The 56,647-nt window shown below is 67.6% G+C and carries 57 protein-coding genes and 1 tRNA gene (2 of these 58 running past the window's edge); 44 read left to right on the top strand and 14 right to left on the bottom strand.

Annotated features, from left to right (window positions below):
• The 7 genes from NVV90_RS14870 to tsaD form a co-directional block, all read left to right on the top strand.
• A protein-coding gene (locus NVV90_RS14870; protein ID WP_258438042.1) for a carbohydrate kinase family protein crosses the window boundary here: on the top strand, positions 1–979 show its 3' portion. Its footprint begins 113 nt before the window's first position; 979 of the gene's 1,092 nt are visible here — the last part of the coding sequence; its start codon lies off the left edge, out of view; its stop codon occupies positions 977–979.
• A gap of 154 nt (positions 980–1,133) precedes the next feature.
• On the top strand, positions 1,134–1,802 hold the full coding sequence (locus NVV90_RS14865) for a DNA alkylation repair protein (protein ID WP_258438041.1): 669 nt from the start codon (positions 1,134–1,136) through the stop codon (positions 1,800–1,802).
• Positions 1,803–1,866: 64 nt separating this feature from the next.
• Entirely contained in the window at positions 1,867–3,096 is a 1,230-nt protein-coding gene (gene alr, locus NVV90_RS14860; RefSeq protein WP_258438040.1) for an alanine racemase, read from the top strand.
• Positions 3,093–3,710, top strand: a complete 618-nt coding sequence (gene tsaE, locus NVV90_RS14855) for a tRNA (adenosine(37)-N6)-threonylcarbamoyltransferase complex ATPase subunit type 1 TsaE (RefSeq protein ID WP_258438039.1) — start codon at positions 3,093–3,095, stop codon at positions 3,708–3,710. Before alr ends, tsaE begins: the two co-directional genes overlap by 4 nt.
• Complete coding sequence (tsaB, locus tag NVV90_RS14850; RefSeq protein WP_258438038.1) at positions 3,710–4,381, top strand: tRNA (adenosine(37)-N6)-threonylcarbamoyltransferase complex dimerization subunit type 1 TsaB; 672 nt, start codon at positions 3,710–3,712, stop codon at positions 4,379–4,381. Before tsaE ends, tsaB begins: the two co-directional genes overlap by 1 nt.
• Positions 4,382–4,409: 28 nt before the next feature.
• Positions 4,410–4,895 (top strand): ribosomal protein S18-alanine N-acetyltransferase, encoded by a 486-nt coding sequence (rimI, locus tag NVV90_RS14845; protein WP_258438037.1) that lies wholly within the window; start codon positions 4,410–4,412, stop codon positions 4,893–4,895.
• A complete protein-coding gene (tsaD, locus tag NVV90_RS14840) occupies positions 4,892–6,031 on the top strand; it encodes a tRNA (adenosine(37)-N6)-threonylcarbamoyltransferase complex transferase subunit TsaD (RefSeq protein WP_258438036.1) in 1,140 nt (379 codons plus the stop codon). Before rimI ends, tsaD begins: the two co-directional genes overlap by 4 nt.
• A 23-nt stretch (positions 6,032–6,054) precedes the next feature.
• On the opposite strand, the gene NVV90_RS14835 is transcribed toward tsaD, so the two are convergent.
• Positions 6,055–7,206, bottom strand: a complete 1,152-nt coding sequence (locus NVV90_RS14835; RefSeq protein ID WP_258438035.1) for a glutamate--cysteine ligase — start codon at positions 7,204–7,206, stop codon at positions 6,055–6,057.
• A gap of 220 nt (positions 7,207–7,426) precedes the next feature.
• Here NVV90_RS14835 and NVV90_RS14830 point away from each other — a divergent pair, with 220 nt between their 5' ends.
• From NVV90_RS14830 to NVV90_RS14815, 4 genes are read left to right on the top strand one after another with little or no spacing between them, the layout of a single operon-like run.
• Positions 7,427–9,019, top strand: coding sequence for a glycoside hydrolase family 3 N-terminal domain-containing protein (locus tag NVV90_RS14830; RefSeq protein WP_309304066.1), 1,593 nt, complete (start codon positions 7,427–7,429; stop codon positions 9,017–9,019).
• A gap of 49 nt (positions 9,020–9,068) precedes the next feature.
• Positions 9,069–10,205 carry a GTP-binding protein gene (locus NVV90_RS14825; RefSeq protein WP_258438034.1) on the top strand — a complete coding sequence of 379 codons (1,137 nt, stop codon included), beginning with the start codon at positions 9,069–9,071 and terminating at the stop codon, positions 10,203–10,205.
• A gap of 47 nt (positions 10,206–10,252) precedes the next feature.
• Positions 10,253–10,375 (top strand): type B 50S ribosomal protein L36, encoded by a 123-nt coding sequence (gene ykgO, locus NVV90_RS14820; RefSeq protein WP_011693081.1) that lies wholly within the window; start codon positions 10,253–10,255, stop codon positions 10,373–10,375.
• A 49-nt stretch (positions 10,376–10,424) separates the two neighbouring features.
• Positions 10,425–11,237, top strand: a complete 813-nt coding sequence (locus tag NVV90_RS14815) for a shikimate 5-dehydrogenase (RefSeq protein ID WP_258438032.1) — start codon at positions 10,425–10,427, stop codon at positions 11,235–11,237.
• 18 nt (positions 11,238–11,255) lie between these two features.
• On the opposite strand, the gene NVV90_RS14810 is transcribed toward NVV90_RS14815, so the two are convergent.
• The gene (locus NVV90_RS14810; RefSeq protein WP_258438031.1) at positions 11,256–12,494 is read right to left on the bottom strand and encodes a class I SAM-dependent methyltransferase; all 1,239 of its coding nucleotides are present in this window, start codon (positions 12,492–12,494) and stop codon (positions 11,256–11,258) included.
• Positions 12,495–12,561: 67 nt separating this feature from the next.
• Here NVV90_RS14810 and NVV90_RS14805 point away from each other — a divergent pair, with 67 nt between their 5' ends.
• The 3 genes from NVV90_RS14805 (at position 12,562) to groL (ending at position 15,191) form a co-directional block, all read left to right on the top strand.
• Positions 12,562–12,975, top strand: a complete 414-nt coding sequence (locus NVV90_RS14805) for a hypothetical protein (RefSeq protein ID WP_258438030.1) — start codon at positions 12,562–12,564, stop codon at positions 12,973–12,975.
• A 224-nt stretch (positions 12,976–13,199) separates the two neighbouring features.
• On the top strand, positions 13,200–13,496 hold the full coding sequence (groES, locus tag NVV90_RS14800; RefSeq protein WP_258438029.1) for a co-chaperone GroES: 297 nt from the start codon (positions 13,200–13,202) through the stop codon (positions 13,494–13,496).
• Positions 13,497–13,580: 84 nt separating this feature from the next.
• Positions 13,581–15,191, top strand: coding sequence for a chaperonin GroEL (gene groL, locus NVV90_RS14795; protein ID WP_258438028.1), 1,611 nt, complete (start codon positions 13,581–13,583; stop codon positions 15,189–15,191).
• 73 nt (positions 15,192–15,264) lie between these two features.
• Here the strand turns inward: groL and NVV90_RS14790 are convergent, their stop codons facing one another.
• Positions 15,265–16,119 carry a hypothetical protein gene (locus NVV90_RS14790; protein ID WP_258438027.1) on the bottom strand — a complete coding sequence of 285 codons (855 nt, stop codon included), beginning with the start codon at positions 16,117–16,119 and terminating at the stop codon, positions 15,265–15,267.
• A 306-nt stretch (positions 16,120–16,425) separates the two neighbouring features.
• Here NVV90_RS14790 and guaB point away from each other — a divergent pair, with 306 nt between their 5' ends.
• The 9 genes from guaB to NVV90_RS14745 all read left to right on the top strand — a co-directional run bounded on the left by guaB (position 16,426) and on the right by NVV90_RS14745 (position 30,944).
• Positions 16,426–17,937, top strand: coding sequence for an IMP dehydrogenase (gene guaB / locus NVV90_RS14785; RefSeq protein ID WP_258438026.1), 1,512 nt, complete (start codon positions 16,426–16,428; stop codon positions 17,935–17,937).
• 163 nt (positions 17,938–18,100) lie between these two features.
• Positions 18,101–19,942 carry an ABC transporter ATP-binding protein gene (locus NVV90_RS14780; protein WP_258438025.1) on the top strand — a complete coding sequence of 614 codons (1,842 nt, stop codon included), beginning with the start codon at positions 18,101–18,103 and terminating at the stop codon, positions 19,940–19,942.
• A gap of 34 nt (positions 19,943–19,976) precedes the next feature.
• Positions 19,977–21,113: a GuaB3 family IMP dehydrogenase-related protein gene (locus NVV90_RS14775; protein ID WP_258438024.1), complete on the top strand. Its 1,137-nt coding sequence runs from the start codon at positions 19,977–19,979 to the stop codon at positions 21,111–21,113.
• A gap of 176 nt (positions 21,114–21,289) precedes the next feature.
• Positions 21,290–23,041, top strand: coding sequence for a glycerol-3-phosphate dehydrogenase/oxidase (locus tag NVV90_RS14770; protein WP_258438023.1), 1,752 nt, complete (start codon positions 21,290–21,292; stop codon positions 23,039–23,041).
• Between the two features lie 44 nt (positions 23,042–23,085).
• A complete protein-coding gene (locus tag NVV90_RS14765; protein WP_258438022.1) occupies positions 23,086–23,574 on the top strand; it encodes a PTS sugar transporter subunit IIA in 489 nt (162 codons plus the stop codon).
• A 52-nt stretch (positions 23,575–23,626) separates the two neighbouring features.
• Complete coding sequence (locus NVV90_RS14760) at positions 23,627–24,508, top strand: SURF1 family protein (protein ID WP_258438021.1); 882 nt, start codon at positions 23,627–23,629, stop codon at positions 24,506–24,508.
• Positions 24,505–25,008: a DUF3817 domain-containing protein gene (locus NVV90_RS14755; protein WP_258438020.1), complete on the top strand. Its 504-nt coding sequence runs from the start codon at positions 24,505–24,507 to the stop codon at positions 25,006–25,008. Before NVV90_RS14760 ends, NVV90_RS14755 begins: the two co-directional genes overlap by 4 nt.
• Positions 25,009–25,099: 91 nt before the next feature.
• A complete protein-coding gene (guaA, locus tag NVV90_RS14750; RefSeq protein ID WP_258438019.1) occupies positions 25,100–26,689 on the top strand; it encodes a glutamine-hydrolyzing GMP synthase in 1,590 nt (529 codons plus the stop codon).
• A 127-nt stretch (positions 26,690–26,816) separates the two neighbouring features.
• Entirely contained in the window at positions 26,817–30,944 is a 4,128-nt protein-coding gene (locus tag NVV90_RS14745) for a DUF4011 domain-containing protein (protein ID WP_258438018.1), read from the top strand.
• Between the two features lie 17 nt (positions 30,945–30,961).
• Here NVV90_RS14745 and NVV90_RS14740 read toward each other — a convergent pair whose 3' ends face one another.
• The 3 genes from NVV90_RS14740 to NVV90_RS14730 all read right to left on the bottom strand — a co-directional run bounded on the left by NVV90_RS14740 (position 30,962) and on the right by NVV90_RS14730 (position 32,914).
• A complete protein-coding gene (locus NVV90_RS14740) occupies positions 30,962–31,528 on the bottom strand; it encodes an RcpC/CpaB family pilus assembly protein (RefSeq protein WP_309304065.1) in 567 nt (188 codons plus the stop codon).
• A gap of 332 nt (positions 31,529–31,860) precedes the next feature.
• Positions 31,861–32,133, bottom strand: coding sequence for an FmdB family zinc ribbon protein (locus NVV90_RS14735; protein WP_258438017.1), 273 nt, complete (start codon positions 32,131–32,133; stop codon positions 31,861–31,863).
• A gap of 115 nt (positions 32,134–32,248) precedes the next feature.
• A complete protein-coding gene (locus NVV90_RS14730) occupies positions 32,249–32,914 on the bottom strand; it encodes a 5-formyltetrahydrofolate cyclo-ligase (protein WP_258438016.1) in 666 nt (221 codons plus the stop codon).
• Positions 32,915–33,026: 112 nt separating this feature from the next.
• Between NVV90_RS14730 and galU the strand changes: the two genes are divergently transcribed.
• The 11 genes from galU to NVV90_RS14675 all read left to right on the top strand — a co-directional run bounded on the left by galU (position 33,027) and on the right by NVV90_RS14675 (position 39,952).
• Positions 33,027–33,932: a UTP--glucose-1-phosphate uridylyltransferase GalU gene (gene galU / locus NVV90_RS14725; RefSeq protein WP_258438015.1), complete on the top strand. Its 906-nt coding sequence runs from the start codon at positions 33,027–33,029 to the stop codon at positions 33,930–33,932.
• 5 nt (positions 33,933–33,937) lie between these two features.
• A complete protein-coding gene (locus tag NVV90_RS14720) occupies positions 33,938–34,564 on the top strand; it encodes a GNAT family N-acetyltransferase (RefSeq protein ID WP_258438013.1) in 627 nt (208 codons plus the stop codon).
• Positions 34,565–34,696: 132 nt separating this feature from the next.
• Entirely contained in the window at positions 34,697–35,596 is a 900-nt protein-coding gene (locus NVV90_RS14715) for a hypothetical protein (RefSeq protein ID WP_258441195.1), read from the top strand.
• A 6-nt stretch (positions 35,597–35,602) separates the two neighbouring features.
• Positions 35,603–36,403, top strand: coding sequence for an SDR family oxidoreductase (locus NVV90_RS14710; RefSeq protein ID WP_258438012.1), 801 nt, complete (start codon positions 35,603–35,605; stop codon positions 36,401–36,403).
• Positions 36,404–36,441: 38 nt separating this feature from the next.
• Positions 36,442–36,514 (top strand) — tRNA-Ala (locus NVV90_RS14705).
• 76 nt (positions 36,515–36,590) lie between these two features.
• Positions 36,591–36,944, top strand: coding sequence for a zinc ribbon domain-containing protein YjdM (locus tag NVV90_RS14700; RefSeq protein ID WP_309304064.1), 354 nt, complete (start codon positions 36,591–36,593; stop codon positions 36,942–36,944).
• 61 nt (positions 36,945–37,005) lie between these two features.
• Positions 37,006–38,022 carry an NYN domain-containing protein gene (locus NVV90_RS14695; RefSeq protein WP_258438011.1) on the top strand — a complete coding sequence of 339 codons (1,017 nt, stop codon included), beginning with the start codon at positions 37,006–37,008 and terminating at the stop codon, positions 38,020–38,022.
• A gap of 27 nt (positions 38,023–38,049) precedes the next feature.
• A complete protein-coding gene (locus NVV90_RS14690; protein WP_258438010.1) occupies positions 38,050–38,556 on the top strand; it encodes a universal stress protein in 507 nt (168 codons plus the stop codon).
• Positions 38,546–38,980 (top strand): CrcB family protein, encoded by a 435-nt coding sequence (locus tag NVV90_RS14685; RefSeq protein ID WP_258438009.1) that lies wholly within the window; start codon positions 38,546–38,548, stop codon positions 38,978–38,980. The genes NVV90_RS14690 and NVV90_RS14685 overlap by 11 nt, the downstream gene beginning before the upstream one ends.
• Entirely contained in the window at positions 38,977–39,345 is a 369-nt protein-coding gene (gene crcB / locus NVV90_RS14680; RefSeq protein ID WP_258438008.1) for a fluoride efflux transporter CrcB, read from the top strand. Before NVV90_RS14685 ends, crcB begins: the two co-directional genes overlap by 4 nt.
• 76 nt (positions 39,346–39,421) lie before the next feature.
• Positions 39,422–39,952 carry a ferritin gene (locus NVV90_RS14675; RefSeq protein WP_258438007.1) on the top strand — a complete coding sequence of 177 codons (531 nt, stop codon included), beginning with the start codon at positions 39,422–39,424 and terminating at the stop codon, positions 39,950–39,952.
• Between the two features lie 25 nt (positions 39,953–39,977).
• On the opposite strand, the gene zapE is transcribed toward NVV90_RS14675, so the two are convergent.
• The 4 genes from zapE to NVV90_RS14655 are packed head-to-tail and all read right to left on the bottom strand — an operon-like array spanning position 39,978 to position 42,560.
• Entirely contained in the window at positions 39,978–40,571 is a 594-nt protein-coding gene (gene zapE / locus NVV90_RS14670; RefSeq protein ID WP_258438006.1) for an AFG1/ZapE family ATPase, read from the bottom strand.
• A complete protein-coding gene (gene corA, locus NVV90_RS14665) occupies positions 40,568–41,563 on the bottom strand; it encodes a magnesium/cobalt transporter CorA (RefSeq protein ID WP_258438005.1) in 996 nt (331 codons plus the stop codon). The genes zapE and corA overlap by 4 nt, the downstream gene beginning before the upstream one ends.
• Positions 41,564–41,572: 9 nt before the next feature.
• A complete protein-coding gene (locus tag NVV90_RS14660) occupies positions 41,573–41,998 on the bottom strand; it encodes a DUF1761 domain-containing protein (protein ID WP_258438004.1) in 426 nt (141 codons plus the stop codon).
• A gap of 40 nt (positions 41,999–42,038) precedes the next feature.
• Positions 42,039–42,560: an Lrp/AsnC family transcriptional regulator gene (locus NVV90_RS14655; RefSeq protein WP_258438003.1), complete on the bottom strand. Its 522-nt coding sequence runs from the start codon at positions 42,558–42,560 to the stop codon at positions 42,039–42,041.
• Positions 42,561–42,722: 162 nt separating this feature from the next.
• Between NVV90_RS14655 and NVV90_RS14650 the strand changes: the two genes are divergently transcribed.
• Positions 42,723–43,958: an MFS transporter gene (locus NVV90_RS14650; RefSeq protein ID WP_258438001.1), complete on the top strand. Its 1,236-nt coding sequence runs from the start codon at positions 42,723–42,725 to the stop codon at positions 43,956–43,958.
• Positions 43,959–43,990: 32 nt separating this feature from the next.
• Here the strand turns inward: NVV90_RS14650 and NVV90_RS14645 are convergent, their stop codons facing one another.
• Entirely contained in the window at positions 43,991–44,497 is a 507-nt protein-coding gene (locus tag NVV90_RS14645) for an Lrp/AsnC family transcriptional regulator (RefSeq protein ID WP_258438000.1), read from the bottom strand.
• Between the two features lie 132 nt (positions 44,498–44,629).
• Between NVV90_RS14645 and NVV90_RS14640 the strand changes: the two genes are divergently transcribed.
• Entirely contained in the window at positions 44,630–45,793 is a 1,164-nt protein-coding gene (locus NVV90_RS14640; RefSeq protein WP_258437999.1) for a PLP-dependent aspartate aminotransferase family protein, read from the top strand.
• Positions 45,794–45,796: 3 nt separating this feature from the next.
• Here NVV90_RS14640 and NVV90_RS14635 read toward each other — a convergent pair whose 3' ends face one another.
• Positions 45,797–47,077 (bottom strand): MFS transporter, encoded by a 1,281-nt coding sequence (locus NVV90_RS14635; RefSeq protein ID WP_396125316.1) that lies wholly within the window; start codon positions 47,075–47,077, stop codon positions 45,797–45,799.
• A 109-nt stretch (positions 47,078–47,186) separates the two neighbouring features.
• Here NVV90_RS14635 and NVV90_RS14630 point away from each other — a divergent pair, with 109 nt between their 5' ends.
• A complete protein-coding gene (locus tag NVV90_RS14630) occupies positions 47,187–48,161 on the top strand; it encodes a LysR substrate-binding domain-containing protein (protein WP_258437997.1) in 975 nt (324 codons plus the stop codon).
• Here NVV90_RS14630 and NVV90_RS14625 read toward each other — a convergent pair.
• A complete protein-coding gene (locus tag NVV90_RS14625; RefSeq protein WP_258437996.1) occupies positions 48,136–49,179 on the bottom strand; it encodes a nitronate monooxygenase family protein in 1,044 nt (347 codons plus the stop codon). The genes NVV90_RS14630 and NVV90_RS14625 overlap by 26 nt on opposite strands.
• 59 nt (positions 49,180–49,238) lie before the next feature.
• On the opposite strand from NVV90_RS14625, the gene NVV90_RS14620 reads away from it, so the two are divergent.
• Positions 49,239–50,174 carry an N-acetylglucosamine kinase gene (locus NVV90_RS14620; protein WP_396125405.1) on the top strand — a complete coding sequence of 312 codons (936 nt, stop codon included), beginning with the start codon at positions 49,239–49,241 and terminating at the stop codon, positions 50,172–50,174.
• A gap of 51 nt (positions 50,175–50,225) precedes the next feature.
• Here NVV90_RS14620 and NVV90_RS14615 read toward each other — a convergent pair whose 3' ends face one another.
• The gene (locus NVV90_RS14615; protein WP_258437995.1) at positions 50,226–51,251 is read right to left on the bottom strand and encodes a pirin family protein; all 1,026 of its coding nucleotides are present in this window, start codon (positions 51,249–51,251) and stop codon (positions 50,226–50,228) included.
• Between the two features lie 49 nt (positions 51,252–51,300).
• On the opposite strand from NVV90_RS14615, the gene NVV90_RS14610 reads away from it, so the two are divergent.
• The 6 genes from NVV90_RS14610 to NVV90_RS14585 form a co-directional block, all read left to right on the top strand.
• Positions 51,301–53,094 carry a beta-galactosidase family protein gene (locus tag NVV90_RS14610; protein ID WP_258437994.1) on the top strand — a complete coding sequence of 598 codons (1,794 nt, stop codon included), beginning with the start codon at positions 51,301–51,303 and terminating at the stop codon, positions 53,092–53,094.
• Between the two features lie 53 nt (positions 53,095–53,147).
• Entirely contained in the window at positions 53,148–53,600 is a 453-nt protein-coding gene (locus NVV90_RS14605) for an NUDIX hydrolase (protein ID WP_258437993.1), read from the top strand.
• Between the two features lie 26 nt (positions 53,601–53,626).
• Positions 53,627–53,785 carry a hypothetical protein gene (locus NVV90_RS14600; RefSeq protein WP_258437992.1) on the top strand — a complete coding sequence of 53 codons (159 nt, stop codon included), beginning with the start codon at positions 53,627–53,629 and terminating at the stop codon, positions 53,783–53,785.
• Positions 53,786–53,813: 28 nt separating this feature from the next.
• Entirely contained in the window at positions 53,814–54,986 is a 1,173-nt protein-coding gene (rsgA, locus tag NVV90_RS14595; RefSeq protein WP_258437991.1) for a ribosome small subunit-dependent GTPase A, read from the top strand.
• Positions 54,987–55,144: 158 nt separating this feature from the next.
• Positions 55,145–56,248, top strand: a complete 1,104-nt coding sequence (locus tag NVV90_RS14590; RefSeq protein ID WP_309304063.1) for an ABC transporter ATP-binding protein — start codon at positions 55,145–55,147, stop codon at positions 56,246–56,248.
• Positions 56,248–56,647, top strand: partial view of an ABC transporter permease gene (locus NVV90_RS14585; protein ID WP_258437990.1) — the 5' portion only. It continues 311 nt past the right edge of the window; only the first 400 of its 711 coding nucleotides appear in the window; its start codon is at positions 56,248–56,250; the stop codon falls past the right edge of the window. Before NVV90_RS14590 ends, NVV90_RS14585 begins: the two co-directional genes overlap by 1 nt.

Raw genomic sequence — 56,647 nt, 5'->3', positions numbered from 1 at the left:
CGGCCTGCCGCATTCGCCGGAGCCCGGCACCGAAGTGTGGAGCGAGGGCATGGGCAGCTGCCCCGGCGGCGTGGCCAACCAGGCCATCGCCGCCGCCCGCCTGGGGCTGCGCACCAGCCTTGCGGCCGCTTTCGGGGACGACGGTTACGGCGACTACAACTGGCGGATCCTGGAGGGACAGGAACACGTGGACCTGTCGCTGTCCCGCCGCGTGCCCGGCTGGCATTCCCCCGTGACCGTATCCATGTGCGTCAACCAGGACCGCTCCATGGTCACGCACGGCCACCCCGCTCCGCTGAACGCCTCCGAACTGATCGGGACGCCACCCCAGGCACTCGCCGCCGTCGCGGACCTCGGCGAACAGTTGGAGCCCTGGACCCTTGCCGCCGCCACCGCGGGCACCAAACTGTTCGGCGTGGTGGGCTGGGACCCCAGCGGGGAATGGTCCCGGGGCCGGCTGGAGCAGCTCACGCACTTCCACGCCTTCATGCCCAACGCTCCCGAGGCCATGGCCTTCACCGGCACCTCCGATCCCTGGGCCGCCCTGTATTCGCTCGCGGACCGGGTTCCCGTGGCCGTGGTGACCCTGGGCGCGCAGGGGTCCATGGCGGTGGACTCCGAAACGGGGGAGGAAGAGTGGGTGCCGTCCCTGCCGGTGGCCGCCTACGACCCCACCGGGGCCGGGGACTGCTTCGGGGCAGCGTTCATCGTGGGCTGCCTGGCCGGCTGGACCCTGGGGGACAGGCTGCGGTTCGCGAACCTCTGCGCCTCGCTGGCCGTCCAGGAGGTGGGCGGTTCCCTGGCTGCCCCCGGCTGGGGCGACATCGCGGACTGGTGGCAGCGCGTCAACGCCCGGAAGGAACGCCAGGCCAGCCAGTGGCTCCGGCGGTTCGCCTTCCTGGAGCCGATCGTGCAGGACATCCCGAAGGAAGCGCCGCGGCGGGCCTCCGCCACCATCGCCCACCTGTCCGACGCGTGACGTTTGCCTGACGGATCCACCAGGAAAGTCCTCCTCTGCGGCCGGGCTTTCTGAGTAGGCTGAATCCCAAAAGCGCGTCCCACACGCGACGGCAGGGGAGGCCCAGGTGGCACAGACGACGACGGCCGGGACAACTGCATCCCAGGCGTCAGACATGCAGGCGGTGGTCGCCGGGCTGTTGGCCGAGCTGGCAGGGCTCGAGGACCCGAGGATGCGCGAGGCGAACGAGAAGCGCGGCGACGACCACGGTGTGAACCTTTCCAGCCTGCGCGCTGTCGCCAAACGGCTGAAGACGCAGCAGGAACTCGCGTGCGGGCTCTGGGCGACGGACAACACCGCGGCGAGGCTGCTGGCGCTGCTGATCTGCCGGCCGAAGGCCTTCGAACGCCAGGAACTGGACACCATGCTGCGCGAGGCTCGCGCCCCCAAGGTGCACGACTGGCTGGTGAACTACGTGGTCAAGAAGAGCCCCCACGCGGAGGAGCTGCGCGTGGGCTGGACGGCTGACCCGGATCCTGTCGTCGCGAGTGCCGGCTGGGCGTTGACCAGCGAGCGCGTGGCGAAGCAGCCAGAGGGGCTCGACCTCCCGGGGCTGCTGGACACCATCGAGGCGGACATGAAGGACGCCCCGGACCGCCTGCAGTGGGCGATGAACCAGACGCTCGCTTTCATCGGGATCGAGAGCGCCGGGCACAGGGCGCGCGCGCTCGACATCGGCGAGCGGCTCGGGGTCCTGAAGGACTATCCGACGCCGCCGAACTGCACCTCGCCGTTCGCGCCCATCTGGATCAGCGAGATGGTGCGCCGGCAGCAGGCCGGGTAGCATGCCCGCCACCGGCGCAGGGTCCGGTTATCCCCTCTCCACGGGCAGCACTAGACTCTCTAAGGTGACTTACGAAGCAGCTGCAAGTGCCGCGCCGGAGACAAAAGCCCCCGTCCTGGAGCGCTCGGCCGTCATAGACCTCGAGGCCATCCGGCACAATGTGCGCCAGTTCGTTGCCATCGCATCGCCTGCCAAGGTCATGGCCGTGGTCAAGGCGGACGCATACGGCCACGGAGCCGTGCAGGTGGCCCGTGCCGCGCTGGACGCCGGGGCCAGCTGGCTCGGCACTGCCCACATTTCCGAGGCACTCGCCCTGCGCGCCGCGGGCATCGACGCACCCCTCCTGGCCTGGCTGCACACCCGGGAAAGCAACTTCGCAGCGGCAGTTGCCGCCGGCGTCGACGTCGGGATCTCCGGCTGGGAGCTCGACGCCGTGGTGGCGGCAGCGCGCCAGCAGGAACGCCCCGCGCGCGTGCACCTGAAGGTGGACACCGGCCTGGGCCGCAACGGCTCCACGATCGCCGGCTGGGACAAACTCGTGGGCGAGGCCATGGAGTACCAGGACGAAGGCCTGCTGCGCGTGGTGGGCATCTTCTCGCACTTTGCCGTGGCGGACGAGCCGCACCGGCCCGAAACCGACGAACAGATCGCCCTGTTCCGCGAAGCCGTGGCCATTGCCGCCGACGCCGGGGTGGACACCGAGGTGCGGCACATCGCCAACACACCTGCCACCCTGTCCCGCCCGGACGCCCACTTCGACCTGGTCCGCGTGGGGCTGGGCCTCTACGGGCTCTCGCCGTTCGCGGAGCAGAGCTCCCAGGAGCTGGGACTGCACCCCGCCATGACCGTGCGCACCCTGCTCTCCAACTGCAAAGCCGTCGACGCCGGGCAGGGCGTCTCGTACGGCCTGAACTACCGCACGCCGGCCGAGAGCACCCTTGGCCTGGTCCCGCTGGGCTACGCCGACGGCGTGCCGCGCATCGCCACCGGCGGCCCCATCCGCATCAACGGCATCACCTACCCCGTGGTGGGCAGGATCGCGATGGACCAGATGGTGGTGGACCTCGGCCCGCTGGATCCGGACACGGCCCGAGGCCTGCTCGGCGCGGAGGCCGTGATGTTCGGCGACGGCGCCGACGGCGGCCCGACGGCGGACGACTGGGCGGCCGCAGCCGGCACCAACAACTACGAGATCGTCACCCGCATCAGCCCCCGCGTGCCGCGCAGCTACGTCAACGAGATCCCCTCCGAGGCCGCTGCCGTCCCCGCGGAAGCCGGAACGGACGCACCGTGAGCGGCTCGGTCCCGGACTCGACGGCACCGGACGGCGCGCTCTGGGAGCGCTTCCTCACGGTCACGACGGCGGAGCAGACCCACGCGCTCGCGGCCGCGCTCGCCGGGGTGCTGGAGCCCGGTGACCTTCTGGTGCTGACCGGCGAGCTGGGTGCCGGCAAGACGACATTCACGCAGGGACTCGGCGAAGGCCTGGGCGTGCGCGCCGGCATTATCTCGCCTACCTTCGTGCTGGTCCGCATCCACCCCAACCTCCCCGACGGTCCGCGCCCCGGCGGCCCGGACCTGGTGCACGTTGACGCGTACCGGCTTGGCTCCTCCGCCGAAATCGACGACATCGACCTCGAAAACACCATGGACAGTTCCGTCACCGTGGTGGAGTGGGGCCGCGACCGCGTGGAGCACCTCGCCGACAGCCGCCTGGACATCCAGCTGCACCGTTCAGTGGGAGGGGCTGCGGGTGCCCGCGGCGCCTCACAGGAGCCGGACGCCGTCCTGGACTTCGACACGGAGGATGACGACGAGCCCCGCACCATCGTGGTCCGCGGCTACGGCCCGCGCTGGGCCGACGCCCCTGCCATCCTGGGACCCGCACCCCGTGAAGAGGAGGCCTGATGCTCATCCTGGCCATTGACACGTCGGCCGTGGCAAGCGCCGCGCTGATCTCCGACGACGCCATGGAAGGCGTGGTGGAGTCCTTCGCCACGGAAGACACCCGCAGCCACGCGGAGGTCCTGGCCCCCGGTATCCAACAGCTCCTGGCCGGTGCCGGGGTGACGGGAGCGGACATCGACGTGATCGTGACCGGCGTGGGGCCTGGTCCCTTCACCGGGCTCCGTTCCGGCATCGCCACCGCACGCACCCTGGCTTTCGTCTGGGGCAAGCCGCTGTATGGGCTCATGAGCCTGGACGCCATCGCCCTGGAAGTGGCCGAATCCACCGCGGCGGCGGCCGAGTTCATCGTGGCCACGGACGCCCGGCGCAAGGAGGTCTACTGGGCCCGGTATACCCTGGCCGAGGGGCAGCTTCCGCAGCTGGTGGACGGCCCGCATGTGGGCTTTGCCTCGGAGCTTCCGGACCTTCCCGTCTACGGTGCGGGCGCCGGCCTCTACGCCGATGTGGTCCGTGCCCATCCGGACTTCGCCGACACCCAGCCCGATGCCGCGTCCCTGGGCCAGTTCGCCCTGGCCCGCCTCACCGCGGGGCAGGCCCTGCTCGACTCCACCCCTCTGTACCTGCGGGAATCGGACGCCCAGGTGCCCGGCCCCAGAAAGCGTGCCCTGTGAAGATGTGCGCAGTGAAGAAGGGTGAACAGTGAAGCTCTCGCCGAAACTCGAACTCGCGGGCGTCACCCTCCGGGACATGACCGAGGCCGATGTTCCCGCCGTCGAGGTCCTGGAACGCCGGCTGTTCCCCGCGGACGCCTGGCCGCTGCAGATGTTCTTTGACGAAATCGCCCAGGTGGACACCCGCCGCTACGTGGTGGCCGAGGCCGGGGGAGAGATCGTGGCTTACGCGGGACTGATGTGCATCGAGCCCATCGCGGACGTCCAGACGATCGCCGTCGTGCCCGAATTCGAAGGCAAAGGCATCGGCTCGGCGATCCTCACCGAGCTGATCGACGAGGCCCGGCGGCGCCGCGCGGACGACGTGCTGCTGGAAGTCCGGGCAGACAACCCCCGCGCGCAGCAGCTGTACCTGCGCTTCGGCTTCGAGCAGATCCACGTGCGTCCCCGCTACTACCGCGACGGCACGGACGCCCTGATCATGAGGCTGCAACTGAAGGAGACCGGCGCGTGAGCACCAGCAACAACAAGCAGCCGCTCGTCCTGGGGATCGAATCCTCCTGCGATGAAACCGGCGTCGGGATTGTCCGCGGCACCACCCTGCTGACCAACACGGTCTCTTCCTCCATGGACGAGCACGTCCGCTTCGGCGGGGTCATCCCGGAGATCGCCTCGCGCGCGCATCTGGACGCCTTCGTGCCCACGCTCCAGGAGTCCCTGCATGAAGCCGGCGTCACCCTGGATGAGATCGACGCCATCGCCGTGACCTCGGGCCCGGGCCTGGCCGGGGCCCTCATGGTGGGCGTCTGCGCCGCCAAGGCCCTCGCCGTGGCCACGGGCAAGCCCCTCTACGCGATCAACCACCTGGTGGCGCACGTGGGAGTCGGGCTGCTGGACCGGAACCCCGACGGCGGAGCTGCCGCCGGCGGCGCTGCCGGCCTCGGCGGCGGCCGCCTCCCCGAAAATCTCGGCGCCCTGCTGGTCTCCGGCGGCCACACCGAGATCCTGCGGATCCGCAGCATCACGGACGATGTGGAACTGCTGGGCTCCACGATCGACGACGCCGCGGGCGAAGCCTACGACAAAGTGGCCCGGATCCTGGGGCTCGGCTATCCGGGTGGTCCGGCCATCGACAAACTGGCCAGGCAGGGCAACCCGAAGTCCATCCGCTTCCCGCGCGGCCTGTCCCAGCCCAAGTACATGGGAACGGCCGAAGAGCCCGGCCCGCACCGCTACGACTGGTCCTTCAGCGGGCTGAAGACGGCCGTGGCACGGTGCGTGGAGCAGTTCGAGGCCCGCGGCGAGGAGGTCCCCGTCGCCGACATCGCTGCCGCGTTCCAGGAAGCCGTGGTGGACGTGATCTCGTCCAAGGCCGTGCTCGCGTGCAAGGAAAACGGCATCACAGACGTGCTGCTGGGCGGCGGTGTGGCCGCCAATTCGAGGCTCCGCGAACTGACCGGCCAGCGCTGCACCTCCGCGGGCATCCGCCTGCACGTGCCGCCGCTGGATCTGTGCACGGACAACGGAGCCATGGTGGCAGCGCTGGGCGCTCAGCTGATCATGGCCGGAATCGGCCCCAGTGGGGTGGAGTTCGCGCCGGATTCCTCCATGCCCGTCACCACCGTCTCCATGCAGGCCGTATCCGTTTAGGCTGTGCCTGCTTGGGGGTGTGACTAGGCTCCCGGCCCCTGGCGCATCTGCTGCACGAGGTCCATCACCACGGCCTGCAGGTTGCCGCTGTGCTCGGCGGCCACGCGGCGCTGGCGCTGGTAGCTGGCCCCGCGGGCGATGATCTTTTCGACGTCCGCCAGTTCGGCTGAGCAGCCCAGCTTCGCGGCAATGGGGGCCAACCGCTGGATGGTTTCGGCGAGGTGCTCGGTGACGAGCTGCTCCTTGCCGTCGGCATCCAGGATGATGATGGCCTCCATGCCATACCTGGCCGCACGCCACTTGTTTTCCTGGACGTGCCACGGCGGCATGGTGGGAATGGTCCCGCCGGCGTCCAGGATGGAGGAGAACTCGTCCACCAAGCACTGGGTGAGTGCCGCGATGGCGCCCACTTCCTCAAGCGTGGCCAGGCCGTCGCAGATGCGCATTTCAATGGTGCCCAGGTTCGGGACCGGACGGATGTCCCAGCGGATTTCCGAGGTGGCATCGATGACACCCGTGGTGAACATGTCCTCCACATAGGACTCATACGCCGTCCAGGTATCGAACTGGAAGGGCAGGCCCGCCGTGGGCAGCTGCTGGAACATCAGGGCGCGCTGGGAGGCGTAGCCGGTTTCCTCGCCGGCCCAGAACGGGCTGGAGGCCGAGAGGGCCTGGAAGTGCGGGAAATAGTTGACCAGCCCGTCCAGGATGGGCAGCACCTTGGACTTCTTGTCGATGCCCACGTGGACGTGCACGCCGTAGATGACCATCTGCCGTCCCCACCACTGGGTGCGTTCGATGAGCTTCGCGTAGCGCTCCTTGTCCGTGACCGGCTGGAGCAACGGAGGGCTGAAAGGGTGGCTGCCGGCGCTGAAGAGTTCCACGCCCATGCGGTCGGTGACTTCACGGACGGCCGCGAGGGAACGGCTCAGGTCCTCCTTGGCTTCCCCCACGGTCTCGCACACACCCGTGACCAGCTCAACCGTGTTAAGCAGCAGCTCGCGCTTGATGTGCGGGTGTTCGTCGTCCTCATTGAGGTCGGGGTGGGCTGCCGCCACACCGCGCAGGACCTCGTTGGCGACGGAGACCAGTTCACCTGTCCGTGCGTTGACGAGCGCCAGCTCCCATTCCACACCCAGTGTCGATTGTCTGGATGGCGCAAAGTCAATCTGCACGTGGTCCCCTCGTTGTTCTTCTGAAACCGGACATGGCGCCCCGCTGTGGGGCCGTCAGCGGATGGCTCAAGTCTAGTGCAGGGGTAGCATCGAATTGATGGCACTGTTACATTCCCCGCGTCATGGCCGGCGGTGGCTGGCCGCGGCTGCCGCAGCAGCCGTCCTGTTGCTCGTCCTTCCCGCGTGCACAGCTGCACAGCCCGACGGCGGGAGTCCGCCCGTGCCTTCCACCTCGGCTTCCGTCGGTTCCCCGGCAGCCTCTTCGTCGAAGACGCCCACTCCCACGCCCACTCCCACGCCCGATCCAGGACTGAAGCCGCTCGGCTGGGGCCCGCAGCAGCGGGACCTCGACGCCGCCTCAGCCGCCGTCGCCCGCATGTCCGTGGAACAGAAGGCCGGCCAGGTCCTCATGCCGTTCTTCCAGGGGCGGGACTACTCCCGGCAACTGGACACCATTCGTGCGCTCCACCTTGCGGGCAGCATCGTCATGACGGACAACGTCCCGCTCGCCGCCGATGGCTCCGTGGACACCGCCGCCGTTGGAGCCATGGCCGCGGCGTTCGACCACGCAGCACGGGCCGACGGGCGCGGCTGGCCGGGGCTCGTGGGGGTGGATATGGAGGGCGGCGTGGTGGCGCGGCTCCGGGCACCACTCAGCGAGTGGCCAGCGCCGATGAGCTATGGTGCCGCCGGCAGCGTTCCCCTGGCGTCCGACGCCGGGGCCGCCCTGGGAGCCGAACTCGCCGGGCTGGGCTTCACCATTGACTTCGCCCCGGACGCCGACGTGACCATCGGGCCGCAGGATCCCACCATCGGCTCGCGTTCCATGTCCGGGGATCCGGACGCCGTCGGGCGGCTGAGCACGGCATTCGGGCAAGGGCTGCTGGACTCCGGCGTGCTGCCCGTGAGCAAGCACTTCCCCGGCCACGGCTCGGTGACTGCGGACTCCCACGCCTCCCTCCCCGTGCAGAACGCTTCCGTCGCCGAGCTGCAGGCCAGGGACTGGAAACCGTTCCAGCAGGCCGTCGCGGCCGGGCTGCCGATGATCATGATGGGCCACATCGCCGTGCCTGCCCTGGAACCGGGGGTGCCGGCCTCGGTTTCCACAGCCGGCTACGCGGCCCTCCGTGGCCTCGGCTTCGCGGGCGTTGCCGTGACCGATGCGATGAACATGGCAGCCATCGAGGAGCAGTACACCGACGATGCCGCGGCGGCCGTGGCCCTGGCCGCCGGAGCGGACCTGGTCCTCATGCCGGGCGACGTGGTCCGTGCCCATGCCGGAATCGTGGCCGCCGTCGGCTCGGGCGCCTTGCCGGCCGCGCGCCTGGACGAGGCCGCGCGCCGTGTGGCCACCATGATGCTTTGGCGGGCCAGGGTGGACCCGAAGCCCGCCGGGTCAGCCCCCGGCGCCGGCGCGGCGGTCTCACGGGCCGTCTCGGCGGCCGCGGTGACGGTCCTCGACGGGCCCTGTTCCGGCCCCCTCATCGGCAGCTCGGTGTCGCTGGCCGGCGGCTCCGTCCTGGACCGGGCGCGGTTCACCGCCGCGGCCGGCCGGGCCGGAGTCGGCGTGGGCGGCGGCCCGCTGGTGGTGCTGGCCGGCTACGGCAGCGGTCCGGTCTCCGGACAGATCGCGGTGTCGCTTGATGCCCCTTGGCCGCTCGCAGGATCCTCCGCCCCCAGCAAAATCGCTCTCTACGGGAATTCCCCCGCGGCTTTCGACGCTCTGCTGGCGGTGCTCACCGGTCAGGCGACGGCACCGGGGAAGCTGCCGGCCGCCGTCGGGCCCTATCCGCCCGGCAAGGGCTGCCCCTAGGATCCCACGTTATTTGCTAATGAGAATTGTTTGCATTTAGACTGTGTGAATGCACCTTTCCGTCGTCAGCTCCCTCGACAGCCATTGCCGTGAGGTCGCCGCCGCGCGCCTCGGCCATACGCACAGCAATTCCGTGGTGGTCCTGCACGACCTCCTGGACGGATCGCTGGTCCTGCGCCGCGTCTACCGCGACGGCCAGCTCCTGGAGCGGAGCGAGACCATGCTGGAACACGGCTGCCTCAGCTGCACCGTCCGCCTGGATGTAGTCCCGACGGCGGAACGGCTGGCCGCCGGCGGCCACGACCACGTCGTGCTGGGCCTGCCCCCGGGCGTTTCAGCGGACATGGCGGTGGCCGAACTGCGCCGCGGGCTGGACCGGCCCGCCGTGATCGACAACGCCGTGCTCGCCATCGACCCCGCTGAACTCGAAGACCACGTCTGGGACGTACACTCCCTCTACGAATCCGGATTCACGTCCATGCCCGAGGACGAGCGCACCAGCGGGGAATTCCTGATCGGCGAATTCGGGCACGTGGACACGGTGATGATCCAGCCAGGACTCGGCGCCGAGCTGGGCGGCGGGCCGCAGGCCGGGGCCTGGGACCACGGCGTGGAGTTGTGCCGCCAGCTGGCCCCGCATGCGGCAGTGTCCGGCGTGCACGATGCCTTCCGGCCGGGATGCTATGACAGGGGTGAGGCCCATGCGCGGACCCGCCTGGGTGCCGTCCGGGTGCCGCTGGACGCCGGGCCGGGGACCTTCCGCACCGTGCTCCACAAAGTGGAGCGCCCACTGCACCCGGGCCGTTTCCGCGAAGCCCTGCCCCGGCTCGCCGCCGGTTCGCACTGGCTCCGCGGCCGGCTGTGGATCGCATCCGCCGCCTCCACGCGGATCGCCGTGCAGGGGATCGGGCCCCGCGTCTGGCTGGAAAGCACCGGGCAGTGGCTGGCCGACGCCGGGCATGACCCCCGGCGGGGCACGCTTCCGGCGTCCGACGTCGACGCCGCGCTCGACTGGCATCCCACCTTCGGCGACCGTGGGACGGTGCTGGCCGTGACCGGCCGCGGCGAGGACGTCGACCCCCGCGAGATCCGGGGCCTGCTTGACGGCTGCCAGCTCAGCGATGCGGAAATGCGGCTTGACTTCAGCAAACTCGAGGACCCGTTCGGGCTCGGGGCCGGACTGTAGGCCCAAGGTCCACCACAAGCCCAAGATTCACCACCAAAGGAGAAACCGTGAAAGTCAGGAATTCGCTGCGCGCCCTCAAGAAGATCCCGGGAGCCCAGATCGTGCGCCGCCGGGGCCGCACCTTCGTCATCAACAAGAAGAACCCGCGCATGAAGGCCCGGCAGGGATAAATATGACATTTGCGGTGGCCGGGGCCACAGTCATTGTTTAATGGAGCACATGCCCATTCTGAACAAAGACATGTCCCTGTGCATCTCGCTGGCGGCCAGGCCGAGCAACATCGGCACGAGGTTCCACAACTACCTCTATGATCTGCTCGGCCTCAACTTTGTCTATAAGGCCTTCGCTCCCGCGGACATCACCCTGGCCGTGGCCGGCATCCGGGGTCTCCCTATCCGTGGTGCCGCCGTTTCCATGCCGTACAAGGAAGCGGTCATTCCGCTGGTGGATGTCATGGACCCCTCGGCCAAGGCGATCGACTCGGTGAACACCATCGTGAACCAGGACGGTGTGCTGACGGCCTACAACACCGACTACATCGCCATCGCCCGGCTCCTGCAGGACCACTCCGTGCCGAACGGCCACTCGGTGCTCCTGCGTGGCGCCGGCGGCATGGCCAAGGCCGTCGCCGCGGCCCTGCGCGACGCCGGGTTCAGCAAGGTCACCATCGTGGCCCGCAACGAGGAAAGCGGCCGCGCGCTGGCGGGCCTGTACGGCTTTGGCTGGCAGGCCGACGTCGGGGGCTCAACGGCGGACCTCATCATCAACGTGACACCGCTGGGCATGGCCGGCGCGGATGAAACCGCGCAGTCCTTCGACGACGCTACCGTGGCTGCTGCGCAGGTGGTGTTCGACGTGGTCGCGCTTCCCTCGGAGACGCCGCTGATCGCGGCCGCCCGCGCCGCCGGCAAACCCGTCATTACCGGGGCCGAGGTCATCGCGATCCAGGCGGAGGAGCAGTTCGTGCTCTACACCGGCGTCCGCCCCACTCCGGAACAGGTCCGCGAAGCCTCGGAGTTCTCCCGCAGCTAGTTTCCGAGGCAGGCGGCTCTACGCCGCCGCAGCCACCGGCTCCACCACAACGGCCACCCGCTCCTCGCCGATCCGCGTGAGGACCAGGGTGGCTGTTTGGCTTCCCTTCTTCCCACCGGTCCTCCCGCCGGGGAGCAGCTGCTTGCGCAGCTCCTCGGGCGTCACGGCGGTGCCGCGCTTCTTGATGTCCAGCACGCCCACGCCGTTGGCCTTGACCCAGGCCTTCAGCGCCTTCACGTTGTAGGGCATCACCTCGAGCACTTTGTAGGCCCGCGCGAAGGGTGTGTCCCGAAGCTCCGGGGCACAGATGTAGGCGATGTGCTCGTCCACGAGGTGGCCGCCCAACTGGAGCGCCACGTCGGCGACGAGCCCCGCGCGGATGACGGCGCCGTCGGGCTCGTAGAGGTAGCCCTCCACCGGCCCGACGTCGGGCAGCGGGCCGCCGCCGAAGTCCTCGCCGCTGGTGATCTCGGCGGCGCCGCGCGCCCCGATCACCAAGGCGGCCCTGCGCACGCCCGGACGGGCCACGGCATTGAACCAGAGCGCCACCTCCGTGACGTCTCCGCCCACGGACACCCACTGGGCCTCGCAGCCGGTCGGAACCGAGTCATGCGGCATGCCCGGGCCCATCTTCACGCCCACGGCCCGGCCGGAAGCGGCCAGGGATTCCACATAGGACAGCGGGGGAGAGAAATCCTCCGGATCCCAGATCCGTTTGGTGCCCGACGACGAGGTGGTGCGCCGCGCGGGATCCAGCCAGACGCCGTCGATCCCTTCCAGGGACACGGCGGTGGCATCCGCATGGACCACGGTGGCGTGCGGGAACGGCATGAGGTTGATCGTGGCGCAGGCAGCCGTGGCTTCGTCGAGCTCCACGGCCGTGACGTTGATGTCCATGGATGCCAGGGCCATGGAGTCGGCCCCGAGGCCGCAGCCGAGATCGGCAACGTGGCCCGTGCCGGCCTTGACGAAGCGCTCGGCGTGGCGGGCTGCGACATTCAGGCGCGTGGCCTGCTCCAGCCCGGCCTGCGTGAACAGCATCTGCCGGGCGAACTCGCCGAATTTGGCCTCGGCGCGGGTCCGCAGGCGTGATTGCGTGAGCACGGCGGCCACGAGCTCGGGGGAGTGGCCTGCCTTCCGGAGGCCCGCGTTCACGCTGAAGGCCTCGCTCTCCCGGTAGGGCCCCAGGGAAGCGAGCAGTTCCCAGCCTTCGCTTGTCAGAAGGTGGGCGATCTGGTCCTGGGGTGCGTCAGCCATGGGATCAAGCCTACTGTCCGGTGTCACAGGCCTGCGGCGGTCCGATCATCCCGATAGGGTTGATTTCATGGAAGACAACGCAGCACAGCAGCCCGACGAAAGCAACGACACCACCGCCTCCGCCGCTGCCGGGCCCGTGTCCGCCAGGAATCCCGTGAGCTATGCCCGGCCCGCCCTCATCGCCGGGGCCGCGGTCGCCGCAGTGTGCATCGCGCTGCTGGTGATCATCTTCGCCCTCGATTCCTTCAACGCCGCCGCCTACTCGGTCACGGGCAACAGCATCAATGACGCCACACAGGAGGCCAGGGACATCCGAGAGCAGTACACCGGGGTCCGCATCGGCGGGATCATCGTGCTGATCGTCTCTGCCGCCGTCGCCCTTGCCGGCGCCGTGGTGCTGTACCTCAACCGCGGTTCCGCCTCCGCGGAAGACGGCGACGACGGCGAGGACGTCGACCTGGATGACCTCACCCGGGAATAGCTCCCGGAGGCCACGGACGAGGTTCAGGAGCGTTCACCCGTGACGAAATTCTGGCACTCACCTTGACCGAGTGCTAACGCCTTACATAGAGTCATGGTTAGCACTCTCCCTAGGAGGGTGCTAATCACCACCGCCAGGCAGCTACCGGCACCGCGACGACGGTTGCGCGCCTCGGCACCCCAGTCTGTTAGTCCATGAATCAGCTCATGAAAAGGAGAGTCCGAGTGTCGGTCTCGATTAAGCCTCTTGAGGATCGTATTGTAGTTCGCCCGCTCGAAGCAGAGCAGACCACGGCTTCCGGCCTGGTCATTCCGGACTCCGCACAGGAGAAGCCGCAGGAAGGCGAAGTTGTTGCAGTCGGCCCCGGCCGCTTCGATGACAATGGGAACCGCGTTCCCGTTGACGTAGTCGTTGGCGACGTCGTTATCTACTCCAAGTACGGTGGAACCGAAGTCAAGACCGGCGGCAACGAGTACCTCGTGCTGTCCGCCCGCGACGTTCTGGCGATCGTCGTTAAGTAATTCCCTGGAGCCCCGCACCGCAGATCTCGTTGGATTTTTCCGGCAGTCAGCGGTGCGGGTTTTCTGTCTTGAAAGGACAAACCCATGGCAAAGCAGCTTGCGTTCAACGACGCTGCCCGCCGGTCGCTTGAGGCCGGTATCGACAAGCTCGCCAACACCGTCAAGGTGACGCTTGGCCCCCGCGGCCGCAACGTCGTACTGGACAAGAAGTGGGGCGCCCCCACCATCACCAACGACGGCGTCACCATCGCCCGCGAAGTTGAGCTGGACGACCCCTACGAAAACCTTGGCGCCCAGCTGGCCAAGGAAGTCGCCACCAAGACCAACGATGTCGCCGGCGACGGCACCACCACGGCCACCGTGCTGGCCCAGGCCCTCGTCAAGGAAGGCCTGCGCAACGTTGCTGCCGGCGCAGCTCCGGGCGAGATCAAGCGCGGCATCGAGGTTTCCGTTGAAGCCGTTGCCGCACGCCTGCTGGAGAACGCACGCGAAGTCGAAGGCACCCAGGTTGCCAGCGTTGCCTCCATCTCCGCCCAGAGCGACGAGGTCGGCGAGCTGCTGGCCGAGGCATTCGGCAAGGTCGGCAAGGACGGTGTCATCACCATCGAAGAGTCCTCCACCACGCAGACCGAACTGGTCCTGACCGAGGGCATGCAGTTCGACAAGGGCTACCTGTCCCCGTACTTCGTCACGGACGCCGAGCGCCAGGAAGCCGTCCTCGAGGACGCCCTCATCCTGATCAACCAGGGCAAGATCTCCTCGCTGCAGGAATTCCTGCCGCTCCTGGAGAAGGCCCTGCAGGCTTCCAAGCCGCTCTTCATCATTGCTGAAGACATCGACGGCGAGGCACTGTCCACGCTGATCGTCAACCGCATCCGCGGCACCCTGAACGTTGTCGCCGTCAAGGCTCCGGGCTTCGGTGACCGCCGCAAGGCCATGCTGCAGGACATCGCGACCCTCACCGGCGCGCAGGTTGTCTCCGCAGAGCTCGGCCTGAGCCTGGACACCGTTGGCCTCGAGGTCCTGGGCACGGCCCGCCGCATCACGGTCACCAAGGACAACACCACCATTGTTGACGGTGCCGGATCCGCAGAAGACGTTGCAGCCCGCGTGGCCCAGCTGCGTGCCGAACTGGCCCGGACGGATTCCGACTGGGACAAGGAAAAGCTGCAGGAACGCCTGGCCAAGCTGGCCGGCGGCATCGGCGTGATCAAGGTCGGCGCAGCCACCGAGGTCGAGCTGAAGGAAAAGAAGCACCGCATCGAGGACGCCGTTTCCTCCACGCGTGCCGCCCTCGAAGAAGGCATCGTCTCCGGTGGCGGTTCCGCCCTCATCCACGCCCTCAAGGCACTGGACGAGGACGCCGCCGTCAACGCCCTGGAAGGTGACGCAGCTGCCGCTGTGGGCATCGTCCGCCGCGCCCTGACCCAGCCGCTGCGCTGGATCGCCCAGAACGCCGGCTTCGACGGCTACGTGGTTGTTGCCAAGGTTTCCGAACTGGACAACAACCAGGGCTTCAACGCCAAGTCCGGTGAATACGAGGACCTCGTCGCCGCTGGCGTCATCGACCCCGTCAAGGTCACCCGTTCGGCACTGCGCAACGCCGCATCCATCGCCGCACTGGTTCTCACCACCGAGACCCTGGTTGTCGAAAAGCCGGCCGAGGAAGAGCAGCACGCAGGGCACAAGCACTAGCAGCTTGCTGAACTGAACAAAAGGAAGCGGGTGTCCGGCTGAGGCCGGGCACCCGCTTCCTTTGTCTTGGATCTTAGGACGTGCCCGACGGCGGGATGGCAGTGCTGGAGGGTGCGGTGCTGCCCTGGATCGGGGTAGGTGTCCGAGTAGGCGAAGTAGTTACCGAAGCGCCGGGAGCCGGAGTGGGAGGGGCCAGCGGCATGCCCGGGGTTGCTTGCCCCGGACCCTGCATGGGAACGGGGTTGAGTCCGCCGGGGATGGGGATGTCGATGGGCTGTCCGTCCTGGTCGTAGAAGCGAAGATCATTCAGGAGCTGCCCGTCCTTGTTGTAGACGAAAACGTGCTCTGCGTATGAGCCGTTCACCACGATGCCCTGGCCGTAGTTCGGTTGGTGATTCGTCGGCGGCGTGTAGGGGGTGCTCAGGGCGTGTCCAAGAATGAACGGCGTCATGACCACCAGGAAGCCGATGCTGATGACGTTGAATGCGTTGAGGGTGCGCCGGGCCAGGGCCCGTGCCGGCGCGGGCTTGCTTCCCCAGCGGACGCTGAGAACCACCAGCACAAGCATGTAGGTCCAGGCGGCCACGCCCCGCGGGATGAAGCCGTTGCTGCCGACAAACGGAACAGTGGTGATCTCAAAGATCGCCCACGCCCGCAGCAGCCACCACACCGGGCGGAGTTTGATGAGGAACTCAAGCACTGCGTTTGCCGCGGGGTTGGTGCGCACCCGCATCAGGAACTCATGACCCGTCCGGCGTAGCGTGTCGCCGAACGAGGGAGCGGTCTTGCGGGGATCGGTGCTGCTGCGCTCCGGCAATCCGGCCGAGCTGCGCAGTTCACGGGCGTAGGCATCGGGCGAACCGAGTTTTCCGGTGTCCAGGAACTGCTCGGCGAGGTCCGCCTCCAGTCCTTCGGCGGTCGTAGGCAACGTCATCGCCTACAAGGACAGCAACCACCTTTCGGCCACGTTTGCCAAGACACTGACTCCGTTCATCGAACGGGATTTCCTTGCAGCCACCGGGTGGAACTAGCGGTAGCCGCGGCAATATATGCCCGACGGCGGCCTGCCGCCGCGTGCCGTTGCTCACACATTGCCACCGCGGAATATGGCGATCGCCGCCGAGGTTCTACTATTTATCCAATACCTGCACGGACCAGACCCGTAATGACGGGCTGGTCATCGGCTGCAACCCCTACCCGTTAGCCCCCCAGAACCCCGGTAAGAGGCGCACTCATGACCCAGCCCGAACACGACCCCTTCGGCTTCATCGGCCTCACGTATGACGACGTCCTGCTGTTGCCGGGACACACCAACGTGATCCCGTCCGAGGCCGATACCTCGTCCCGCATCTCCAAGCGCATCTCCGTTCAGACCCCCCTCCTCTCCGCAGCCATGGACACCGTCACGGAGTCCCGCATGGCCATCGCCATGGCCCGCCAGGGCGGGCTAGGTGTTGTGCACCGCAACCTGTCGATTGACGACCAGGCCGAGCACGTGGACCGCGTCAAGCGCAGCGAGTCCGGCATGATCACCAACCCGCTGACCATCGGCCCGGAGGCCACGCTGGCTGAGCTGGACCTGCTGTGCTCGCGCTACCGCGTGTCCGGCCTGCCCGTGGTCGACGTCGACGGCCGCCTCCTGGGCATTGTCACCAACCGTGACACGCGCTTCATTCTGGAAGCGGAGTTCCCCAGCCGCCTGGTCAGCGACGTCATGACCAAGATGCCGCTCATCACCGGCCATGTAGGCATCAGCCGCGAGGAAGCCTCGCACAAGCTGGCCACCAACAAGATCGAAAAGCTCCCGCTGGTTGACGAGCAGGGCCGCCTCAAGGGCCTCATCACCACCAAGGACTTCACCAAGGCAGAGCAGTACCCGCTGGCTACCAAGGACGACGAAGGCCGCCTGCGTGTCGGCGCCGCCATCGGCTTCTTCGGTGACGGCTGGGAGCGCGCCATGAAGCTCATCGACGCCGGCGTGGACGCCCTCTTCGTGGACACCGCCAACGGGCACTCCCAGGGTGTCCTGGACATGATCGCCCGGCTGAAGTCCGATCCCGTTGCTGCGCACGTGGACATCATCGGCGGTCAGGCAGCAACCCGTGAAGGCGCCCAGGCCCTGATCGACGCCGGCGCCGACGGCATCAAGGTAGGCGTGGGCCCGGGCTCCATCTGCACCACCCGCGTGGTGGCCGGTGTGGGCGTCCCGCAGATCACCGCCATCTACGAATCCGCCAAGGCAGCCATCCCTGCCGGCGTGCCTCTGATCGCCGACGGCGGCCTGCAGTACTCCGGCGACATCGGCAAGGCACTGGTTGCCGGTGCCGACACCGTCATGCTCGGTTCGCTCCTGGCTGGCTGCGAGGAATCCCCGGGCGAGCTGATCTTCGTCAACGGCAAGCAGTTCAAGAGCTACCGTGGCATGGGCTCGCTGGGCGCCATGCAGTCCCGCGGCAAGAACACGTCCTACTCCAAGGACCGCTACTTCCAGGCAGACGTCTCCGGCGATGACAAGCTCATCCCCGAGGGCATCGAAGGCCGGGTGGCCTTCCGCGGTCCGCTCGCCTCAGTGGCCTACCAGCTGGTCGGCGGCCTGCGCCAGACCATGTTCTACACGGGCGCACCCACCATCGCCGAGCTCAAGGCACGCGGAAAGTTCGTCCGCATCACCCCGGCCGGCCTGAAGGAATCGCACCCGCATGACATCCAGATGACCGTGGAAGCCCCCAACTACGGCTCCCGCTGACACTCCCCGGCGCCTCCCTGGCCTCGCTTCGCTGCGGCCAGGGAACCCGGGCGCCGTGGGCCCATGCACAGCGTGCCCAGTGCGCATCGGTACCCCGCGGGATTTCCCGCGGGGTACCTGCGTCTGTGCGGCAGGGCGTGCCTGTGCGGATTAGGCTGAGGTCATGTCCGAACTGATTCCGGCCAGAGCGCCGCAGCGCAAGCTCGCGCTCCGCCCGTACGCCCGCGCCGTCGGGCAGGTTCTCAAGGTCAGTTTCAAAGCCTCGCCGGCCGCCGTCATCATGAAAGTGGCCGGTTCCCTGATTTCCGCCACGCTGCCTTTGGTCACCACGTACTACGCCGCACTGACCACCACCGCGTTGGCAGCCGGTTATGCGGGAGATCCCGACGCCGGCCCGCGGGCCATCCTGTACGTGATCGTCACCGCGGCGCTGGGCCTGTTCTGGGGCGCCTTCAGCAGCGTTGACCGCTACATCCAGCAGCTCATGAGCTTCAAAGTGGGGGCGATAGTCGGCGACATGATGTACGAGCGCTTCCTGGCGCTGGAGTTTTGGCGCTACGACGACAAAGAGACGGTGGACCTGTACGACCGAGCCAAGCGTTTCTCGGATTCCTACGCCCGGGTCCTGGACCGCATCGCCGCCATCTTCACCCAGTTGGTGTCCGTCGTTCTGGCCGTCGGGGCCCTGTTGCTGGTCAGCTGGTGGATCGCCGTGATCGTGCTTGTGGCGATCGTGCCCAGCGTGTACCTGCAGTTCAAACTGTCCCGGGAACAGATCGCGCACTGGAACACCCAGATTGACTCGCGCCGGCAGCGGCGGATGATCGAGACCAACCTGCTGCGGCCCCAGCACATTGCCGAGATGCGGTTGTACGGAATTGTCGGGTTCCTCATGGGGCTGCGCTCCAGGCTGCGTGACCAGGACGAACGGCGCCGGCTCGACTTCCAGAAACGCTACATCCCCAAGCAGTTGGCGGCCGATGCCCTGCAGTACGGTGCGGAGGTGGTTTCCCTCATCTGGGTGGTGGGGCAGATCATCGCCCGGGCCCAGCCGGTGGGCCAGTTCCTGTACATCCAGCAGATCGTCAGCCGTGCGCTCTCCACAGCCAACAACCTCGTGTCCTCGCTGAGCTCCATCGACGAGGACCTTGCCAATCTCAAGGACTACGAGCTGTTCATGGCCCTTCCGGTGCCGTCCGGGACGGAGCCGCCGCTTGCCCATGCCCCCGAAACCGTGGAAATGCAGGACATCCGCTTCAGCTACACCGGCAGCGACATCGAGGTCATCAAAGGCGTTTCCTTGACCATCAGGCACGGCCAGCACATTGCGATCGTGGGCGAGAACGGCGCGGGGAAGTCCACGCTCATCCGCATCCTGGCGGGCCTGTATCGCCCGGATTCCGGCAACGTGCTGCTCGACGGCGCCGACCTGGCCGGCGTCGACGTCAAGAGCTGGCACCGGCACCTGGCGGTGCTGAGCCAGGAGTTCCTCAAATATGAGTTCGCCACGGCGGCGGAAAACATCTACTTCGGTGATGTCGACGAACCCCGCGACGATGCCCGGATCCGCCGGGCCGCGTCCGATGCCGAGGCCATGGAGTTCATCGAGAAGCTGCCCAACGGCCTGGACAACCACGTCAGCAACTGGATGGAGGACCCCCGGGGACGGAAGGGCAGCGGCCTGTCCGGCGGGCAGTGGCAGCGGCTGGCCATGGCCAGGAACTTCTACCGTGACGCCTCTTTCATGGTCATGGACGAACCGACGTCGGCGATCGACGCCCTGGCCGAGCACCGGATCTTCACCCGGCTGTTCGCTGACCGCAGCAGCACCATCATCGCCATCAGCCACCGCCTGGCCACCATCGAAAAGGCCGACATCGTGTACATGCTGGAGGACGGCCGGATCGTGGAACAAGGCACGCACAAGGAGCTGGTGGCACTGCGCGGGCGCTACTTCAGGATGTTCGAATCCCAGCTCAACGTGGACGAGGCCAGCCGCGGTTAGCGGGAGGACAGCCGCACTGGGATAAACTCGAGCAGTGACTTACGAGATTGAGATTGGCCGTGGCAAGCGTGGGCGTCGTGCCTACTCCCTGGATGACATCGCGATCGTCCCCAACCGTCGCACCCGTGACCCGAAGGACGTCTCTGTTTCCTGGCAGATCGACGCTTACAAGTTCGATATGCCCGTGATCGGTGCCCCCATGGACTCGGCGATGTCCCCGGACACCGCCATCGCCTTGGGCCGCCTGGGCGGCCTCGGTGTCCTGGACCTCGAAGGCCTGTGGACCCGCTACGAAAACCCGCAGGCAGTGCTGGACGAAATCGCCGGCCTCAGCGACGAAACCAGCAGCCCGGCCGTCACGCGCCGCATGCAGGACCTCTACAAGGCGCCCATCCAGCCCGAGCTGATCAGCTCCCGGCTCGCCGAGATCCGCGCCGCCGGCGTGACCGTTGCCGGCTCCCTGACGCCGCAGCGCACGCAGGAACACTACAAGACCGTGGTGGCTGCCGGCGTCGATATCTTCGTCATCCGCGGCACCACGGTGTCCGCCGAGCACGTCTCCAAGACGCACGAGCCGCTGAACCTCAAGCAGTTCATCTACGAGCTCGACGTCCCCGTGATCGTCGGCGGTGCCGCCGGCTACACGCCTGCCCTGCACCTGATGCGCACCGGCGCCGCCGGTGTCCTGGTGGGCTTCGGCGGCGGTGCCACCAGCACCACGCGCCGCGCCCTCGGCATCCACTCGCCGATGGCCTCCGCCATCTCCGACGTCGCCGCAGCCCGCCGCGATTACATGGATGAGTCCGGCGGACGCTATGTGCACGTGATCGCCGACGGCGGCATGGGCAGCTCGGGCGACATCGTCAAGGCGATCGCCATGGGCGCCGACGCCGTCATGCTCGGCAGCGCGCTGGCCCGCGCCGATGAGGCTCCCGGCCGCGGCTGGCACTGGGGTCCGGAAGCCCACCACCTCGAATCGCCCCGCGGCGACCGCGTCAACGTCGGCACTGTGGGCCCCCTCGAAGAGGTGCTCTTCGGACCGGGCCATCACACCGACGGCACCTCCAATCTGGTCGGTGCCCTGCGCCGCTCCATGGCCACCACCGGATACTCGGACCTCAAGGAATTCCAGCGCGTCGACGTCGTCGTCTCGCCGTACTCCGGACATTAGTCAGGCACGCCGGACGCTCCGCCGTTCCAGAGCCCGCCGTCCTTTCGCCTGCAGCGAGGGATGGCGGGCTCTTGCGCGTCCGGACCCGGCACGCCGCCTGGATCGCCCTGCCCAAGAATGCCATCAGTAGGTAGTGTGGGGGACTACGGGCTTTTTTGCGCGATTGGAGGCGTCCGATGAGCAGTGCCGCAGGCGGGCCGAGCGGGAAGGCCGGTGCCCTCAGCCCCGAATCCCGTGCCGCATCCATCGAGGTCCTGAAGGGCACCAGTGTTCCCGGGCAGGAGCTCGACATCCTCATTGTCGGCGGTGGCGTGGTGGGTGCCGGATCGGCCCTCGACGCCGTAACCCGCGGCCTGACGGTCGGCATCGTCGAGGCCAGGGACTGGGCGTCAGGGACGTCCTCGAGGTCCTCAAAGCTGATCCACGGCGGGCTCCGCTACCTCGAGATGCTGGACTTCGGGCTGGTACAGGAGGCGCTGCAGGAACGCGGCCTCCTCATCCAGCGCATCGCCCCCCACCTGGTCCGCCCGGTCCCGTTCCTCTACCCGTTGACTCGCAGGTTCTGGGAGCGGCCCTACGTCGGTGCGGGCATCCTGCTTTACGACACCCTGGGCATCACCTCCGGCAACAGCCGCGGCGTGCCCATGCACAAGCACCTCTTCCGGCGCGGCACCCTGCGGGCGGCCCCGAGCCTCAAGAACGACGCCTTCGTGGGTTCCATCCGTTACTACGACGCCCAGGTGGATGATGCCCGCCTGGTGGTCAACGTGGTCCGCACGGCGGCCCACTACGGGGCACACGCCGTCAACCGGATGCGGGTGGTCGAATTCCTCCGGGAAGGCGAGCGGGTGGTCGGCGCCAAGCTGGAGAACCAGGAGGACGGCAGCACGTTCGCTGTCCGGGCGAAGCAAGTGGTCAACGCCACCGGGGTGTGGACGGACGAAACCCAGGCCATGGTCACTGAGCGCGGCCAGTTGAAGGTCCGCGCATCCAAAGGCATCCACTTGGTGGTTCCCCGTGACCGTTTCCAATCCACGGTGGGGCTGATCCTGCGTACCGAAAAGTCCGTGCTCTTCGTCATCCCCTGGGGCAGGCACTGGATCATCGGAACCACGGACACCGACTGGAAGCTGGACAAGGCACATCCGGCGGCGTCCAGCAAGGACATCGACTACGTCCTGGAACATGTCAACCGCGTCCTGAAACGGCCGTTGACCCGTGAGGACGTGGAGGGTGTCTACGCGGGGCTCCGGCCCCTGCTGGCCGGCGAGAACGATTCCACCGCCAAGCTCTCCCGTGAGCACGTCGTGGCGCACCCCGTACCTGGCCTCGTGGTGGTGGCCGGCGGGAAGTTCACCACCTACCGTGTGATGGCGAAGGACGCCGTGGACGAGGCCACCAGGGCCATGGACGAGCGCGTTCCCGCAAGCTGCACGGAAACCATCCCGCTGCTGGGCGCCGAAGGGTTCAAAGCCGCCTGGAACCGACGCGTACGTGCGGCGGAAGAATCCGGCGTCCATGTGGCGCGTGTGGAGCACCTGCTCAACCGCTACGGCTCCCTGGCCTCCGAATTGCTTGCCCTCATCGCCAACGAACCCAGTCTCGGCGATCCGCTCCCCGGCGCCGACGACTACCTCGCGGCAGAGGTCGTCTACGCCACCACGCATGAGGGGGCGCGGCACGTCCACGACGTCCTCACCCGGCGGACCCGCATCTCGATCGAGTCCTGGGACCGCGGTGTGTCCGCGGTTCCGGTAGTCGCTAAGCTGATGGGTGACATCCTTGGCTGGAGCGAAGCGCAGTGGGAAAGCGAAATCAGGCACTATCTGGCACGGGTCGAAGCCGAGCGACTCAGCCAGCAGCAGCCCGACGACGAATCCGCGGATGCCGCGCGCATGGGAGTGGATGACATCATTCCCCTGCGCTGACAGGCAATGGACCCGGCCGGGAGGCCGTACTGGAGGGAAACGACGTGGCCGAACCACTGGATCCGTATGATGCCGAACTGACCACACCGGACACCGTGGTTCTTGAGCTTGAAGCCGTGGACAAGATTGACGCCGCCGCGCAGCTCGCCGAACGGCTCTACGCCGCTGGGCGCATATCCAACCTCGAAGGCTTCCTCGAACAGGTACATTCCCGCGAACACCAGCTGGCCACCGGCCTGCCCGGCGGCATCGGCCTGCCGCATGCCCGCAGCGAGTACGTGTCCAGGATCTCCATCGCAGTGGGCGTCACCAAGTTCGGCCACGCACTGGACTTCGGCGCCAGCGACGGTCCGGCCACACTTGTCCTGCTCATCGCCACACCGGCCAGTTCGTTCTCCGACCACCTGGAAGTCCTGGCCACCCTGGCGAGGTCGCTGTCCAAGGAATCCTTCCGTGACTCCCTGCGCCGTGCCTACGACCCCGAGGTCATCTCCGAACTGATCAACTCAAGTCTGGTCTTCTTCGACCACTAGGGAGCGGGGCCCGGGTTCGTTGTTCTACAGCCGGACGAAGTACGGTTAAGGGGTGTTGAAAACCGCGCTGAAACCCCGCTGGATCGCAGGACTGGTCTTTGCGCTCCTCCTGTCCGGGGTGTTCGTGCTGCTCAGCCAATGGCAGTTCGGCCGGTCCACCACGAGCGAAGCGCCCGTTTCCTCCACGGTGGAAGAGGTCAAGCCCCTCACCACGGTGCTCAAGCCGGGCCAGTTCTTCCCGGGCTCGGTCTCAGACCAGATGGTCAGCGCCACCGGCAGCTATGACCCCGCCAAACAGGTCCTCGTCGAAGGCAGGCTGTTCGGCGGGCAGAAGGGCTACTGGGTGGTGTCTGCCTTCGCCGTCGACGGCGCCCCGGCGCTGAACGGTGCCGCGGCATCTCCGCGGACTTGGATTCCCGTGGCCCGCGGCTGGGTGGCCGATCCCGCGGAAGCCGGCCCGCCGCCGTCGGGCACCATTGAACTGACCGGACGGCTGCTGCCGTCCGAAGCGCCGCTGCCCAACGTCGACGCCGGCCCGGGCCGCGCGTCCGCAGTCGCGGTGGCGGAACTCATCAACAAATGGGACGTCTCCAGCTACCCAGGATTTGTGGCCGCAAGCGCCGAAAACTCAGATGGCGCCTCCGTTGCCGCCTCCGGAGTGCTGAAGGCCCTCAACATCCCGGCCCAGCCGCCTGCCCAGCAGGTCAACTGGCTGAACCTGTTCTACTCCGTGGAATGGGTGGTCTTCGCCGGATTCGCCCTCTACATTTGGTGGCGGATGGTGGCCGACGACCACCGGCGCGGACTCGAAGACGAGAATGCCGATGAGGACGCCGAAGACGGCGGCGACGGTCCCGACGGCGGCCCCGCACAACTTCCTTCAAGAACCCATGAGTCAGAACAACATGAGCCAGAACAAAAGGTGCAGCAATGATTGAGCCCAAGCCGGCAGTCCAGCCCGAACAGTCAGGAGCCGCCAAGAGCAAGAAGCGCCGCTTCGGCGGCACCGAAGCCCAGATCCGCTCCGCGCTGAAGTTCTACAAGGTCATGGCCTACCTCACCGGTGCCATGCTCCTGCTGCTGTGTGCCGAGCTCGCGGCCCGTTACGGATTCGGCCTTTCGCTGTTCGCCGGCGGCACGAACGCCGTGACCGGCCAGCCGTTCGGCTTCGGTTTCGCGGAATCGGAACCGAAAGGCGTCATTGGCGGCCTGAACCTGTCCGTCACAGTACTGATCGTGCATGGCTGGATGTACGTCGTGTACCTGATTTCGAACTTCCGCCTCTGGTCCCTCATGCGCTGGCCGTTCGCGAAGCTCATCCTGCTGGCCCTCGGCGGCGTGGTTCCGCTGATGTCCTTCATCGTGGAGAAGAAGTTCCACGCGCAGGTTGAAGCCGAGCTCGCTGCCAACCCGCAGGCCTCCAAGCGCTACTAGCGATGTGAGATCGCTAACGCGGGGCTGTTTTGCGGTGCTTGCGACGGTCCCCAAGGTGCACCGGGGCGGCCGGGCAAAGTAGTCTAGGACGGTGACTACTCCCACCGCACCCCAGACTTCCCAGAAGCCGGTGCTGGTTGTTGACTACGGTGCCCAGTACGCGCAGCTGATTGCCCGCCGCGTCCGTGAAGCGAATGTGTACTCGGAAATTGTTCCGCACACCTTCACCACCGAGCAGCTTCTGGCCAAGAACCCCGCAGCGATCATCCTGTCCGGAGGGCCCTCGAGCGTTTACGCCGAAGGTGCCCCGAGCGTGGGCGCTGACCTGTTTGAAGCCGGCGTTCCGGTCTTCGGCATCTGCTACGGCTTCCAGGCCATGGCCAATGCCCTTGGCGGCACCGTGGCCCAGACGGGCCTCCGGGAGTACGGCGCCACCGAGGCAACCGCCGTAGGCGAAGCCCGCTCCATTCTGGCGGACCTGCCGGAATCCCAGACCACGTGGATGAGCCACGGCGACTCCGTCCACGAAGCCCCCGCGGGCTTCGAGGTTCTGGCCACCACGGCCGGCGCCCCGGTTGCGGCGTTCGCCAACGAGGAAAAGCACCTCTACGGAGTGCAGTGGCACCCCGAGGTCAAGCACTCGGCCCACGGCCAGCAGGTCCTCGAAAACTTCCTCTTCAAGGGCGCGGGCCTGTCTCCGAACTGGACCACCGGCAACATCCTCGAAGAGCAGGTTGACCGTATCCGCAAGCAGATCGGCGACTCCAAGGTCATCTGCGGCCTGTCCGGCGGCGTCGATTCAGCCGTTGCAGCTGCCCTGGTGCAGCGTGCGGTAGGAGACCAACTCACCTGCGTGTTCGTGGACCACGGTCTGCTGCGCGAGGGCGAAGCCGAGCAGGTTGAACGCGACTTCGTGGCAGCCACCGGCGTCAAGCTCTACGTCGCCAACGAGCAGGAACGCTTCCTGTCCGCCCTTGCCGGCGTCAGCGATCCCGAAACCAAGCGCAAGATCATCGGCCGGGAATTCATCCGCGCCTTCGAGGAGGCGGAGCGGGCCATCATCGCCCAGGCCGCTGCCGACGGCGAGAAGATCAAGTTCCTGGTCCAGGGCACGCTGTACCCGGACGTCGTCGAGTCCGGCGGCGGCGAAGGTGCAGCCAACATCAAGAGCCACCACAACGTGGGCGGCCTGCCGGAGGACCTGCAGTTCGAGCTCGTTGAGCCGCTGCGGGCACTCTTCAAGGACGAGGTCCGTGCCGTCGGTGCCCAGCTGGGACTGCCGCAGGAAATCGTTGGCCGCCAGCCGTTCCCGGGCCCCGGCCTCGGCATCCGCATCGTCGGTGAAGTCAACCGGGAGCGTCTGGACCTGCTGCGCAAGGCCGACGCCATTGCCCGTGCCGAGCTCACTGCGGCCGGCCTGGACAACGACGTGTGGCAGATGCCCGTAGTGCTGCTGGCAGACGTCCGTAGCGTGGGCGTCCAGGGCGACGGCCGTACCTACGGCCACCCGATCGTCCTGCGCCCGGTCTCTTCGGAAGACGCCATGACGGCCGACTGGTCGCGCCTCCCGTACGACCTTCTGGCGAAGATCTCCAACCGGATCACCAACGAGGTGGACGGCGTGAACCGCGTGGTGCTGGACGTGACCAGCAAGCCACCGGGAACCATCGAGTGGGAATAGCATTTTGAGTGGCCGGCCTCTTCACTGAGGCCGGCCACTTCGCTTTCTGGAGTGAAATGACGGCGAATTTACTGCAGGGGCAGTGTTGCGGAGCTGCCTTCAGACGGAGTCCGCTACCCTCGAAAGTATGCCGGTATGGTCCAAGGCGTCTAAAGCTAGTACAGATAAGAAGGCAGTAGTTGTGTCAGTAGGTCAAGGCCCGGAAGAGGGTTCTGAAGAACTCCGGAAGTGGTTGTCAGGGCTCAAGCCCGTCACCGGCGCCGACACAATGCTGCGCTTCGTCAAGACGCCCGAAGGTGCCATCGATCTCAGTAACGCCCACCCCTCGGGCCTTGCGCAGCTGCTGGCCGGCCGGCGGACGCGCCTCTCCACCCTCATCCGGGACCGCCAGCAGTATCTGGTCGCCGCGCGGGCGGCCCGGAACATCCGCTCCAAGATTTTCGAGCTCAGCAATGACCGCGGCATCGACGCCGGCTACCTCTCCGCAGGGACCGTCGTCTGGACCTCCGCCGTCGGCGGGAAGCCACAGCGTGTTTCCGCCCCGGTGATGCTTACCTCCATCGTGCTCACCGTCAGGCCCGGCGAAGACGACTACGAACTCCAGCTGAGCGAGCAGGCCCGCATGAACCCGGCCCTGGTCCGGCACCTGAAAATGGTCCACGGCATCGTCTTCGATGTCCAGGCCGTGGCGCGAATGGCCTACAATACGGCGCGCCTGGATCCACAGCCGGTCCTGGACCGCATCTCCACGCTGGTGCAGCCGATCCACGGGGCCGAGGTTGAATTCAACCTGCTCGTCACTACGCTGGCGGACCTTTCCGGCAACCTCGACGACCCCTGGATCAACCAGAGCAACCCCGTGGTGGCGGCCCTTGCGACGGCGGCCAACGGCGGGCACGTGGAGCCGGAGCCGATCAAGGCCGGGCGCTTCGACGACCTTGACCAACGCGATCCTGCCGATGAGCTGTTGCTGCTCGACGCCGACATGGACCAGCAATACGTGGTGGACGCCGTGCGTGCCGGGGATTCCCTGGTGGTCAGCGCTCCTCCGGGCAGCGGCCAGACGCAGACGGCCATCAACGCCATAGGGGCCCTGGTCGCCGAAGGAAAATCGGTGTTGGTGGTGGGCGACCGCCGAGCCAGCCTTGCCGGCCTCGCCACGCATCTGGAATCCCTGGGACTCGACTCGATGCTGTTCCGTCCCGGCGACGGTTCCACGCCCCAGCAGCTCAAGAACCAGCTTGTCCGGGCCATCATGAGGAACGAGAAGTCCCTCGAGCCGCAGCTGGGGAATCTGCACAAGACCCTCACGGAGCACCGGCACGCCCTCATGGACCATGTCGCCTCCCTGCACAACGTGCGCGAGCGCTGGGGCTGCTCGCCCTACCAGGCCATGCAGTCCCTCGCCGAGCTGACGTCCATCCACCCTGCGCCAGCCACTACTGTCCGGCTCAAGCGCAGCGTGCTGGACAACATCAAGGACCGGGCGGAACTCGCCGGGCGTCTCCGCCGGGCGGCCGAGCTGGGCAGTTTCAGCCGGGCTTCGACGTCGAGCCTCTGGTACGGTGCCCGGCTGGTGACCCGCAAGGAAACCGAGGAAGCCCAGCGGCTGGCGCTCTCCCTTGCCGAGAAACTTCCGCAGCTGCGCGAGCGCATGTACCAGGTGGCCGAGCACGCCGAAATCCGGCTGGGAGCAAACTTCGCCGAGTGGGGCGGGCAGCTCGAACTGCTGATGGCAGTCCGGGAAAGCCTCGACAAGTTCACCCCCGATATTTTCGACCGCCCGGTCCACGACCTGATTTCCGCTACGGCAAGTTCGTCCTGGCGCCGGGAACACAACCTTGAAATGCCGTCCATGCAGCGCTCGCGCCTGCGCCGGGTGGCCAAGGAATACGTCCGCCCCGGCGTGCACATCGCCGATCTGCACAGCTCCCTGCTGCAGGTGCAGGAGCAACGTGCGCAGTGGTCCGGGTATGCAACGACGCAGCGGCACCCGTCGGTTCCGTCCGGTCTGGCCGAACTCGGCACCCTGTACCGCGAACTGGACCGCGACTTGCGCCGCCTGGGGGATGCCCTCGAGCACAGCGCAGACGGCGGGGACCTCCACGGCACCGGATACCTTGAGCTCATCGCCCGCTTGGAAGGCCTGGTTGCCGATACCGCCACGCTTGAGACGCTTCCGGAACGGACCCTCCTGATCGAGAACATGCGCGAGCACGGACTCGCCGAACTGCTCACGGATCTCGCCGAGCGGGAGGTCCCGGCAGGCTCCGTCGCGGCGGAGCTGGACCTGGCCTGGTGGCAGTCCGCGCTGGAAGCCATGATCAGCGGGGACGACTACTTGGCAATGTCCGACGGCGATTCCCTCCGCAAGCTCGAAGCCGAGTTCCGCCTCGCGGACCAGGCGCACATTGCCAGCGGTGCAGCCCGTCTGCGGTGGCAGCTTGCCGAAAGGTGGCGGGCAGGCATCTCGGAGAACCCCCGCCAGGCAGAACTGCTGAAGGCCTTGCTCAAGGACGGCCGGGTAACGCTGCCGGCCCTGAGCGCACAGGCACCGGATCTGGTGCCTTTGTTGGTGCCTGTCTGCTCGGTCAGCCCCTACCTGCTCACCGGTGTGCTTCCGGCGGAACAGAAATTCGACGCCGTTGTCATCATCGACGCGGAGACCACCTCGCTGCAGGCCGTGCTGCCGGCCATCGCACGGGCCAAGCAAGTGGTGGCCTTTGGCGATGCCAAGGTGGCCACCGCGAGGACGTTCAGCGTTGCCGTGGAGCCGCCCGTTGCCGGCGTGGCCGGCCATGAGGCTGTGGACAGTGCCTTCGGCGCACTGGCGCGGGTCCTGCCCACGTGGCAGCTTAACTGGGTCTACCGGGCCGCGGATGAAGACCTTGTGCTGCAGCTGAGCAAGAACTACTACGGCGGCGGTCTCCGGCGCCTGCCCGACGGCCAGTCGGTGACGGGCCTGGACCGTTCCATCCTGGTGGAATACATTCCGGACGGCACGGGATTGCCCGGCGCGGACCACGAGGGCGTTGAGTCCGTGGCCGCCGAGGTCAACCGCGTGGTGGATCTTGTCTTCGAGCACGCCCGCCATCGGCCGCGCACGTCCTTGGCGGTTGTGACGGCCAGCCTGCGCCATGCCGCCCGCGTTGGCGAGGCCATCCGGCTCCAGCTGCCGAACCATCCCTCGCTGGCGCCCTTCTTCGGCGCCGGACCCGAGTCCTTCCGCGTGGTGGACCTCGAGCGGGCCCAGGGGCTGGTCAGGGAACACATCATCTTCTCGCTCGGCTATGGGCGCACACCCCACGGCCGGGCACTCCACACGTTCGGGCCGCTGTCGGTGGAAGGCGGGCGCAACCGCTTCGCGCTGGCGATGACCCGTGCCAGGCGGTCCATGCATGTCCTGAGCTGCTTCCGGCCCGAGGACTTGGACCTTGACCGTCTGGCCCATGGCGCCGTCGAGTTCTACGAGCTGCTTGACCGGGAACTGTCCGGCAACAGCAACCTCGGGACCCCAGCGTCGCGCTCGGCCGCGAGTGAGCGGGCGCTGGGCGAGGATCCTCTCGTGGCGGACCTTGGCGAGAGGCTCCGGGCACGGGGTGCCCGCGTCTGGCATCTCTACGACGGCGTCCTGGACATTGCCGCCGCGGCCGATCCTGTCCACACCATCGGCCAGGACCACGTCGAGCTTCCGACACCCGTGGCCATCGAATCCGATGGTACCGAACGGTACCGGCGCATGAGCGTCCGTGAGCGCAGCAGGCTGCGTCCACAGCTCCTGGAACGTATGGGATGGCGCTATATGTCCCTGTGGACCATTGAGGTATTCACGGACCCCTCCACCTGTGCTGACCGGATCGGCGCCTATCTGGGTCTCGAGAAGCAAGCGGAGCGCCGGGTGGGTGCAGCGGAACATGGCTTCCTGGACGTGGATGTTGAACAATTGGATCTGGACAGCATGACGCCACTTGGCAGCTACCGGGCGGCGGCAGAACCGGAACACGGAGGAGGATCGGCCGTGGAACAGAAGCAGGAACAGACGCAGGAACCTGATCAAGGCGGTGCACCCGCTGCCCCGAACGACACGAAAGACGCAGGATTGAAGAACGCAGGCTTGAACGACACCGCCAAGACAGACAGGGAGGGAGTCCTGCCGAACAAGGCCTCGGAGGACGACCCGAGCCGTTGGGGTGACAACGCGGGCTACGACCACGACGCATGGTTGAAGGAGCAGAAGCCCCCGCACTGGGGCTGACGGCCTTCCCGCAGCGCTCACCCTGCCGCTCCAGGGCCTTGTCCCGCGCTGGCGGCCGGCGGATTGACCAGGACGAAGAACAGCTTCCCTTGCGTCGAGGCGCCCGCAAGCCTCCCGGCCTGCGCGGGATCCGCTGCCACAACCACCAGGCCGTCCGTCTCTCCCGTACCGAGCCACTGCCCGGGCTGCCCGCCCTGCGCCGAGGTCCACAGCACGGGAACCGCGGTCGCCAGCACTTCGCTCTTCCTGGCCTCGAAGCCACCGGTGCCGGTCAGCACAATCGTGATGAGCTGCCCCGGTGAGAGCAAGCGGAGGGACGCCGGATCGGCTATTCTCAGCGGGACGGCGGCAGAGCCAGCCGGAGCGCCTGTGAGCAGTCCCGGGCCGAGCAGTTGCGCTTCGGTGGGGATCTGCCCCTTTTGCAATGGGGTGGCGAGCTGCCTACCGGAAACGGCAGTGCCCGCCGGCAAGACGCCCGGGATGGCCAGGTCCGGAGGCACGTCCAAGGGCACCAGGTCGGCGGCGCCCAGACTCGAACCTGCCGGAAGATCCCGCGCCGCAGCCAAGACCTGAACGCGTTGCACCGAGGCAGGGGTCAGTTGATGAACGGCAATCCCCGCGGCGGTGCACAACAGCAGTGCCACCAAGAGGCGGCGGTTTCGGTTGAGCCAACCATTGAGTTTCCGGGGGAAGGCCTGCCGGCCGGCGATTAAGTCCCTGCCGTGGTACGCCGCGCCACTGTGAAGGCGCTGAGGCGCGCGTGGCGAACGGCCGGACCTTGGAGCCGGCGGGCGCCGCGGCCCGGCCAGGGACCGGGCGGGGCGGGATGTCTGGAATCGTTGTGGCATGAAGCCACGCTAGCCAGCATCCGGCGTCGAACGGCAGGGCCCGGAGACCCTATGTGGATAAGTGGGTGCTAGCTGGCCGCGGCAACGGAGGCCGGTGCCGCGGCAGGGGCTGCAACAGGGGCCGGGGGAGCCGAGGGAGCGGCAGACACGGTGCTGCCCTTTGCGTCGCGGGAATCAGTGCGGTAGAAGCCTGAACCCTTGAAGACCACGCCGACGCTGTTGAACTTCTTGCGCAGGGACCCCTGGCATTCGGGGCATTCCGTCAAGGAGTTGTCTGTGAAGGCCTGGACGATGTCAAAGGCATGGTCGCAGTCCTTGCAGGCGTAAGCATATGTGGGCACTGATGATCCTCCTCCAGGACAAAGTTCAGGTCCTGCGCTGCGGCATCGAATGTTACGGTGCCTAGCAGTCTCAGGGCCTGAGTGCCAATTCTATCATCCGGGAGCCTTGTGTCCGCTATGGAATATGCCGGTTATCACAAGCAACGGTGCTACGGCGCGCCCGGTCCGGATCCGCCGTCGGGCCCGTACCGAGCCGGACGACGCCGGACGGCGTCAGCGCCTCGGCCACGGGGCGGTCAAACGGCTCGGCCGGGATGGTGCCGGCGGGCAGCACTTCGCCGTCGTAGACCACCGCGATGGTCGGCGGCAGGACTCCTGAACCCTCGAGGAAATCCAGGAGCCGGTCATAGTAGCCGCCGCCCTGTCCGATCCTGCTGCCGGCCCTGTCCACCGCCGTGGCAGGCAGGAAGATACCCGCTGCTCCGGCCACCACCGTGCTGGGATGCCGCTCGCCAACGGGCTCATCAATGGGGGCGTAGCGGGAGCGGACGAATTGCGTGTCGGGCGTCCAATGGACCCAGCTGAGCTGCCGCTCGGGCTCGCACACAGGAAGGAGCACCCGGTGTCCTGCCGCATGGAGTGCGGCCATGAGCGGTAGTGTGGGCGGCTCGAAGGAAACGCCCAGATAGACGGCGAAGACAGCCGGGGCTCCGCCTGCCCGCCCTGCGGCCCAGTCTGCGCCGTGCCCGGCCACGCCGGCGCCGGCCTCCTGCAGCTGGGGCAGGCTCATGGCCTTGCGGACGCGGCGGTGTCCGCGCCGGAGCTCTTCCTTGGATGCCATGTGTTCCGTTCCTTCGTACCTGATCGCGGCCGGCCGCGGAGCCCAGGCCACGAAGACGTGCGCCTGGACGATTGTTTAGCCGTTGTTGTTGCCCTTCCGTTAGATTAGTCCCGTGACTTCCGATAACAATGCTGTCCGTAAGGCCGTGATTCCCGTTGCCGGGCTTGGAACCAGGTTCCTGCCCGCCACGAAGGCCATGCCGAAGGAAATGCTGCCTGTCGTGGACAAGCCAGCCATCCAGTATGTGGTGGAGGAGGCCGTCAAGGTCGGCCTGAATGACATCCTGATGATCACCGGCCGCAACAAGCGCGCCCTGGAAGACCACTTTGACCGCGTTCCCGCGCTCGAAGCCACGCTCGCCGAAAAGGGTGACACGGGCAAACTCGAGTCCATCCGGTCCGCAACCAACCTGGGAGACATCCACTATGTCCGCCAAGGTGACCCCAACGGCCTCGGCCACGCCGTCCTGCGTGCCAAGCAGCACGTTGGCAACGAGCCGTTCGCCGTGCTCCTCGGCGACGACCTCATAGATGCCCGTGAAGACCTGCTTAGCGAGATGATCGCCGTCCAGCAGAAGACCGGCGGATCTGTGGTGGCCCTCATCGAGGTTGAGCCCTCCAAGATCAGCGCCTACGGTTGCGCCGACATCGAGGAAGACGGCGAAAACGGCTACGTCCGCATCAAGCAGCTCGTGGAAAAGCCCACTGTCGAGGAAGCTCCTTCGAATCTCGCAGTGATCGGCCGCTATGTGCTGCACCCGGCCGTGTTCGAGGTACTGGAAAACACGGCGCCGGGCCGAGGCGGGGAAATCCAGCTGACCGACGCCCTCGAGGTCCTGGCCGCGGGCCAGGGCGAAGGCTACGGCGTCTACGGTGTCGTGTTCCGCGGACGCCGCTACGACACCGGCGACAAGCTCAGCTACCTGAAGGCCTGCATCGAGCTTGCCTGCGAGCGCGAGGACCTGGGTCCGGAACTGCGCGACTGGCTCCCGGGCTTTGCCTCCACTCTGAACAAGTAGCCCGCATGTGGGGCTCGGCCATCTGGCCGGTGACGCTGGAGCACGGCGATCTTGCGCTGCGGCCAATCCGCTACCGCGACCGCCGGGAGTGGACCGAAGTACGTTCCCGCAACACTGATTGGCTGGCGCCATGGGAGGCCTCCAATCCGGCGCCGGGCGGGCACCTGCCCAATTATCGGCAGATGGTGGCATCCCTCAACGAGCAGGCGCGGCACGCCTCGGCACTCCCGTTCGTCATCACGGAACGGACCCCCGGTTTCAGGGAGCCAAGGATCGTGGGCCAATTGACTGTCTCCTCGATCGTGTGGGGATCGGCCATGATGGCAACCCTGGGTTACTGGGTGGATCAGGCGCGTGCCGGCCATGGCATTGCACCGACGGCCGTGGCCATGGCCACCGACCATTGCTTCCGCACGCTCGGGCTTCACCGCATGGAGATCAACATCCGGCCGGAAAATGCCCCCAGCCTGCGCGTAGTGGAGAAGCTTGGCTTCCGGGACGAGGGACACCGGGAGCGGTTCCTGCACATCAACGGGGAGTGGGCGGACCACCGCACTTTCGCCCTCACCTCCGAGGAAGTTCCAGAAGGCATCCTCGCCCGTTGGGTGCGAGGCGGTGCCGCGTCCCCGTAGCGACGCCCGGAGTCATGTATCCAGTGATTTGAGGACTGTGGGGCGACACACCGCATCTAATGCGGCAGCCCCCGTCCAAATGCTTCTACGGTTTTGACTGTGGACTTCCCTCTCAGCAGCTCAGTGATACTGGTGGTCACTGTCGCGCTCTGGATGGTGTGGGTGGCACCCCACATCCTCAGGAACCGACGGCCGCAGCTTCAGGCCGCCGGTGCGGGGGAAACCGAGGTACTTGACGATGAAGCAGACGAGCCGCGCGCCGGGGTGGTCCTGAAACTGGCCCCCAAGCAGGAGAAACCCATGGAGACCATGCATAGCAAAGCGCCGGCGTCGCCCCTGGAATCCCGCGTGGCCGAGTCGTCCCTCAAGAAGTCGCCTGTTACTCCCTTCACCATCCGTTATGCCCGGTTTTCTTTGGCGTTGTCCGGCCTTTTCTTGCTGCTGACGGCATTGGTTTCGGGCGTGCTTCGTCTTTTCGGCACCGGGTCCGGGTGGCTTCCCTCGGTGTCTTTCGTGGGTGCCGTGCTTGCCGTCGTTACGTTGCGGAGGCTCGCTCTAAGGGATCTCCGGGAACGCCGGGCGCGCCGCGCCGCGCAGTCGGTGACCATCCCAACGCCTGAGCGCTATTTGCCGAAGGATGCACCGGTGGAATCGAGGGAGACCACGGTTTTCGACGCCGAGGCGAGGAACCGCGAAGCCGCACGGCTTTCCGCGGTGGAGCTTCGCCAGGCCGCCTTGGCGGTGGCTGTTGCTGCAGGCGACAAGTCCGTTGAAGCTGCCCAGGACTCCAAGGGATCCAGTTGGCAGCCAGTTGAGGTTCCGAAGCCGACGTACGTCGGTGCTGCCAAGGCGCCGCGTCCGGCTCCCGAGCCCCTTGATCTCCCGGAGGCCCCGAAGCCCGTCGGCAATCCGGTCCTCAAACAGGGCACAGAGCAGGCTGAAGCCGCAGCAGTTGGTCAGGCGCGTGGTGCAGCCAAGGGCCAGAGCGCGCTGAGCAACCTCGACGACGTCCTGCAGCGCCGCCGCGCCTAGCCCGGCATGACCTCCATCTGCGTCGCCGGTGGAACCGGCCAGGTAGGCCGTGAAGTCGTCCGGCTGGCCCTCGCTGCGGGGCACCGCGTCGCCGTGATCAGCCGCCATGAGCCGCTGCCGGGATCGCCGGCCCGCCACGACGGCGCCAGCTACTTCACGGCCGACATCACCACCGGAAAAGGCCTGCCCGGCGCACTGGCGGGTGCCGACGTCGTGATCGATTGCCTGGAGGGCCAGTTCGGCAAGGCCCGCAAGACCTTCGCCGACGGCGGTGCGCGGCTTCTTGCCGCAGCCCAGTTGGCTGGTGCGCGGAAAGCCGTGGCGCTGTCCATCATCAACTGCGACCAGAGCAGCTACGCGTTCTACGCGTCGAAGGCCGACAAGGAGCGCCGGTATGCGGAATCTGGCCTTGAAACCGTAGTGGTGCGGGCAACGCAGTTCCACAGCCTCGTGGCAGCGATGTTCGAGGCAGGCGCGAAGGTGCGGCTGCTCCCGGCGTTCAAGGGCGTGCAGTTCCAGACCATTTCACCCTCCGAGGTGGCCGGCGCCCTCCTTGAGGCGGCACTGGAAGCCCCCTCAGATGAACGGCACAGGCTCCGCACCGTGGGCGGCCCGGATGTCCAGGCCATGCGGGAGCTTGCCGAGGCCTGGAAGTCGGCCACGGGGGCCCGAGGCCGGATTGTGGAGCTTCCACTGCCCGGTGCCATGGGCGCCTACCTGCGCGCGGGAAAGAACCTGGTCCCGGAACAGCGGTATGGCTCCGAGTCGTTCGTGTCGTGGTTGGCAAAGCAGCGGGATAGTTTGTAGCCTAGGGTCACTGGCCACGCCGCGTTGGCGCCGGCCCGGGGGCTATAGCTCAGTTGGTAGAGCGCTTCGTTCGCATCGAAGAGGTCAGGAGTTCGAATCTCCTTAGCTCCACAGTGAAGGGGACCGCGTTCCAAGTCCGGGCGCCCGCGTTTCCGCCCGGCCCACTGGCCTCGACTATCATTGACGTGTGAATGAGATTCTGCCCCCGTGCCCCGAATGCTCCAGCGAATACACCTACGAGATGGGTGCCCTGCTGGTCTGCCCCGAGTGCGCACATGAATGGTCCGCCGCGCCCGCAGACGACGCCGGTCAGGACCAGGGGCAGCCCATCAAGGACTCCGTCGGAAACGTCCTGACCGACGGTGACACCGTCACGGTGGTCAAGGACCTCAAGGTCAAGGGCAGCCCCACCTCCATCAAGGTCGGCACCAAGGTACGCAATATCCGCCTCATCAACGGCGTGGGCGACCACGACATCGACTGCAAGGTGGACGGCTTTGGCCCCATGCAGCTCAAATCCAGCGTGGTCAAGAAGGTCTGACGCGCCAGCATTCCGGGCCGCCCTCCGCGCTCCCAACGTGCCAGGTGGCTAGGATCGGTGCATGGCACCCCAGAGCGCTATCTTCGTGGACGCCGGCTTCCTCCTTGCAGTAGGCGGGCTGTCCCAGGCCCAGACCTCTCTGCGCTCGGCCTTCGACGTGGACCATCAGAAGCTGATCTCCGGCATCAAGGCCCGGGCCGAGGAGTTCTGCGGCCTCGAAACCCTGCGCATGTACTGGTACGACGCCGCCAAGGACGCCGTGCTGAGCGAGCAGCACAAGAAGATCGGCATGGTGTCCGGCGTCAAGGTCCGGCTGGGCCGGCTCTCCTACGGCGGGGACCAGAAAGGCGTGGACCTCAAGCTGGGTCTGGACCTTGTGGGCATCGCACGCAACCGGGCGGCCCGCGTGGTCTTCCTGGTTTCCGGTGACGACGATCTTGCCGAAGCCGTTGAAGCGGCCCAGGAACTCGGCGTCAAGGTGGTTCTGATCGGGATCGAGGACCAGTGCCACCGGCTCGGCGTCCGGTCCGTGGCTGAACACCTGGCCCTGACTGTCGACAGCATCATCACCCTGCCCATGGAACTCATCGAATCCTGCTTCAAGAGCAAGCCTGCCGTGATCCGGCTGGCCCCGTCCTCCGGCACCCAGCTCCTGTCGCAGCCTCCCTTGCCTGGCCCCAAGGCCGGGATGGGCCGCCCGGTACCGGGTCCGCCGCACCATGTCATGGCTCCGGCGAACGGACTGCAGGCAGTACCGCAGCCCGCCACCCTCCACCGCGCCCGCGCCATCGAATCCGGGATCGTCTACAGCAGCGGCCCCGCGTCCGCCGTCGAGGAATCAGCGATGCTTGTTGCGCAGGAGGTGGGGGAGCGCCTGGCCGTCAACTGGCATGGCGCCGCCACCCAGGGTGAACTCAATGAGCTCTTCGCCGACAGGCCGTTGCTGCCGCCGGAGCTGGACAGGGTGCTCCTGAAGGACTGCGCCCAGCGGATCGGGGAGCACAAGACTGACCTCCAGGGCGTCAGGCGCATGCTCCGGGATTCGTTCTGGAGCAAGATGGAGGAATTGAGGCAATGACCACTTCGCACGCAAGGGGTGGCCGGCATGGCTGAGTCAGGATCGGCGGCGGGCATCACCGGTCCCGTGCTGCTCGGCGTCGTCCCGCATCAACCCGCGATCGTCCTGCGCCGCGCTGCCGACCTTGCCCTGAGCGCCGGCGTGGAACTGGTGTGCGCGTACGTGGACGTGGCGAGCTACCCGGTGCCAGGCGACGCTGCCGGCGCGGCTCAGCCGATTGATCCGGACGGGGTCGACGACGACGCCGGGCCAATCGCGGAGGGCATCCGCTCCCGGATTGCCGCCGAACTGGGCGGGCTGCCCCTTGCGTGGCGCTTCGTCACGCTGGCCGGCCAGCCGGCCCGTGCATTGGCACACCATGCCGACGCCATCGACGCCGCCATGATCGTGGTCGGAACCCATGAAGGGCGGCTGGGTGCCCGGCTCGAGGAGCTGCTTGCCAGTTCCGTTGCCGTGCACCTCACGCACCGCCAGGGCCGGCCGGTGCTGGTGGTCCCGTTGAGTCCCGCGATGCTCCCGCACCATGACGGCTGAGGTGCACCGGCCCGTCCACCTGCACGGGCGGCTTGTCCTGTTGGTGGCAGCCGGCGGCGTGCTCGGCGCCCTGGCCCGCTACGGCCTCGGCTTCGTCATCCCGGCCCCGGGCGGCTGGCCGCTCCCCACGCTCGTGATCAACCTGTCCGGCGCGCTGGTCCTGGGGGCTCTTCTGGAAGGACTTTCGCGCAGGGGGCCCGACGCCGGATGGCGGCAGATCCTGCGGCTCGCCGTCGGAACTGGTTTCCTGGGCGCCTTCACTACTTACAGCACACTGGCGCTCGACGCCGTCCACCTGTTCGACGCGGGCCGGTCGACGGAGGGGGTCTGGTACCTGGGTACCAGCCTGCTGGGAGGCGTCGCGGCCACGGTCGCCGGCATCTGGTTGGCGGCCCGGCAGCACCGCCGGATGGTCCGGCAATGACGGTCCTGCTGCTCGCCCTGGCCGGCGGGGCCGGGGCCGCCGTGCGGTTCGTGGTGGACGGACTGGTCCGCTCGAAGCTCAGGACGGCGCTTCCACTGGGAACCATCCTGATCAATGTGTCAGGCTCCCTGCTGCTGGGGTTCCTGGCCGGGCTCGTCATGCGGCATCTGGCACCGGAATCGCTCCAAGTGGTGCTGGGGACGGGATTCCTGGGCGGTTACACGACGTTCAGCACCGCCAGCCTGGAGACGGTGCGCCTGGTCCAGGCAGGGCGGACCGGACTGGCGCTGGCCAACGGCATCGGCACCATGGGCGCCTGCGTGCTGGCGGCTGCCGGCGGTGCCGGCCTTGCGTCACTGCTTTAAGCCGGTGACGCGCCGCCTGGCGCTCTGCGGTGTTTGAAGCCTGTCCGGTGTCGGTGCCCGACGGTAGGATCGGGCCATGGCTAAGAAGACATTCAATGAACTGTTGTCCACCCAGGTCGCGAATGAGTTTGCGGCATCCCAGCAGTACATCGCCGTGGCGGTGTACTACGACGGCCAGGATCTGCCCCAGTTGGCCGCGCATTTCTACCGCCAGTCCCTCGAGGAGCGCAACCACGCCATGATGATGGTCCAGTACATGCTGGACCGGAACCTGCCGGTGGCCGTCCCCGGCATCAGCGCGGTGCGCAACGAGTTTGCGGATGCCAAGGAGCCCATCCAGCTGGCCCTGGAACAGGAAAGGGAAGTCACCCGCAACATCGAGGAGCTGTTCCGTGCCGCACGGGCGGAGAACGACCCCCTCGGTGAGCAGTTCATGCTCTGGTTCCTCAAGGAACAGGTGGAGGAAGTCGCCTCGATGACCACGCTGCTGAACATCACGGAGCGGGCCGAGAACCTCTTCGACATCGAAAACTACATTGCCCGCGAGACAGTCGGCGACAGCGGACACGACTCCAGCGCCCCGCCCACCGCGGGCGGAGCCATCTAGGAACATTGGGCAGGGTGCCGGGAGCCTAGCTCCCGGCACCCTCTGCAAACGTATATTCGCCGGGCCGGTCCACGCCGGCCCGCTCGCTGGCGTCGGGGGACTCAACCCGTCCCAGCAAGGCCAAACGGCTGGCGATCCGTGCCATCTCCGCAGGGAGTCCTGTTTCCGTGCCGATGGAGTCCGTGTCCGTGCTGCCCCAGTCAAAGGGCCCGGCCCCGATCAGGAACAGCGCAATGTCCAGCTCCTGAAGGACTTCCACCACCTGGCCAAAGCGCTGCCAGGCGGCCGCCGGGCCAAGGGCAAATTCGAGCCGCGGCGAGGGGACGCCGTCGATCACCCACATCCGGTGCTCCGCGGCCAGTGCCTGGAAGTCCGCCGTCGTGGCCGGCCCGCCGCAGAGTTCGGCGAAACTGATCCACAGCAGGTCCGGTTCGGCATTCCTGGCCGTGATGGGCCGGGTAGCCAGCTTCAGGACCCTTCGCTGGACGTCCGACGGCGGGAAGAGCCCCAGCCGCCCGAGTTGCCTGGGTGAACCCGGGGTGATGATGCGGCCCGCGCGGAATCCCAGGGCAGGTTCCGCACCGCGCGACTGCCCGTCCGGCGGGTGGCCTGCGGTCACAGCCAGCCTTTGCGCTTGAAGATCACATACATGAGCAGGGCGGCGCCGAACATCAGCCCCATGGCCATGGGGTAGCCGAAGGCCCAGTGCAGTTCGGGCATATGGTCGAAATTCATGCCGTACACGCCCGCCACGATGGACGGCGCAAAGAAGATGGCGGCCCACGAGGAGATCTTCTTGACCTGCTCGTTCTGCGCCGCGCTGGCCTCGTTCTGCCGGTTGGCCGTCAACGTGCCATCCAGCGTGAGGGCATTCTGGAGCAGGTCGCGGAAGCCGTTGACCCGGGAAATGAGGATCTGGACGTGGTCCTCCACATCGCGGAGGTTGCGCTGCAGTTCGATGTCCACGCCGTACTTCACGAAGCCGCGCTTGAGGAGGTCGATCATCTCGGGCAGGGGGTTGATTGCCCGCTGGAACTGGATGACCTCGCGTGCGAGTTCGTAGATGCGGCGCGACACGGTGGTGTCGCCGCTGAAGAGCTGGTCCTCGATTTCGTCGATGTCGTTTTCCAGGCCGGCAACCACCGGTGCGTAGTCGTCCACCACCTGGTCCAGGAGGGCATAGAGCACGGCTTCTGGACCGCAGCGCAAGAGCTCCGGCTGGTGCTCCAGATAGCGCCTGACCTGGGCAACCCCGGGCGTTTCTGCATGGCGGACCGTCACCACAAAGTTGCTTCCCGTGAAAATATGGAGCTCACCGAACTCCACGGTCTCGGTTTCGTCCAGGTACCGGGCCGGCCGGAGGACCGTGAAGAGGTTGTTGTCGTAGCGTTCCAGCTTGGGGCGCTGGTGGGCGTTCACTGCGTCCTCCACGGCCAACAGGTGGAGACCGAATTCGGCGGCCACAGCGGCCATTTCCATCTCGTCCGGCCGGTACAAACCGATCCAGACCATGCCGCCGTGGGCGGCCAAGGTTTCGACGCTCTGCTCGAGGCTGTCCGGGGTGGCGGTGCGGACGCCGTCTACGTAGACGGCGTTGTCAATGATGGTCACGGTTTGAGGCTACTGCATGGCACCGATGATGGCGCCGGCCACGGTCATGGCGAGGATGTCATGGCCAGAGTCGATGACTGTCACCGCCGCGGGCCGCCCGGCGAAGCCGTTGTGGATCACGTGCCCGCCCGCGCGGAAGATGACTGCCACCACCAGTGCGAACCAGCCGCCGGCCAGTGCATTGTCCAGTCCGAGCTTGCTGATGAAGACCGCCAGCAGGATGCTGGTCAGGGCCGCTGCGACCATCATGGGGATCCAGATGCCCGCGCCGGCCTCCATGTTCTTGAGGTCCTCTTCGGTCTTGCCGATGGCCTGCATCCATCGGCGGCCGAGCACAGCGGGCATGTACCAGACGAAGCCTATGACCATGCTGGACACAAAGGCCAGGAGTACGGCGAGCCAGTTGATCTGCGATACGTGTGAGAGCCAGTCCATGCTCGAATACTAGCCCCGCCCGGCCAGGGAAGACCGAGGATCAAGCGCCCTGTGGTGTGCGTGTTGCCGGGGCCGCCGCAGCTGCCATCAGGCCGATCAGCGGTTCGGTCCGGTACGGGATATGGGTGTGCAGTGCCAGGACGGTTTCCGTGCGGATGACGCCCCGGATCCGCAGCACGGATCGCAGCGCCGTCTGGAGGTTGTGCGTGTCCGCGGCCACCACGCGGCACCACAGGTCGCCGCGCCCGGAGATCTCATGGACTTCCAGCACCTGGGGGATCAGGCGCAAGGCGCCGATCACGCCGTCGAGTTCGCGGTGGGTGACCTCGATCGTGACGAACGCGACGACGTCGTACCCCACCTTTTCGAGGTCCACTTCGCGGCCACCGTTGTTCAGCACGCCCGCACGCAACAGGCGCCGGACCCGCGCCTGGGCGGTGTTGCGGGCGATGCCCAGGGTATCGCTGAGTTCGGCGATCTGGATGCGGGGGTCCTTGACCAGTTCCAGGAGGATCTTCAGGTCCAGGGGGTCGAGGCTGTTCAAAACGTCACTCCGGATCATGTTGGCATCGCTTGTTTGAGTATTTCGCTCAATTTTCCCACGATTGTCTGCTTTTTGGATCAGTGGCTATTGCATTCTGTTGCCATCAAGACTTTGGCTGTGCGGCTGCCGTGTCCCACGAGGACGCGGCGGCCGGCCGGCCACCTAGGCAAAGGCACGGCAATGACTGTCTTTAGCGAACTGCGCATGCGCCCGGCCACCGCCGGGCGCTGGGGCTGGGATGCTTCCACCACCGCGAGGCTGGTGCTAGCCGGCGTCGTGATTTTCACGCTGCTGCTCGGGGCCAATCTGGCGACCCCGCTGTACCCGCTCCTGCAAGAGCAGCTGGGGATCTCGTCCCTGGGCGTGACGGTGGCCTTCTCCAGCTACGTGCTCGCTTTGGTGGCCGTCCTCATGCTTGCCGGGCACTGGTCCGACCACATCGGCCGTCGGGCCGCCCTGGTGCTGGCCGTGCTGGTGGGCCTGCTGGGCGGCATGGTGTTTGCCAACGCGGACAGCCTGTTGGCGCTGTGCGCGGGGCGGGCCCTTCAGGGCGTGGCCGTCGGGCTGGCCACGGGTGCCAGCTCCGCCGCCTTGCGCGAGCTGCTGCCGCAGCGCCCGGACTGGGCCTCGCGGTTCACGCTGCTGTCCTCAGCCGGCGGAGTCGCCGCCGGTCCGGCCGTCGGCGGGCTGCTGTCGCTGCTTCCCGGGGCAACGTCCGCGCCCTATTACGTCCACTCTGCCGTGCTGCTGGCAACGCTCGTGCCGCTGTGGCTGCTCAAGGCCCGTCCGGCGATCGCACCAGGCGACGGCCCACGGCCGTTCACGGCCCTGGCGCCCCGCAGGCCCTCCATCTCGCGCGAGGCGAGGGGTGCCTTCTGGCTGGCGGCGTCGGTGGGCTTCCTGAGCTTTGCCGTGTTCGGCTTCTGCCTCTCGCTGGCCCCCGGCTACTTCGCCGCGGCCGTCCACGCCGATACGCGGCCCCTCATCGGCATTCTGGCCGGCATCACGCTGGGGGCTTCGGCACTGAGCCAGTTGCTGGCGGTCCGCGGCCGGTTCACGGTGCCGGCGGGCCTTGCCGTCCTGGGCGTCTCGGTGGTGCTGGTGGGTGCGGCCGCAGCCTGGTCAAATCCCTGGCTCCTGGTGGCCGCCAGCCTTGCCGCGGGCGTGGGGCAGGGCCTTGCCTTCCGACAGGTCTTCAACCACGTCGCCGGGCAGGTGGAGGCCTCCCGCCACGCCCAGATCATCAGCACCCTCTACGTCATCACGTATCTCGGCAGCGCCGTCCCGGTGATCGGGCTCGGGCTCGCCGTATCGGTGCTGGGGCTGGGCACGGCCGTTGCCGCCTTCACTATGCTGTGCGGCATCGCGGCACTGGTGCTCGCGGCGGTCTCGCTGCGGGGTATCGCCCGGCGCTAGTCCTGCCCCGGCGGACGTTACTCCAGCAGTCGTTACTCCGGCAGCGGGCCGCGGTTGCCGGGGATGTGCTGGAACACCATGGTGGTTTCCGTGTGGCCCACCACGGGGTCCGTGGCCAGGTTGTCCAGGAGCCAGTTGCGCAGTTCGTCCGTGTTCGCGACGGCGATGTGCAGGAGGTAGTCCACGGAGCCGGTGGTGTGGAACGTGGAAATGACGGCAGGCAGCTTGGGGACGCGTGCCGTGAAGCGGTCGATCTGGTCGCGGTCGTGGGCGCGGAGCCGGACTGCAATGAGGGCCTGCACCGAACGTCCAATGGCCGGCAGGCTCAGCACGGCCTCGAAGCCCTCGATGATGCCGCGCTCGCACAGGGAGCGTGTGCGCATGAGCGCCGTGGAGGGGGCAATGCCGACGAGTTCGGCCAGCTGCTTGTTCGAGATCCGGGCATCGTCCACCAAGGCGGCCAGGATGCGCTCGTCGATGGCGTCCAAGGGCTCGGCATTGACAACACTGGGCCGAACATTCTTCGCGGGGTTGCTCACAGATCCTCCTGAAAGTGCTTTCCGTTCATCATAATCCGCGATTTCGAGACATTCCATTCATGGCCTGTATCCAGCTCCGAATTATTGCCAGATACTGACCGGATTCAACGGTGAATAATTCTAAGGAGAGCAGTGCCTACCTTCGACACACTCGCAGTCCACGCCGGCCGGGACGGCCTGACGGAACAGGGCGTCCATGCCGTGCCGATCGATCTGTCCACCACGGCCCCGCTTCCCTCGGTCCACGACGGCGGCCTGGCCTACGAGCAGATGGCCACGGGCGGAGTGCCCCTCGACGGGCAGAGCACCGTGTACCAGCGCCTGTGGAACCCCACCGTGGCCCGCTTCGAGAACGGCGTGGCGGCACTCGAAGGAGCCGCCGAGGCCGTTGCCTTCGCCACCGGCATGGCTGCCCTGAGCGGTGTCCTGCTCGCCATGAAGTCCGCCGGAAAGAACCATGTGGTGGCGGTCCGCCCCCTCTATGGCGGAACCGACCACGTCCTGGCAAGCGGCCTCCTGGGGACCGAAACCACCTTTGCCGCGCCCGCGGAGGTCCGCGCAGCACTTCGCCCGGACACCGGCTTGGTCATCGCGGAAACCCCGGCCAACCCGAGCCTGGAGCTGGTGGACCTGGCCCGGCTCGTCGGGGACGCGGACGGTGTCCCGGTCCTGGTGGACAACACCTTCGCCACCCCGGTCCTGCAGCAGCCCCTCAAATACGGTGTGGCCATGGTCCTGCACAGCGCCACGAAGTTCCTGGGCGGCCACGGCGATGCCATGGGCGGCGTGGTGGCCGCCGGCCCGGAGTGGTCCAGGCGGCTCCGCAGCGTCCGCGCGGTCACGGGAGGCATCCTCACTCCCTGGCCGGCGTACCTTCTGCACCGGGGCCTGGCGACCCTGCCCATCCGTGTGCGGGCCCAGCAGGACGCCGCACACAAGGTGGCCATGGCGCTCTCCGGCCACGAACTGGTGGGCAAGGTCTACTACCCGGGACTACCCGAATGCGATCCCCTGGGCCTGGTGGGCACACAGATGTCCGGACCCGGATCGCTCATGGCCTTCGACGTCGAATCCGCGGAACACGCCGGGCGCATCCCGGGAGCGGTCCGGCTCCTGACGCACGCGGTATCGCTGGGCGGCATCGACACCCTCATCCAGCACCCGGCCGGGCTGACCCACCGCCCCGTCGCAGCTGACGCCAAGCCCCACGCGCAGATGCTCAGGGTCTCGATCGGCCTGGAGGATCCGGCGGACATCCTCGACGACCTGGTCCAGGCCATCGAGTCCACCCGGTAGGCCTCAGCCGGCTGGCGCCGCGGCAGGGGAGCGGTGCACGACGGCGGTGATCACCGCTGTCGTGCAGGCCAGGGCGGTGAGGCTGAGCGCCAGGGCCTGCCAGCCGAATGCCTGGAACACCAGGCCGCCGGCCCAGCCGATCAGGCTGGAACCCAGGTAGTAGGAGAGGTTGTAGAGCGACGCCGCCTGGGCGCGGCCATCCACGGCGATGGCCCCGGTCCAGCCGGCCCCCACGCTGTGGGCGGCGAAGAAGCCGGCGGTGAACACGATGAGTCCGAGAAGGATCACCGCGAGGTTGTCGAGCACGGTCAGGGCGAGTCCGCCGGCCATGATGCCGATGCCCGCCAGCAGCACATTCCGGCGGCCAAAGCGCAAAGTGAGCCCTGCGCCCCAGCGGGAACTGACGGTCCCGGACAGGTAGGCCAGGAAGATCAGGCTGACCAGGGTGGCCGGCAGCGCGAAGGGCTCCGCGTGCAGCCGGAAGCCGAGGTAGTTGTAGACGGCCACGAATCCGCCCATAAGCAGGAACGCCTGGATGTAGAGGGCCAGGAGCTTCGGGTTGGCACTGTGCGTGCCCAGCGTGCGCATGGCGCCGCGGAAACCGCCGGCCGGTGCAGGGCAGAAGCGCCGCTGCTTGGGTACCAGCACCAGGAACAGGACCGCCGAAACAGTCGCGAGCAGGGAAACCGCGAAGGCCGCCGAGCGCCAGCCCCAGAGTTCGCCGACCGGACCGGCCACCAGACGGCCCGCCAGGCCGCCCAGTGTGGTGCCCGCGACGTAGCTGCCGGCGGCGAGCGCGGTGTGGATCTTGCTGACCTCCTCATTGAGATAGGCAATGGCGATTGCCGGGATGCCGCCCAGCGCCATGCCTTCGAGGGTGCGCAGCCCCAGAAGGACCGGCATGGTGGGGGCCAGGGGGACCAGCAGGCCGAAGACCGTTGCAGCTGTCATGCCGATGGCCATGGCCCGCACGCGTCCGATCCTGTCCGCCACAAACGACCACGGGAGGACGGTGACGGCCAGGCCCACGGTTGCCAGGGAGATGGTGAGCGCGGCCTCGGCGGCGGTGATCTGCAGCTCGGCGGCCATGAGGGGGAGCACCGCCTGGGTGGAGTAGAGCTGCGCAAAGGTCGCGACGCCGGCCAGGGCGAGGCCCGCCAGGATGCGGCGGTATCCGCCGGAGCCCTTGAGATGGCCCTCCCAGTTTGAGGCCACGGCGCCTGGGGAAAGTGTTTTGCTCACCGCTTCAGGGTAGGACTGCCCTGGAAGATACTTCCAATGCATGATTTAGTTGGCTTTCATTCGGAATTCGCATTGAATCCTGCCGCCTGCCCCGCCCGCCCCATGCGTGCCCGCCGGAGGCGGTGAAGGTACAGCCCCGGAAGGCCGGTCCATGGATATCGAACACAAGCAGCTGGTCCAGCTCCTGCCCCTCCTGCCGGTGCTTGCCCAGCTGGGGCGCACGCAGCACGTCACGGAAACCGCCGAAATCCTTGGCGTGCCTCAGCCCACGGTGAGCCGGGCGCTTGCCCGGGCCAGCGCCGTGGTGGGCACCGAACTGCTGGTGCGGGACGGCCGCGGCATCCGACTGACTCCCGCCGCCAGGACGCTCCTGCCGTACATCGAAGCGGCGCTCGCCGAGTTCCAGGCAGGCCTGGACCGGGTCCGGCACGAGTCCGCCGTGGTCCGCGGCCGGATCTCCGTATCCTTCCAGCACACCTTCGGCGAGGCGACGCTGCCCATCCTGATCAGTGCCTTCCGGAGCCGCCACCCGCACACAGCCTTCGAGCTGAGCCAGGGGGCGCGTGCGGGCTGCCTCGAGGACCTGGCCGCCGGCGACGCCGACTTTGCGCTTACCGCGCCGGTGGCACCCGAGGGCCGGGGCATCCGCTCGGCCGCCCTGTACCGTGAGCCGCTGCGCTTCGTCCTGCACCACCGGCACCCGTTGGCCGGCAGGACCAGGGTGCACCTGTCGGAGCTGCGCAACGACCCCTTCGTGTCCCTTCCCTCCGGGCTCGGCCTGCGCTCGCTGAGCGACGCACTCTTCAGGGAAGCCGGCTTCCGTCCGCGCACGGCCTTTGAAGGCCAGGAAAGCTACACAGTGCGCGGACTGGTGTCCGCCGGGCTCGGCTTCGGCATCCTCCCGCCGGCGGGTCCGGGATCCGGCGGCGGACAGTACCTTCGCGCGGCAGGCCTGGGACTGGTGGAGGTGCCCATCGACTCCGGGCTGGCCTTCCGGGAAATCGGGATCGCCTGGCGGGAACGGGCCGTGGAACCGGATCCCGTGCGGTTGTTCCGCGAACTGGTCCTCTCCGAAGGGGCGGAGCTGCTGGCCGGCCTGGTCAAAGCCCGCTCAGGAACCCCGTGACCACAATTGCGACCGGACCGTCCTTGGCTTCCCGCCAGCCCGTTCCTGCCCAGAGGTTGAGTCGTTCTGCGTCGCCGGCCGCGGCGGCGGCTGCCCGCACAGGCGCCGTCAGATGGTGGATGGCCGGGTAGCCGTCCGGTGCATCGGCATGGTCCTGCACGAAGTCGTTGACGAGGGCGCGCGCCCAGCGCCCGGTGAACGCCCGCGTCATGGCCGTTTCGGTGAAGCGCGGGTTTGCCAGCGCGTCCTTGTGCAACTGCCTGGCACCGCTTTCGTCGGTGCGCACCAGGGCAGTCCCCAGCTGCCCGGCCACGGCTCCGGCCGTCAGCACCTCCCGGAGCCCGGCACCATCCATGATCGCGCCTGCCGCAATGAGGGGGACCCCGACGGCGGTGCGCACCTCGGCGAGCAGCTCCGCCGTCGTGCCTGCCCGGGACAGCCGCTGCGGCTCCGGCAGGAAGGCGGCGGTGTGCCCTCCGGCGGAGGCATGTTGGACCGCGAGGGCATCCGCGCCCTGCTCGACGGCGAGCCGGCCTTCCGCGGCGCAGGTGACGCTGGCGATGACCACGGTTCCTGCCCGCTGCAGGGCCCGGACCACGGGAGCGCCGGGCAGCCCGAAGGCGAAGCTCGCGAACTCGACCGGTTCGGCCAGGAGGGCCTCGATCTTGGCCTGCCAGGCGTCGTCGTCGTCGAGCCGCAGCTCCGGGATGGCCACCCCGTAACGCCGGCCTTCCGGCAGCAGCGCGGTGCGGTACGCCTCGAGCACGGCCCTTCCGCCGGGACCGGCCGCCGCCCCGGCCAGCAGCCCGGCATCGGGCACAAAGACGTTGACGCCGAACCGCGCACCGGAGGCACGGACGGCCCTGATCTCAGCGGCCATGCCCTCCACGGTCTTGTACCCGGCCGCCAGGAAGCCGAGCCCGCCGGCCGCATGGACGGCTTCGACAAAGCGCGGCGTGGACGTTCCCCCGGCCATGGGTGCCGCGATCAGCGGCGTTCCGAACAAGCTTTCGGCCATGCTGTGCTCCTTCAGGGGTGCTTCAAGCTACTCTTTTCCACGTGAACAATGCCCATAACATCCTGCCCACTGCAAACGCATCCGCTGTCGAACCGGGCGCAAGCTCCGTGGCCGGTACCGTGATCGGGATCGACATCGGCGGGACCAAGACGCACGGCGTCCGCTTCGAGGACGGCATCCCGGTGCGCGATGAAAGCACCGGCAGTTCCAACGTACAGAATGTAAGCCGCGAGGTGGCGGCGGCCAACCTTGCCGCCCTGTTCGGGCTGCTCGGCGGCGGCAGCGTGGATGAGGTCTACGCCGGAGCCGGCGGGATCGACACCGAGGAAGACGCTCAGGCACTTGCCGCGCTCATCAGCCCGCACGTGCCCGGTGCCCGGGTCACCGTGGTCCACGATTCGCGCCTCCTGCTGGCGGCCGGAGGAGCGGCCACGGGCGTGGCCGTCATCGGAGGCACCGGCTCGGCGGCCTGGGGCAGGAACGACGACGGCGACGAGGCGCGCGCCGGCGGCTGGGGCTATCTCCTGGGCGACGAGGGCAGCGGGTATTGGCTTGGCCGCGAGGCCGTGCGCCACAGCCTCCGCCGGATGAACCGCGGACTCGAAGCCGATGAACTCACCACCGCCCTGCTGGATTCCTGTGGGATCGACGGTCCGGACAAGCTCATCGCCCTGTTCCATTCCCCGGATACCGGGCGCCGGTTTTGGGCGCAACAGGCCAGGCTGGTGGTGGAGGCCGCTGCGGCCGGCCACGAAGCAAGCAGCACGCTCGTGGAGCAGGCCGGCCGCGACCTCGCAGAGCTGGCGGCCCAGGTGGTCCGGCAATTGGGCATCGACGGACCCGTCATCTTGGGCGGCGGGCTCGGCATGAACGTGCCGGCCCTGCAGGACTCGTTCCGCTCAGGCCTGACGGCGCAGGGCATCACGGATGTCCGTGTGCTGGAGCAGGAACCCGTCTTCGGCGTCCTGCAGCTGGTGGCCGAGCAGCGCGGCTGAGCAGCGCAGCCCGGCCGGAGCAGCTGAGCCGGCTGAGCTAACTGAACGCAGCTAGCGGCGCGTGCGCGGCCGGAGCTGGACGCCCGGCATGGGCGGCGCCGGAATGCGTCCGGCCTCCGGGCCCGCATCGGGTCCGTGGCCGGCGATGAAGCCGAAGCGCGCCGCGGCGGCGGCCGTGTCGTCCAGTCCGGCCTGTGCTTCCCAGTCTTCCCGGGCCTGCTCCACTTCCTCGTGCGTGCGACCCACGAAGTTCCACCACATCAGCAGGTCCTCCTCGAAGGGCTCGCCGCCCAGGAGCATGAAGCGGGTGTCCGCGGCGGCGTCGAGCGAGAGGGAATCGCGGCCGGCGCCAAGGTAGGCCAGGGGACCCGGGTCCACCGCCTGTCCATCGATCACCAGGCTGCCGTCCAGGACCAGTACGGCGTGCTCGAAGTGTGCTTTGAGCGGCAGCACGATGTGCCCTGCTGCCGTGATTTCTGCGCCGACGATGGGGCTGTACATCGTGGCCGGCGACTGCTGGCCGGCAAATTCCCCCACCATCACGGTGGCTGTGAATCCGGGCCCCGAGGCGCGCGGCAGATCGCGGTGTTGTTCAAAGGCCGGGGGCCGGTGCCGTTCCGCGTCCGGCAAGGCCACCCACAACTGCAGCCCGCGCTGGACAGGCAACGAGCCGCCGTCGTCGTCCAATCCCACGCCCTCCGGAAGCACGGAGAACTCCGAGTGGGAGATACCCCTGCCCGCCGTCATGATGTTCAGCTCGCCGGGCCGCACCACCACGTCGCTGCCCACGCTGTCCCGGTGGCGGACGGGACCTTCCAGCGGCCACGTGACCGTCTGAAGGCCGCAGTGGGGGTGGGGGAGGACGCTCATGGCCACGCGGTCCGGTCCGAAATTGTCCAGGAAGCACCAGGCGCCGACCGTCGGCAAAGCGCGCTGGGGCAGGGTCCGGAAGACGTTCATGGCGCGGACGCCACCCAGCGGCACCTCGCGGGCCGGCCACAGCTCCACGCAGGGCGCGTGGCCCGGATGGCCCGCCGGGCAGAGCTCCTGGACGGGGGCTGTATCGAGATTCGTCACGGGGACCTCCATGTGCATAAATGTTGGAAAATGTACTAATCTGTTTCGTGTGACCCACGCCATCCTGAGCTACCATGACGCTGTCCTCTACCGTTCTGGCGAACGCTACCGCATCCTCGCCGGGGCCATCCACTACTTCCGGGTCCACCCGGAGCACTGGGCGGACCGGCTGCGCAAACTCAAGGCGATGGGCGCCAATACGGTGGACACCTACGTGGCATGGAACTTCCACCAGCCCCAGGCCGGAGTGGCCCCCGACTTCACGGGCTGGCGCGATCTCGGCCGCTTCATCGACCTCGCTGCGGAAGAAGGCCTCGACGTCATCGTCCGGCCCGGGCCCTACATCTGCGCCGAATGGGACAATGGCGGTTTCCCGGCATGGCTCACCGGCACGCCCGGGATCGGGCTGCGCTGCATGGACCCGCAGTTCACCGCCGCCATCGAGGAATGGTTCGACCACGTGCTGCCCATCATCACCTCGCGCCAGGCCTCCAACGGCGGGCCCGTCGTCGCGGTCCAGATCGAAAACGAGTACGGCAGCTACGGCGACGACCACGACTACATCCGCTGGAACCGGCGCGTCCTTGAAGAACGCGGCATCACAGAGCTGCTGTTCACGGCCGACGGCGGCAACGACTACTTCCTCGACGGCGGCTCCGTGGAGGAAACCTGGGCGACGGCGACGCTCGGCAGCCGCGGCGACGAGGCCATGGCCACCTGGCAGCGCCGCAGGCCCGGCGAGCCGTTCTTCAATGTCGAGTTCTGGGGCGGCTGGTTTGACCACTGGGGCGAAAACCACCACCGCCGCGACGCCGGCGACGCCGCCGCGGAGGTCCGCAAGATGCTGGACCTGGACGGCTCCGTCTGCCTCTACATGGCCCACGGCGGCACCAACTTCGGCCTCGGTTCCGGCAGCAACCATGACGGCACCAAGCTCCAGCCCACGGTCACCAGCTACGACTCCGACGCCCCCATCGCCGAAAACGGGGCACTGACGGCCAAGTTCCACGCGATGCGCGCCGAGTTCTACCGCGCCCAGGGCATCGACGAACTCCCCGAACTGCCTGCAGAGCTGCTCGCCGAGCCGGCCGTGCTGCCCGCCCAGACCCTGCCGCTCAGCCCGGCCCCCGGGCTGCTTGAGCTCGCCCGCGGCGCCGGTGAACCGGTGCGCAGCGTCCGCCCGCTGAGCTTTGAACAGCTCGGCCTGGACTCCGGCATGGTGTTGTACTCCGCGGAAGCCGTCCTGCCCGGGAGCCCCGGCGCTCCCGCGGAAGCCCGCTTGAAGATCACCGGCCTGAACGACCGTGCCTACGTCTGGGTGGACGGCACCTTCGCCGGAGTGCTCGACGACGTCACCGGGGCCGAAGGCCTGGCCGTCACCGGCACCGGAGTCCTGGCCAAGCTCGACATCCTCGTGGAGAACCTGGGCCGCATCAACTACGGCCCCCTCACGGGCCACGGCAAGGGCATCCTCGGCGGCGTGCTCGTCAACCAGCGCTACACCTTCCACTGGACCCAGACGCCCGTTGCGCTGGCGGAGTGGGGGGACACGGAACTTGACCTCCTCGCCGGGGCCGAATTCGACGCCGAAGCGCCCGCAGACACGTACCTGGCCCTGCCGGGATCGGGCAAGGGCTTCGTGTGGCTGAACGGCTTCCTGCTGGGCAGGTACTGGGAGAAGGGCCCGCAGTTCACCCTGTACGCGCCCGCACCGCTTGTCCGCGCCGGCCGCAACGCCATCAAGGTGCTGGAACTCGGCGAGCCCGGAACAACGGTGGAGCTCCGCGAGACCGCCGACCTGGGACCGGAGGAAGCGGGCAGGATCGCCGCCGCGGAACTCTAGCCGGATCGTGCCCGGCACGAGCTGGTGCCGGGCACCGCAACTATGCTGGCTCCATGAGCCTCCACTTCGATACCCGCCCTGCGGCCTACGCCGTCATCATCCGTGACGGCGCCATTCTGCTGGCCTACTGGAAGCAGGACGGCAAGGAAGGCTGGACGCTGCCCGGCGGAGGACTGGACCTGGCCGAACACCCGGTGGACGGTTGCCGGCGGGAGATCTTCGAGGAGACCGGCTACGAAGCCGAGATCGGGAGCATGCTGGGGATCGACGTCGGCCATTGGCCGTCGGACGTCCGGCTGGACGGATCCGACCGCGACCTCCAGTCCCTCCGTCTGGTCTACGAGGCCACCATCACCGGGGGAGAACTGACCCATGAGGTGGACGGGAGCACCACCCACGCAGCCTGGATAGCACTTGGCGAGGTGTCCGGGCTGAACCGGGTCTCCCTGGTGGATGTTGCCCTGCGCCTGCACGCCGAGCGCCCGGCCAACGGCAAACCTTCGTGAGAAATCCCTAGCCAAGGAGGCCCTCCTTGGCTAAGCTGAACATCGTTGCCGGCGTACCAGTTGCCGGCCTGGATGCCGAGGAGGTGGATTTGATGATTGCCACGATCTTGCGCGCCCCGCACTCAGTCGCGGCGCACCGTCATCACATCACCATTCCCGTCCCGGCATCAGCCTGCCAGAACTAGGCGGCCGGGCCTCAGCAGAGGCTATCCATTGAACACATACGCTTCTTCAAGCGACCCTTCAATCACCACCAGCAGTCGGCAGCTTCACGGACCCGTGGAGTATGGCTTCACCGATAAAGCCGCGGAGCTTTTCCGGGCCAACCCAGCGCCCGCCACCCAAGACAGGACGAGCCCAGGGCGCGTGGTCCGCCTGGACCGGAACCGCGTCCTGCTCGCCACGGCGCCGGGCCTCCTCCACCTGCCCTATCCGGCGGACGGCGAAGTGCCGGCCACCGGCGACTGGGTGTGGCTTGGCCACAACCGGGCAGGCGAAGCGGCCATTGTCGCGGTCCTGCCGCGCCAATCGGCACTGAGCCGCAAACGCGCCTTCGAGCACTCTTCGGAGGAACAGGTACTCGGGGCCAACATGGACGTGGTGGGCGTGGTGGTCCCCGTGGACCGGCCGCTCACCCACAACCGGCTGGAACGGACCCTCGTTGCGGCCTGGGATTCCGGCGCCACGCCGCTGGTGGTCATCACCAAAGCGGACCTTGCCGACATAGCGGACGACGTCGTCGGGGAAGTCATGCAGCAATCCGCCGGAGTGGAGGTGGTCACGACCTCGGCGGAACAAGGGGACGGACTGGACGAACTGCTGCGGCACGTTCCCCGCGGCGGAACGCTGGTGCTGCTCGGGCCTTCGGGGGCCGGCAAGTCCACGCTGATCAACGCCCTCGCCGGCCGTGAGCTCCAGGAAACGGGCGCTGTGCGCGCCGGCGACGGCAAAGGCCGCCACACCACCACCTCACGGGAACTGGTGCCCTTGCCGGGCGGCGCCGTGCTGATGGACACCCCCGGCGTCCGCGGCTTCGGGCTGTTCGACGCCGAGGACGGCATGGACGAAATGTTCAGCGACCTGGAGGAGCTTTTCGCCCGGTGCCGCTTCGCGGACTGCAGCCATGGGCAGGAACCGGGCTGTGCGGTGCAGGCCGCCCTCGCCGAGGACGTGCTGGATGTCCGGCGTTGGAACAGCTACCTGAAACTGCAACGCGAACTCGCCGCCCTCAACCGGCGCCACGACGCGGCTGCCCGGCGCGCCTACCAACGGGAATGGCACCAGAAGGTGGTGGTGGCCGGCAAGGGGCAGCGGGCCGCCGAACGCTTCCGTCACGACCAGGCGGAGGAACGTTCGGAGCGGAGCAGCAAGCGCCGGAAACGCTGAACATTGCCGTTTCGTTGCGGTATTCGTGGCTTCGCTGACATCGTCGGCGGGGCTGGCTACGCTGGGTGAAGGTCATCTTTACAGCCGAAAATCAGAGTGCTTATGATCATTTGGCTCTACCGTTTGATGTTGCCGCCAACAGATAGGTAAGCCCGGGAATGGCTGAAGCCATGATTGTGTTCGAGAACGTGACCAAGCGGTTCCAGGGCGGCCAGCCTGCTGTGGATGCGCTCAGCATGTCCATCGACAAGGGTGCCATCACTGTATTGGTGGGTCCTTCCGGCTGCGGCAAGACCACCTCGCTCCGCATGATCAACCGCATGGTGGAGCCCAGTTCGGGCACCATCACGGTTGCCGGCCGGGATGTATCGCAGGAACCTGCGGCCCGGCTGCGCCGCTCCATGGGCTACGTCATGCAGTCGTCGGGCCTCATGCCGCACCGCTCGGTGTTGGACAACATCGCCACCGTGCCCCGGCTCAATGGTGTTCCCAAAGCGGCGGCGCGCAAGCGCGCGGCGGAACTGCTCGACGTCGTCGGGCTGGCTTCCGTGCTCGGCAAGCGGTACCCGTCCCAGCTGTCCGGCGGCCAGCAGCAGCGGGTGGGGGTGGCGCGGGCCTTGGCCGCCGATCCTCCCGTGCTCCTCATGGACGAACCATTCAGCGCCGTGGACCCGGTGGTGCGTGACGAACTCCAGCAGGAGCTCCTTCGGCTGCAGCGGGAACTGGCCAAGACCATCGTCTTCGTCACCCATGACATCGATGAAGCCACGGTCTTGGGGGACAAGGTGGCGGTCTTTGCGGTGGGCGGCAAGCTGGCGCAGTACGCCGCCCCGGAGGAGATCCTGCGCGCGCCGGCCAACGATTTCGTGGCCGCGTTCGTGGGGCGGGACCGCGGCTTCCGGCACCTGGCGTTCAACGCGGCCGACGCCGTGCGGCTGCATCCGGTGAAGACGGTTGACTCAGCCGTCCGGTCCCGGGACAGCGGCCCCCGCGAAGGGCCGGGGGAGTGGGCGCTGGTGGTGGATGCAGACGACCGTCCCCTGGGATGGTCCTCGCCCCGCGACGGAACCGGCCTGGTCCCCGGCGGTTCCCTGTTCCGCCGCGGCGATACCTTGCGGCGCGCCCTCGACGCAGCCCTGTCCTCGCCGTCCGGGCTGGGCGTGGCCGTGGACGACGACGGCAAGGTGGCCGGCGTGCTGAAGGCCGCCGACGTCCTGGCCCTCATCGAGGAAACCCGGCAGATCAGGGAAGAGCGTTCCTGATGGAATGGTTCCTGGCGAACAGCGGCATGGTGCTCGGGCTGGCGGGCCAGCACCTCGTCCTGGCCCTGCTTCCGATGATCCTGGGGCTGTTGGTTTCGATTCCGCTGGCGCAGCTGGCCCGCAGCAACGGACTTCTGCGCTCCATCATCACCACGGGCACGTCCCTGCTGTACACGATTCCCTCGCTTGCGCTCTTCATCATCCTGCCCTCCATCCTGGGCACCCGGATCCTTGACCCGCTCAACGTAGTGGTTGCCCTGACCATCTACGCCGTGGCCTTGCTGGTGCGCGCCGCCATGGACGCCTTCGATTCCGTGCACGACGACCTCCGGAAAGCGGCCGCGGCCATGGGATTCAGGCCGCTGGCGCGGTTCCTGCAGATCGACCTGCCCCTGTCCC

Origin of the sequence: Arthrobacter sp. CJ23, from assembly GCF_024741795.1 — a bacterium.
In the GTDB taxonomy this organism is placed as follows: Bacteria; Actinomycetota; Actinomycetes; order Actinomycetales; family Micrococcaceae; genus Arthrobacter.
Note: the sequence above shows the minus strand (reverse complement) of the source record. Positions and strands in the feature narration are given on the sequence as shown.

Excerpts from the sequence above, each read along its gene's own strand:
- NVV90_RS14865 (WP_258438041.1), top strand. The coding sequence starts at position 1,134 with ATGCAGGCGGTGGTCGCCGGGCTGTTGGCCGAGCTGGCAGGGCTCGAG.
- tsaB (WP_258438038.1), top strand. The coding sequence starts at position 3,710 with ATGCTCATCCTGGCCATTGACACGTCGGCCGTGGCAAGCGCCGCGCTG.
- NVV90_RS14825 (WP_258438034.1), top strand. The coding sequence starts at position 9,069 with ATGCACCTTTCCGTCGTCAGCTCCCTCGACAGCCATTGCCGTGAGGTC.
- NVV90_RS14815 (WP_258438032.1), top strand. The coding sequence starts at position 10,425 with ATGCCCATTCTGAACAAAGACATGTCCCTGTGCATCTCGCTGGCGGCC.
- NVV90_RS14810 (WP_258438031.1), bottom strand. The coding sequence starts at position 12,494 with ATGGCTGACGCACCCCAGGACCAGATCGCCCACCTTCTGACAAGCGAA.
- NVV90_RS14805 (WP_258438030.1), top strand. The coding sequence starts at position 12,562 with ATGGAAGACAACGCAGCACAGCAGCCCGACGAAAGCAACGACACCACC.
- groL (WP_258438028.1), top strand. The coding sequence starts at position 13,581 with ATGGCAAAGCAGCTTGCGTTCAACGACGCTGCCCGCCGGTCGCTTGAG.
- guaB (WP_258438026.1), top strand. The coding sequence starts at position 16,426 with ATGACCCAGCCCGAACACGACCCCTTCGGCTTCATCGGCCTCACGTAT.
- NVV90_RS14780 (WP_258438025.1), top strand. The coding sequence starts at position 18,101 with ATGTCCGAACTGATTCCGGCCAGAGCGCCGCAGCGCAAGCTCGCGCTC.
- NVV90_RS14770 (WP_258438023.1), top strand. The coding sequence starts at position 21,290 with ATGAGCAGTGCCGCAGGCGGGCCGAGCGGGAAGGCCGGTGCCCTCAGC.
- NVV90_RS14755 (WP_258438020.1), top strand. The coding sequence starts at position 24,505 with ATGATTGAGCCCAAGCCGGCAGTCCAGCCCGAACAGTCAGGAGCCGCC.
- NVV90_RS14745 (WP_258438018.1), top strand. The coding sequence starts at position 26,817 with ATGCCGGTATGGTCCAAGGCGTCTAAAGCTAGTACAGATAAGAAGGCA.
- NVV90_RS14730 (WP_258438016.1), bottom strand. The coding sequence starts at position 32,914 with ATGGCATCCAAGGAAGAGCTCCGGCGCGGACACCGCCGCGTCCGCAAG.
- NVV90_RS14720 (WP_258438013.1), top strand. The coding sequence starts at position 33,938 with ATGTGGGGCTCGGCCATCTGGCCGGTGACGCTGGAGCACGGCGATCTT.
- NVV90_RS14710 (WP_258438012.1), top strand. The coding sequence starts at position 35,603 with ATGACCTCCATCTGCGTCGCCGGTGGAACCGGCCAGGTAGGCCGTGAA.
- NVV90_RS14695 (WP_258438011.1), top strand. The coding sequence starts at position 37,006 with ATGGCACCCCAGAGCGCTATCTTCGTGGACGCCGGCTTCCTCCTTGCA.
- NVV90_RS14690 (WP_258438010.1), top strand. The coding sequence starts at position 38,050 with ATGGCTGAGTCAGGATCGGCGGCGGGCATCACCGGTCCCGTGCTGCTC.
- NVV90_RS14685 (WP_258438009.1), top strand. The coding sequence starts at position 38,546 with ATGACGGCTGAGGTGCACCGGCCCGTCCACCTGCACGGGCGGCTTGTC.
- crcB (WP_258438008.1), top strand. The coding sequence starts at position 38,977 with ATGACGGTCCTGCTGCTCGCCCTGGCCGGCGGGGCCGGGGCCGCCGTG.
- NVV90_RS14675 (WP_258438007.1), top strand. The coding sequence starts at position 39,422 with ATGGCTAAGAAGACATTCAATGAACTGTTGTCCACCCAGGTCGCGAAT.
- NVV90_RS14660 (WP_258438004.1), bottom strand. The coding sequence starts at position 41,998 with ATGGACTGGCTCTCACACGTATCGCAGATCAACTGGCTCGCCGTACTC.
- NVV90_RS14655 (WP_258438003.1), bottom strand. The coding sequence starts at position 42,560 with ATGATCCGGAGTGACGTTTTGAACAGCCTCGACCCCCTGGACCTGAAG.
- NVV90_RS14650 (WP_258438001.1), top strand. The coding sequence starts at position 42,723 with ATGACTGTCTTTAGCGAACTGCGCATGCGCCCGGCCACCGCCGGGCGC.
- NVV90_RS14635 (WP_396125316.1), bottom strand. The coding sequence starts at position 47,077 with ATGCATTGGAAGTATCTTCCAGGGCAGTCCTACCCTGAAGCGGTGAGC.
- NVV90_RS14630 (WP_258437997.1), top strand. The coding sequence starts at position 47,187 with ATGGATATCGAACACAAGCAGCTGGTCCAGCTCCTGCCCCTCCTGCCG.
- NVV90_RS14625 (WP_258437996.1), bottom strand. The coding sequence starts at position 49,179 with ATGGCCGAAAGCTTGTTCGGAACGCCGCTGATCGCGGCACCCATGGCC.
- NVV90_RS14605 (WP_258437993.1), top strand. The coding sequence starts at position 53,148 with ATGAGCCTCCACTTCGATACCCGCCCTGCGGCCTACGCCGTCATCATC.
- NVV90_RS14590 (WP_309304063.1), top strand. The coding sequence starts at position 55,145 with ATGGCTGAAGCCATGATTGTGTTCGAGAACGTGACCAAGCGGTTCCAG.